General features: G+C 63.2%; 50 protein-coding genes, 4 tRNA genes and 1 riboswitch (2 of these 55 cut by a window edge). Of the genes, 37 read left to right on the top strand and 17 right to left on the bottom strand.

Going from position 1 to position 56,269, the window contains the following annotated elements:
• Positions 1-906: the 5' portion of a phosphoribosylformylglycinamidine cyclo-ligase gene (gene purM / locus LVS58_RS04325; RefSeq protein ID WP_233690024.1), read on the bottom strand. The gene continues 153 nt to the left of window position 1, outside the view; 906 of the gene's 1,059 nt are visible here — the first part of the coding sequence; its start codon is at positions 904-906; its stop codon lies off the left edge, out of view.
• 320 nt (positions 907-1,226) lie between these two features.
• Between purM and LVS58_RS04320 the strand changes: the two genes are divergently transcribed.
• From LVS58_RS04320 to LVS58_RS04300, 5 genes are all read left to right on the top strand, one after another.
• Positions 1,227-2,282 (top strand): DUF2066 domain-containing protein, encoded by a 1,056-nt coding sequence (locus LVS58_RS04320; protein ID WP_233690023.1) that lies wholly within the window; start codon positions 1,227-1,229, stop codon positions 2,280-2,282.
• A gap of 12 nt (positions 2,283-2,294) precedes the next feature.
• A complete protein-coding gene (locus LVS58_RS04315) occupies positions 2,295-3,368 on the top strand; it encodes an AI-2E family transporter (protein ID WP_003252442.1) in 1,074 nt (357 codons plus the stop codon).
• A 238-nt stretch (positions 3,369-3,606) separates the two neighbouring features.
• Positions 3,607-4,314 carry a DnaA regulatory inactivator Hda gene (hda, locus tag LVS58_RS04310; RefSeq protein ID WP_003252443.1) on the top strand — a complete coding sequence of 236 codons (708 nt, stop codon included), beginning with the start codon at positions 3,607-3,609 and terminating at the stop codon, positions 4,312-4,314.
• 127 nt (positions 4,315-4,441) lie between these two features.
• Positions 4,442-5,080 (top strand): C40 family peptidase, encoded by a 639-nt coding sequence (locus tag LVS58_RS04305; RefSeq protein WP_233690022.1) that lies wholly within the window; start codon positions 4,442-4,444, stop codon positions 5,078-5,080.
• Between the two features lie 140 nt (positions 5,081-5,220).
• Positions 5,221-5,754, top strand: coding sequence for a C40 family peptidase (locus LVS58_RS04300; protein ID WP_003252446.1), 534 nt, complete (start codon positions 5,221-5,223; stop codon positions 5,752-5,754).
• Between the two features lie 56 nt (positions 5,755-5,810).
• On the opposite strand, the gene LVS58_RS04295 is transcribed toward LVS58_RS04300, so the two are convergent.
• Positions 5,811-7,118 (bottom strand): PQQ-dependent sugar dehydrogenase, encoded by a 1,308-nt coding sequence (locus tag LVS58_RS04295; protein ID WP_233690021.1) that lies wholly within the window; start codon positions 7,116-7,118, stop codon positions 5,811-5,813.
• A gap of 256 nt (positions 7,119-7,374) precedes the next feature.
• Positions 7,375-7,595: riboswitch (cobalamin riboswitch) on the top strand.
• 120 nt (positions 7,596-7,715) lie between these two features.
• Between LVS58_RS04295 and cobO the strand changes: the two genes are divergently transcribed.
• From cobO to LVS58_RS04225, 15 genes are all read left to right on the top strand, one after another.
• A complete protein-coding gene (gene cobO / locus LVS58_RS04290; protein WP_014754250.1) occupies positions 7,716-8,327 on the top strand; it encodes a cob(I)yrinic acid a,c-diamide adenosyltransferase in 612 nt (203 codons plus the stop codon).
• On the top strand, positions 8,324-9,619 hold the full coding sequence (locus tag LVS58_RS04285) for a cobyrinate a,c-diamide synthase (RefSeq protein ID WP_233690020.1): 1,296 nt from the start codon (positions 8,324-8,326) through the stop codon (positions 9,617-9,619). Before cobO ends, LVS58_RS04285 begins: the two co-directional genes overlap by 4 nt.
• Entirely contained in the window at positions 9,616-10,266 is a 651-nt protein-coding gene (gene bluB, locus LVS58_RS04280; protein WP_233690019.1) for a 5,6-dimethylbenzimidazole synthase, read from the top strand. Before LVS58_RS04285 ends, bluB begins: the two co-directional genes overlap by 4 nt.
• On the top strand, positions 10,263-11,171 hold the full coding sequence (gene cbiB, locus LVS58_RS04275) for an adenosylcobinamide-phosphate synthase CbiB (protein WP_233690018.1): 909 nt from the start codon (positions 10,263-10,265) through the stop codon (positions 11,169-11,171). The genes bluB and cbiB overlap by 4 nt, the downstream gene beginning before the upstream one ends.
• The gene (cobD, locus tag LVS58_RS04270; protein ID WP_233690017.1) at positions 11,164-12,156 is read left to right on the top strand and encodes a threonine-phosphate decarboxylase CobD; all 993 of its coding nucleotides are present in this window, start codon (positions 11,164-11,166) and stop codon (positions 12,154-12,156) included. Before cbiB ends, cobD begins: the two co-directional genes overlap by 8 nt.
• The gene (locus LVS58_RS04265) at positions 12,153-13,607 is read left to right on the top strand and encodes a cobyric acid synthase (RefSeq protein ID WP_233690016.1); all 1,455 of its coding nucleotides are present in this window, start codon (positions 12,153-12,155) and stop codon (positions 13,605-13,607) included. Before cobD ends, LVS58_RS04265 begins: the two co-directional genes overlap by 4 nt.
• A 1-nt stretch (position 13,608) precedes the next feature.
• Entirely contained in the window at positions 13,609-14,130 is a 522-nt protein-coding gene (gene cobU, locus LVS58_RS04260; protein WP_233690015.1) for a bifunctional adenosylcobinamide kinase/adenosylcobinamide-phosphate guanylyltransferase, read from the top strand.
• A complete protein-coding gene (gene cobT, locus LVS58_RS04255) occupies positions 14,127-15,182 on the top strand; it encodes a nicotinate-nucleotide--dimethylbenzimidazole phosphoribosyltransferase (RefSeq protein ID WP_233690014.1) in 1,056 nt (351 codons plus the stop codon). The genes cobU and cobT overlap by 4 nt, the downstream gene beginning before the upstream one ends.
• A complete protein-coding gene (locus LVS58_RS04250; protein WP_233690013.1) occupies positions 15,179-15,745 on the top strand; it encodes a histidine phosphatase family protein in 567 nt (188 codons plus the stop codon). The genes cobT and LVS58_RS04250 overlap by 4 nt, the downstream gene beginning before the upstream one ends.
• Before the next feature lies 1 nt (position 15,746).
• Positions 15,747-16,469: an adenosylcobinamide-GDP ribazoletransferase gene (locus LVS58_RS04245; protein WP_233690012.1), complete on the top strand. Its 723-nt coding sequence runs from the start codon at positions 15,747-15,749 to the stop codon at positions 16,467-16,469.
• 226 nt (positions 16,470-16,695) lie between these two features.
• Complete coding sequence (locus LVS58_RS04240; protein WP_233690280.1) at positions 16,696-17,811, top strand: glycoside hydrolase family 5 protein; 1,116 nt, start codon at positions 16,696-16,698, stop codon at positions 17,809-17,811.
• 62 nt (positions 17,812-17,873) lie between these two features.
• Positions 17,874-18,278 (top strand): MarR family winged helix-turn-helix transcriptional regulator, encoded by a 405-nt coding sequence (locus tag LVS58_RS04235; RefSeq protein WP_233690011.1) that lies wholly within the window; start codon positions 17,874-17,876, stop codon positions 18,276-18,278.
• Between the two features lie 62 nt (positions 18,279-18,340).
• Positions 18,341-19,543: an MFS transporter gene (locus LVS58_RS04230; RefSeq protein WP_267954255.1), complete on the top strand. Its 1,203-nt coding sequence runs from the start codon at positions 18,341-18,343 to the stop codon at positions 19,541-19,543.
• Positions 19,540-19,662, top strand: coding sequence for a hypothetical protein (locus LVS58_RS25040; protein WP_267954254.1), 123 nt, complete (start codon positions 19,540-19,542; stop codon positions 19,660-19,662). Before LVS58_RS04230 ends, LVS58_RS25040 begins: the two co-directional genes overlap by 4 nt.
• A 46-nt stretch (positions 19,663-19,708) precedes the next feature.
• Positions 19,709-20,260 (top strand): glutathione peroxidase, encoded by a 552-nt coding sequence (locus LVS58_RS04225; protein ID WP_233690010.1) that lies wholly within the window; start codon positions 19,709-19,711, stop codon positions 20,258-20,260.
• 132 nt (positions 20,261-20,392) lie between these two features.
• On the opposite strand, the gene LVS58_RS04220 is transcribed toward LVS58_RS04225, so the two are convergent.
• Positions 20,393-20,653 carry a DUF2798 domain-containing protein gene (locus tag LVS58_RS04220; RefSeq protein ID WP_233690009.1) on the bottom strand — a complete coding sequence of 87 codons (261 nt, stop codon included), beginning with the start codon at positions 20,651-20,653 and terminating at the stop codon, positions 20,393-20,395.
• A 114-nt stretch (positions 20,654-20,767) separates the two neighbouring features.
• Between LVS58_RS04220 and LVS58_RS04215 the strand changes: the two genes are divergently transcribed.
• The gene (locus tag LVS58_RS04215; RefSeq protein ID WP_233690008.1) at positions 20,768-21,697 is read left to right on the top strand and encodes a LysR family transcriptional regulator; all 930 of its coding nucleotides are present in this window, start codon (positions 20,768-20,770) and stop codon (positions 21,695-21,697) included.
• A 42-nt stretch (positions 21,698-21,739) separates the two neighbouring features.
• Here the strand turns inward: LVS58_RS04215 and LVS58_RS04210 are convergent, their stop codons facing one another.
• From LVS58_RS04210 to LVS58_RS04200, 3 genes are all read right to left on the bottom strand, one after another.
• The gene (locus LVS58_RS04210; protein WP_233690007.1) at positions 21,740-23,020 is read right to left on the bottom strand and encodes an OmpP1/FadL family transporter; all 1,281 of its coding nucleotides are present in this window, start codon (positions 23,018-23,020) and stop codon (positions 21,740-21,742) included.
• Between the two features lie 147 nt (positions 23,021-23,167).
• Positions 23,168-23,650 (bottom strand): hypothetical protein, encoded by a 483-nt coding sequence (locus LVS58_RS04205; protein ID WP_003252489.1) that lies wholly within the window; start codon positions 23,648-23,650, stop codon positions 23,168-23,170.
• Positions 23,651-23,899: 249 nt separating this feature from the next.
• Positions 23,900-24,124, bottom strand: coding sequence for a hypothetical protein (locus LVS58_RS04200; RefSeq protein ID WP_016501083.1), 225 nt, complete (start codon positions 24,122-24,124; stop codon positions 23,900-23,902).
• A 949-nt stretch (positions 24,125-25,073) separates the two neighbouring features.
• On the opposite strand from LVS58_RS04200, the gene LVS58_RS04195 reads away from it, so the two are divergent.
• A complete protein-coding gene (locus LVS58_RS04195) occupies positions 25,074-25,493 on the top strand; it encodes a tetratricopeptide repeat protein (RefSeq protein ID WP_233690006.1) in 420 nt (139 codons plus the stop codon).
• A gap of 294 nt (positions 25,494-25,787) precedes the next feature.
• The gene (gene rmuC, locus LVS58_RS04190; protein WP_233690278.1) at positions 25,788-27,161 is read left to right on the top strand and encodes a DNA recombination protein RmuC; all 1,374 of its coding nucleotides are present in this window, start codon (positions 25,788-25,790) and stop codon (positions 27,159-27,161) included.
• On the opposite strand, the gene LVS58_RS04185 is transcribed toward rmuC, so the two are convergent.
• Both LVS58_RS04185 and LVS58_RS04180 read right to left on the bottom strand, forming a co-directional pair.
• On the bottom strand, positions 27,133-30,612 hold the full coding sequence (locus tag LVS58_RS04185; RefSeq protein ID WP_233690005.1) for a hybrid sensor histidine kinase/response regulator: 3,480 nt from the start codon (positions 30,610-30,612) through the stop codon (positions 27,133-27,135). The genes rmuC and LVS58_RS04185 overlap by 29 nt on opposite strands.
• 125 nt (positions 30,613-30,737) lie before the next feature.
• The gene (locus tag LVS58_RS04180) at positions 30,738-31,916 is read right to left on the bottom strand and encodes an MFS transporter (protein ID WP_233690004.1); all 1,179 of its coding nucleotides are present in this window, start codon (positions 31,914-31,916) and stop codon (positions 30,738-30,740) included.
• A gap of 214 nt (positions 31,917-32,130) precedes the next feature.
• On the opposite strand from LVS58_RS04180, the gene LVS58_RS04175 reads away from it, so the two are divergent.
• Positions 32,131-34,008, top strand: a complete 1,878-nt coding sequence (locus LVS58_RS04175; protein WP_233690003.1) for an MFS transporter — start codon at positions 32,131-32,133, stop codon at positions 34,006-34,008.
• Between the two features lie 4 nt (positions 34,009-34,012).
• Here the strand turns inward: LVS58_RS04175 and sugE are convergent, their stop codons facing one another.
• Together sugE and rdgC are read right to left on the bottom strand one after the other, a co-directional pair.
• Entirely contained in the window at positions 34,013-34,330 is a 318-nt protein-coding gene (gene sugE / locus LVS58_RS04170) for a quaternary ammonium compound efflux SMR transporter SugE (protein WP_233690002.1), read from the bottom strand.
• Positions 34,331-34,578: 248 nt separating this feature from the next.
• Positions 34,579-35,499, bottom strand: a complete 921-nt coding sequence (gene rdgC / locus LVS58_RS04165) for a recombination-associated protein RdgC (protein ID WP_003252510.1) — start codon at positions 35,497-35,499, stop codon at positions 34,579-34,581.
• Between the two features lie 216 nt (positions 35,500-35,715).
• Between rdgC and LVS58_RS04160 the strand changes: the two genes are divergently transcribed.
• The 7 genes from LVS58_RS04160 to nirD all read left to right on the top strand — a co-directional run bounded on the left by LVS58_RS04160 (position 35,716) and on the right by nirD (position 43,982).
• Positions 35,716-35,791: transfer RNA gene (locus LVS58_RS04160), tRNA-Val, on the top strand.
• 13 nt (positions 35,792-35,804) lie between these two features.
• Positions 35,805-35,881: transfer RNA gene (locus LVS58_RS04155), tRNA-Asp, on the top strand.
• Between the two features lie 170 nt (positions 35,882-36,051).
• Positions 36,052-36,127 (top strand) — tRNA-Val (locus LVS58_RS04150).
• A 13-nt stretch (positions 36,128-36,140) separates the two neighbouring features.
• Positions 36,141-36,217: transfer RNA gene (locus LVS58_RS04145), tRNA-Asp, on the top strand.
• A 554-nt stretch (positions 36,218-36,771) separates the two neighbouring features.
• Positions 36,772-40,797 (top strand): bifunctional nitrate reductase/sulfite reductase flavoprotein subunit alpha, encoded by a 4,026-nt coding sequence (locus tag LVS58_RS04140; protein ID WP_233690001.1) that lies wholly within the window; start codon positions 36,772-36,774, stop codon positions 40,795-40,797.
• 270 nt (positions 40,798-41,067) lie between these two features.
• Positions 41,068-43,620, top strand: a complete 2,553-nt coding sequence (gene nirB, locus LVS58_RS04135; RefSeq protein ID WP_233690000.1) for a nitrite reductase large subunit NirB — start codon at positions 41,068-41,070, stop codon at positions 43,618-43,620.
• Complete coding sequence (nirD, locus tag LVS58_RS04130) at positions 43,620-43,982, top strand: nitrite reductase small subunit NirD (RefSeq protein ID WP_233689999.1); 363 nt, start codon at positions 43,620-43,622, stop codon at positions 43,980-43,982. Before nirB ends, nirD begins: the two co-directional genes overlap by 1 nt.
• A 65-nt stretch (positions 43,983-44,047) precedes the next feature.
• Here the strand turns inward: nirD and LVS58_RS04125 are convergent, their stop codons facing one another.
• The 4 genes from LVS58_RS04125 to LVS58_RS04110 all read right to left on the bottom strand — a co-directional run bounded on the left by LVS58_RS04125 (position 44,048) and on the right by LVS58_RS04110 (position 48,069).
• Positions 44,048-44,998 carry a 2-hydroxyacid dehydrogenase gene (locus LVS58_RS04125; RefSeq protein WP_233689998.1) on the bottom strand — a complete coding sequence of 317 codons (951 nt, stop codon included), beginning with the start codon at positions 44,996-44,998 and terminating at the stop codon, positions 44,048-44,050.
• Between the two features lie 24 nt (positions 44,999-45,022).
• Positions 45,023-45,781, bottom strand: a complete 759-nt coding sequence (locus LVS58_RS04120; protein ID WP_233689997.1) for an SDR family oxidoreductase — start codon at positions 45,779-45,781, stop codon at positions 45,023-45,025.
• Positions 45,782-45,799: 18 nt separating this feature from the next.
• A complete protein-coding gene (locus LVS58_RS04115) occupies positions 45,800-46,510 on the bottom strand; it encodes a fumarylacetoacetate hydrolase family protein (protein ID WP_233689996.1) in 711 nt (236 codons plus the stop codon).
• 218 nt (positions 46,511-46,728) lie between these two features.
• A complete protein-coding gene (locus LVS58_RS04110; RefSeq protein WP_233689995.1) occupies positions 46,729-48,069 on the bottom strand; it encodes an MFS transporter in 1,341 nt (446 codons plus the stop codon).
• A 294-nt stretch (positions 48,070-48,363) separates the two neighbouring features.
• On the opposite strand from LVS58_RS04110, the gene LVS58_RS04105 reads away from it, so the two are divergent.
• Positions 48,364-49,293, top strand: a complete 930-nt coding sequence (locus LVS58_RS04105) for a helix-turn-helix transcriptional regulator (RefSeq protein WP_233689994.1) — start codon at positions 48,364-48,366, stop codon at positions 49,291-49,293.
• 25 nt (positions 49,294-49,318) lie between these two features.
• Here the strand turns inward: LVS58_RS04105 and LVS58_RS04100 are convergent, their stop codons facing one another.
• Positions 49,319-50,638, bottom strand: a complete 1,320-nt coding sequence (locus tag LVS58_RS04100; RefSeq protein WP_233689993.1) for a hypothetical protein — start codon at positions 50,636-50,638, stop codon at positions 49,319-49,321.
• A 177-nt stretch (positions 50,639-50,815) separates the two neighbouring features.
• Here LVS58_RS04100 and pcaQ point away from each other — a divergent pair, with 177 nt between their 5' ends.
• From pcaQ to LVS58_RS04075, 5 genes are all read left to right on the top strand, one after another.
• A complete protein-coding gene (pcaQ, locus tag LVS58_RS04095; protein ID WP_233689992.1) occupies positions 50,816-51,748 on the top strand; it encodes a pca operon transcription factor PcaQ in 933 nt (310 codons plus the stop codon).
• Positions 51,749-52,033: 285 nt separating this feature from the next.
• Positions 52,034-52,786, top strand: coding sequence for an FKBP-type peptidyl-prolyl cis-trans isomerase (locus LVS58_RS04090; RefSeq protein WP_010952765.1), 753 nt, complete (start codon positions 52,034-52,036; stop codon positions 52,784-52,786).
• A gap of 288 nt (positions 52,787-53,074) precedes the next feature.
• On the top strand, positions 53,075-53,512 hold the full coding sequence (locus LVS58_RS04085; RefSeq protein WP_233689991.1) for a YkvA family protein: 438 nt from the start codon (positions 53,075-53,077) through the stop codon (positions 53,510-53,512).
• 114 nt (positions 53,513-53,626) lie between these two features.
• Entirely contained in the window at positions 53,627-53,965 is a 339-nt protein-coding gene (locus tag LVS58_RS04080) for a helix-turn-helix domain-containing protein (RefSeq protein ID WP_003252538.1), read from the top strand.
• Positions 53,962-54,330, top strand: coding sequence for a hypothetical protein (locus LVS58_RS04075; RefSeq protein WP_003252539.1), 369 nt, complete (start codon positions 53,962-53,964; stop codon positions 54,328-54,330). Before LVS58_RS04080 ends, LVS58_RS04075 begins: the two co-directional genes overlap by 4 nt.
• A gap of 438 nt (positions 54,331-54,768) precedes the next feature.
• Here the strand turns inward: LVS58_RS04075 and LVS58_RS04070 are convergent, their stop codons facing one another.
• Both LVS58_RS04070 and LVS58_RS04065 read right to left on the bottom strand, forming a co-directional pair.
• Positions 54,769-55,767: an EAL domain-containing protein gene (locus LVS58_RS04070; RefSeq protein WP_233689990.1), complete on the bottom strand. Its 999-nt coding sequence runs from the start codon at positions 55,765-55,767 to the stop codon at positions 54,769-54,771.
• A gap of 117 nt (positions 55,768-55,884) precedes the next feature.
• Positions 55,885-56,269, bottom strand: partial view of a carboxy terminal-processing peptidase gene (locus LVS58_RS04065; protein WP_233689989.1) — the final stretch only. It continues 1,697 nt past the right edge of the window; the window shows 385 of its 2,082 coding nt (coding positions 1,698-2,082); its start codon lies off the right edge, out of view — the gene reads right to left on this strand; its stop codon occupies positions 55,885-55,887.

Here is a 56,269-nt window from a genome sequence, read left to right as displayed (position 1 = left end):
GCCGCAGTTCAATACGCGGTGCATTTCGTGCTCGTCGACGTTGCCTTTTTCCTGCAGGAAGTCGAACACCGCCGGGCGCTGCCAGCTGGCCACGTCAACCACGGCCTGGGCGTTTTTCGGCAGTACGCGCGGGATGTTGTCCAGCAGGCCGCCGCCGGTGATGTGGGCCATGGCCTTGACTGCGCCGGTGTTCTTGATCAGTTGCAGCAGCGGTTTGACGTAGATGCGGGTCGGCGCCATCAGCAGGTCGGTCAGCGGCTTGCCGTCCAGCTGGGTGTTCTCGATATCGGTAGCCGACACTTCGAGGATCTTGCGGATCAGCGAGTAGCCGTTGGAGTGCGGGCCCGAGGACGGCAGGGCGATCAGCGCGTCACCGGTGGCAACCTTGGAGCCGTCGATGATGTCGGCCTTTTCCACCACGCCTACGCAGAAACCGGCCAGGTCGTAGTCTTCGCCTTCGTACATGCCCGGCATTTCGGCGGTTTCACCACCGACCAGCGAGCAGCCGGCCAGTTCGCAACCGGCGCCGATGCCGGTAACCACGGTGGCGGCCACGTCAACGTTCAGCTTGCCAGTGGCGTAGTAGTCGAGGAAGAACAGCGGCTCGGCGCCGCAGACGACCAGGTCGTTGACGCACATGGCGACCAGGTCCTGGCCGATGCTGTCGTGCTTGTTCAGGTTCAGCGCCAGGCGCAGCTTGGTGCCGACGCCGTCGGTGCCGGAGACCAGCACTGGCTGTTTGTAGCCGGCCGGGATCTCGCAGAGGGCGCCGAAGCCGCCCAGGCCACCCATGACTTCAGGGCGTGCGGTGCGTTTTGCCACGCCCTTGATGCGTTCGACCAGTGCTTCGCCGGCGTCGATGTCTACACCGGCGTCCTTGTAGCTCAGGGAGGGTTGCTTGCTCATTGATCCAGGCCTTTAGGAGGGAGGGATTCTTAAAAACGACCATGACGGCCAAGGCCGGCTGGTAAGCGGCGGCGGTCTGAAACGTCAGTGGTCTGTGAAGGCGCGCGATTTTATCAGGGTTGCCGGGCAGCGGCCATCCTCAGGCCGACGGGCAGGGCGGTAATTGTTGAAAAAAGCGCGAGGGTGGTTGATGCGGTTGCATGTGTATAAGCTGCAAGCAACGAGCTTCACGCTGTGCGACAAAGCAGCCTGGCGCTCGGCCTGCTTTTTCTTGCAGCTTGAAGCTAATGGCTTGAAGCTCGACTGGACAGGAATCCTCCATGCGTTTGTTCACTATTCTGGCAGCCGGTTGCCTGGCCCTGATCTCGGCCACTGCCCTGGCTGAAAATGTCTCCGGCCTTTATCAGGTGCGCGAGCCGGTCACCGGGCCGGGCGCCGAAGCCCGCACTGCGGCCACAGTCAAAGCCCTGGACACGTTGGTGCAGCGTCTGACCGGTGACCCAAAGGCCGTGCAAAGCCCTGCTTTGGCCGAGCTGCGCAAGGACCCACAGCAAATCATCAACCAGGTAGGCAGCGAAGCCGGCCCGCCCGAGTCGGTAGTGGTCGAGTTCGACCCGGGTAGCACCGAGCGGGCTTTGCGCAAGGCTGGCCTGGCTTTGTGGGGCAGTAACCGGCCGTCGATACTGGGGTGGTGGTTGAACGACACCGTTGAGGGCAGCAACCTGGTCGGTGATGGCCAGGCCAGTGCCCAACCCCTGCGTCGCGCTGCCCAGCACCGTGGTCTGCCGCTGCGCTTGCCGCTGGCCGACTTGCAGGAGCAGCTGGTCGCCAATGCCAAGCAGGTCGAAGCCAGCAACCCGGCGCCGCTGCGCGAAGCTTCCGAGCGCTACGGCGCCGATGCGTTGCTGGCGGTACATGCCCAGGAGGCCGACGGCAAGTGGCAGGGCAAGTGGCAGCTGTGGCTGGGCGACCAGCGTGAGCAGGGCACTGCCGAGGGCGCCGACCAGGCCGCCTTGGCTGACGCGGTGATGATGGCGGTGAGCAGCCGCCTGGCGCCGCGCTACGTGACCCGGCCGGGTGCCAGCAGCCAATTGCAGGTGCAAGTGCAGGGCATGAACCTGCAGCGCTATGCCGAACTGGCCCGCGTGCTCGAGCCCTATGGCCCACGCTTGCAGGCGGCTGAAGGCACTACCCTGACCTACGGGGTTACTGGCAATCGTGAACAGCTGCGTGCCCAGCTTGGCCTGGCCAAGCTGCAGGAAGTGCCGGTAGAGCAGGCGCCGGCAGTGCCAGCCATGCCAGGCGCCTCTGCCGGGCAATCCGCGCCTGCGCAGCCGGCACTCGAGCCGTTCGACGGCTTGCGTTTTCGCTGGTAAGGGGCGCTGACCATGACTGACATGCGTCGCTGGATCTGGCTGGGCGCTGCGCTGCTGATCGCTGTGCTGCTATATAGCCTGCACAATATTCTTACGCCGTTCCTGGTTGGCATCATGCTGGCCTACCTGGCCGACCCGCTGGTCGATCGCCTCGAGCGCCTGGGGCTTTCGCGTACCTGGGGTGTGGTGGTGGTGTTCGGCCTGTTCACCCTGTTGCTGTTGGCGTTGTTGCTGGTGCTTGTGCCGATGCTGGCCAAGCAGTTGGTGCGCCTGTACGAATTGGCGCCGCAGATGCTCGACTGGCTTGAGCATGTCGCGCTGCCGTGGGTGCAGGGCCGCCTTGGCCTGGCCGATGGTTTCTGGAAATTCGACAAGATCAAGGCCGCCATCGGTGCGCACATGGGGCAGACCACCGATATTGTCGGCATGCTGCTGTCCCAGGCCACCGCCTCAAGCCTGGCGTTGGTGGGCTGGCTGGCCAACATGGTGCTGATCCCGGTAGTGGGCTTCTATCTGCTGCGCGATTGGGACTTGATGATGGGCAAGCTGCGCGGCCTGCTGCCGCGCCAGCGCGAGCCGCAAGTGATGGGCCTGGCAGGTGAATGCCATGAAGTGCTGGGGGCATTCGTGCGCGGGCAACTGATGGTGATGTTGGCCCTGGGCGTCATCTATTCAGCCGGCCTGATGCTGGTGGGGCTCGAACTCGGTCTGCTGATCGGCATGCTTGCAGGCCTTGCCGCCATCGTGCCATACATGGGCTTCATCATTGGCATTGGTGCCGCGCTGGTGGCCGGCCTGTTCCAGTTTGGTGGCGACCTGTATCCGATGCTGGGCATCGTTGCGGTGTTCATGGTCGGGCAGGCGCTGGAGGGTATGGTGCTGACCCCGCTGCTGGTGGGCGATCGCATCGGCCTGCACCCGGTTGCGGTAATCTTTGCCATCCTCGCCGGTGGTGAACTGTTCGGCTTCACCGGTGTGCTGCTGGCGCTGCCGGTGGCGGCGGTGATCATGGTGCTGCTGCGGCATGTGCATGCCCTGTACAAGGAATCGGATATGTACGCGGGGAATATCGACCCGGAGCTCTGAACACCACGTGTTTCGTCTTGAGCCTTTTCGCGCCCGCGAAATCGAGCGTCGCCTTGCGGCGCCCGGTCTTGCGGGCGTTGTGCATGTTTGTCCTGCATCCGCCCTTCGCTTATGCGGTGCAACTTGTTGATTTTGCTTGCCCTATCCGCAGTCGAGATTGTGCGCCCCGCGTTGCGGGTATAGACTTTGCAGATTGTTCACCAAAGGCCCCCAGCGGTCCCGTCGACCGCCCGCGAGCATGAAACCACCGATCCAGTTGCCCCTGGGTGTGCGCCTGCGCGATGACGCCACCTTCATCAACTACTATCCGGGCGCCAATGCTGCGGCATTGGGTTACGTCGAGCGGCTATGCGAAGCCGACGCCGGCTGGACCGAGAGCCTTATCTACCTGTGGGGCAAGCAGGGTGTTGGCCGTTCCCACCTGCTGCAGGCCGCCACCCATCGCTTCCAGCAACGTGGCGAGCCTGCTGTCTACCTGCCGCTGGCGCAATTGCTCGATCGTGGCGTAGAACTGCTCGACTACCTGGCCCAGTACGAACTGGTGTGCATCGATGATCTGCACGTGATCGCCGGCAAGGCTGATTGGGAAGAGGCCATGTTCCACCTGTTCAACCGCTTGCGCGACAGCGGCCGACGCTTGCTGCTGGCTGCCTCGGCATCACCGCGTGAGCTGCCGATCAAGCTGCCGGACCTGAAGTCGCGGTTGACCCTGGCCCTGGTGTTCCAGATGCGCGGTCTGTCCGACGAAGACAAGCTGCGCGCCTTGCAGCTGCGAGCTTCCCGCCGTGGCCTGCACCTGACCGACGAGGTCGGCCATTTCATCCTCACCCGCGGCGCGCGGAGCATGAGCGCGTTGTTCGACTTGCTTGAGCGCCTCGATCAGGCGTCGCTGCAGGCACAACGCAAGCTCACCATTCCGTTTCTCAAGGAAACCCTCGGCTGGTAACCCCCTGAAAACCTTGGGCCAGAGCGGTAAAACAAAAAAGTCACATCTTTTTCGATAAAATTTGCAAATGGCCATGATAGAGGGCATAGTTTCACCCTTCTAAAGGATTACAGACACGGTCGTGCCCATGCTGAAGCGCTTCGCACCCCTCGTGCCACTCGCACTCGTGACCCTGCTTTTTGGCTGCGCGGCCCAAGGCCCGGTATCTCAGCCCCAGGATCACACGCCGATCACTGCACAATCGGCAATCAACGCCAAAGCCTCTTCCTCGTCGGTGTTCGGCGAGCCGGAAGAGCTGGCCACTGAAGATGACCTGGCGTCTTTCTCCGCCAGCAAGCCTTACCAATTGCCGGTTCTGGCTGACAGCATTCTCGAGCGCGGCATGTCGTTGATCGGCACCCGCTACCGCTTCGGTGGTACCTCGGAAAAGTCCGGCTTCGACTGCAGTGGCTTCATCGGCTACCTGTTCCGCGAAGAGGCGGGCATGACGCTGCCGCGCTCCACGCGTGAAATGATCAACGTCGATGCACCGAAGGTGGCCCGCAACAAGCTCAAGCCAGGTGACTTGCTGTTCTTCAGCACCAATGGCCGCGGCCGGGTTAGCCATGCCGGGATCTACCTGGGTGACAACCAGTTCATCCACTCCAGCAGCCGCCGCAGTGGCGGTGTGCGTATCGACAGCCTCGGTGATCGCTACTGGAGCAAGACCTTCATTGAAGCCAAGCGCGCCTTGGCCATGGCGCCGACCAACATCGCGCGCAACTGATATCAAAATGATGTACCCTGCCGCGGCGGTGATGCTTTAAAAAAAAGCACGCCGCCGTGCGCATTTACAGAAAGCGTCTAATCTAAATTCTCAACTCTTTTCGGCTGCAGCGCAGCGGTCTAAGACAGGATGTTCTGGCCATGGTAAAGATGGCGCGCTTCGCATTTTTCTCCTTGGCAGCCTTGCTGGCTGCATGCTCCAGCCGTGCCCCTGCGCCGGCCCCTGTGGTACAGCCGCAGGTTACCTATAGCCAGCCCAGTCCTTCACCGATTGCCGATGACGTGCTGATCCGCGCCATTGGTCTGGTGGGGACACCCTATCGTTGGGGGGGCAACACACCGGACTCCGGCTTCGATTGCAGCGGCCTGATCAAGTATGTGTACCGTGATGCTGCTGGCATCAGCCTGCCGCGCTCGACGCGAGAGATGATCGTCATGCGCGCACCGACGGTGGATGTCAGTTCGCTGCAGTCCGGTGACCTGGTGTTCTTCGCCACCAGTGGCGGCTCGCAGGTCAGCCATGCCGGCATCTATGTAGGCGACGGGCGCTTCGTGCATGCCCCCTCCACCGGAGGCACCGTGCGCCTGGACTACCTGTCAAACAGCTACTGGGCCAAGGCCTACCTGCAGGCCAAGCGGGTGATCCCGCAAGGGCATCTGGCACAGAACCCTTGATATCCACGCCTGTTTAGCGGCCCCGTCGAGTTCGGGGCCGATAGTGGCTGACCGGCTCATGGTGCTCTGCTCACCCGCCAGATCACATTGCCGACATCATCGGCCACCAGTATCCCGCCTTGGCCATCCCGGATCACGCCCACCGGTCGTCCCATGGCCTTGCCTTTGCTATCGAGAAAGCCCGTGAGCAGGTCTATGGGGTGGCCTGCGGGTTTGCCTGAGCGGTCGAAAGGGACGAACAGCACTTTGTAGCCGCTGTGCGGTTTGCGGTTCCACGACCCGTGTTGGCCCACCAGTGCCCCCTGTTCGAAGGGGGGTGGCAGTACGCCGGGTTCGATGAATGCCAGCCCCAGGGATGCAGTATGCGGGCCGACTGCATAGTCTGGCACCCGTGCGCCTGCCACCTTTTGCGGGGCCTGCGGGTGTACTCGTTGGTCTACGTGTTGCCCATAGTAGCTATAGGGCCAGCCATAGAAGCCGCCGTCTTGCACCGAGGTGATGTAGTCCGGCACCAGGTCGCTGCCCAGTTCGTCACGCTCGTTGACCGCTGTCCACAACACTTCGCTGTGCGGCTCCCAGGCCAGTCCGTTGGGGTTGCGTAGGCCGGTGGCGAACAACCGGTGCTTGCCGCTTGCAGGGTCTATTTCCCAGATCGCGGCACGCCCTTGCTCCTTGTCCATGCCGTTTTCTCCCACGTTGCTGTTCGAGCCAACCGTCACGTAGAGCTTCTTGCCATCGGGGCTGGCGATCACGTTCTTGGTCCAGTGGTGGTTCAGAGGGCCGCCGGGTAGTTCGGTTACCGGGTGGCCTTCGTGGTCAATCTGTATGGCGCCCGGTTCATAATGAAAGCGCAGCAGCCTGTCGGTGTCGGCCACGTACAAGTCCTTGCCCACCAGTGTCATGCCGAAGGGGGAGTTGAGGTTTTTGATGAAAGAACGGCGGATTTCTGCCACGCCATCCTGGTCGGCATCGCGCAGCAGGGTGATGCGGTTGGCGCTGGGGACGGTAGCGCCGGCACGTTTCATCGCCTTGCCCATGACCCAGCCACGAATGCCCTTGCCATCTTCGGGCTTGGACGGCGCGTTGGTTTCGGCCACCAGCACATCGCCGTTGGGCAACAAATAGAGCCAGCGTGGGTGGTCGAGGCCTTTGGCGAAGGCTGCGACCTGGGTGCCAGGTGCTGCGGTCGGTTTGCTGCCCATTGGCCAGCCGACTGCGGGGGCGATATTGACGGTGGGGATCAATGTCGTGACAGGGGCAGGCAGCCTGGGCGCTGGCCCGCTGCCCTCGCGCACGTCCAACAGCGCCGTCTCGCCGCAGCCTGCCAGGCTGGCTGCGATTAACCAAGGCATCAGGCATTTCATCGACGGCGTCCTCCAAACAAGGCCTGTTGAATTGGGAGGCGGGTGAGGGGCGCCGGGTTCCCCTCAGTACCCCCAGCGACCCAGCGGCGCTGGGAGGGGGGGCTGGCGCTTGCCTCCTAAGTGCACGGTAGTTCAGGCAACGCAGATTGCGACTTCGGAGGACGAGCGAGCGTAAGGTGGCGGATGGTGGGAGCGGACCCAGCATACTTTGGCGTCATCACCCGCTTCGATTGACGCTCCCGGTGCAACCCTCTAACCTTCGCGGCGTGTTTCAGGTGCCCTGCCAGCCCCGACTGGGCAGGGTGAAACTGGGAAGCCGGTGGGCGCCAGCATGGCGCGATTCCGGCGCTGCCCCCGCAACGGTGGATGAGTAAAAGGCCGCGCAGGGCCACTGGATGCCGGCATCCGGGAAGGCGCGCAGGCCAGGGCCAAGGCCCACTCACAAGCCCGGAGACCGGCCTGATACTGCCAACGGCATCACGGAGGGTGATGTGCGGTGCACCGTGGCGCCCAGCCATGGCCTCTGCGCGTTCTCCGTTTGCCTGCCTATTACCTGTCGCCGCGCATTGCCGTGGTGCCAGCCTGCGGAGAACCCTGATGAGCGAATCCACCGAACGCGACGAACGCCACCTGGCGCGCATGCAGCGCAAGAAGGCGGTCATCGACGAACGCATCGCCAATTCCCCTAACGAATGCGGCCTGCTGCTGGTGCTGACCGGCAATGGCAAGGGCAAGAGCAGTTCGGCCTTCGGCATGCTCGCGCGCGCCTTGGGCCACGGCATGCAATGCGGTGTGGTGCAGTTCATCAAGGGCCGCAACAGCACTGGCGAGGAGCTGTTCTTCCGTCGCTTCCCTGAACAGGTGCGCTACCACGTGATGGGCGAGGGCTTTACCTGGGAAACCCAGGACCGCCAGCGTGACATCGCCGCTGCGCAAGCGGCGTGGGCGGTGTCGCGCCAGTTGCTGCAGGACCCAGGTGTACAGTTCGTGGTGCTGGACGAGCTCAACATCGCCCTCAAGCATGGTTACCTCGACCTGGACCAGGTACTGTCCGATATCCAGGCCCGCCCGCCCATGCAGCATGTGATTGTCACTGGTCGCGCTGCGAAGCCCGAGATGATCGAACTGGCCGATACCGTGACCGAAATGGGCATGCTCAAGCACGCCTTCCAGGCCGGTATCCGCGCACAGAAAGGCGTCGAACTGTGAGTCGATCGCGCCACTGCCCCGCCGTGTTGATCGCGGCACCCGCCTCAGGCCAGGGCAAGACTACCGTCACTGCTGCGCTGGCCCGCCTACACCGCAACCTCGGGCGCAAGGTGCGGGTGTTCAAATGCGGGCCCGACTTTCTTGACCCGATGATTCTCGAACGGGCCAGTGGCGCGCCGGTGTATCAGCTGGACCTGTGGATGATTGGTGCCGAGGAAAGCCGTCGTCTGCTATGGGAAGCTGCCGGCGAGGCGGACCTGATCCTCATCGAAGGGGTGATGGGGCTGTTCGACGGCACCCCGTCCAGCGCCGACCTGGCGCGCCACTTTGGCGTGCCGGTGCTGGCGGTGATCGACGGCACAGCCATGGCCCAGACCTTCGGCGCCCTGGCCCTGGGCCTGGCGCGTTACCAGGCCGATCTGCCGTTTGCCGGCGTGCTGGCCAATCGGGTAGGCAGCCTGCGTCATGCGCAACTGCTGGAAGGCAGCCTGACCGAGGGCTTGCGCTGGTATGGCGGCTTGTCCCGCGAGCGCGGCATCGAGCTGCCCAGCCGCCACCTGGGCCTGGTGCAGGCCAGCGAGCTGAATGACCTGGACACCCGCCTGGACGCTGCCGCCCAAGCGCTGGGCGCCAGTTGCGATGCGGCTTTGCCGCCGCCAGTACGCTTTGCAGAGCCTGAACCGCAAGCCTGCGCTGCCTCGCTGGCCGGTGTGCGCATTGGCGTGGCGCGGGACGAGGCGTTCGCCTTCACCTATGGCGCTAACCTCGACCTGTTGCGCAACCTGGGTGCCCGGCTGGTGTTCTTCTCGCCGCTGCATGACCGCGAACTGCCGGCGGTAGACAGCCTGTATCTGCCGGGTGGTTATCCTGAGCTGCATCACCATGCGCTGGCCGCCAACGCACCGATGTGCGAGGCGATCCGCGCCCACCACGCGCAGGGCAAGCCATTGCTGGCCGAGTGCGGCGGCATGTTGTACCTGCTCGATGCCCTGACCGACGTGGCCGGTGAACGTGCCGAACTGCTCGGCCTGCTACCGGGTGAGGCGACCATGCAGAAGCGCCTGGCCGCGCTGGCGCTGCAGGCGGTGGAACTGCCGGAGGGGACCTTGCGCGGTCACACCTATCATCATTCGCTGACTAGCACTGCGCTGGAGCCGATTGCCCGAGGCCTAAGCCCCAACGGCGGGCGAGGCAACGAAGCGGTTTATCGTCTGGGCCGGCTGACGGCCTCTTACGTGCACTTCTATTTCCCTTCCTGCCCGGATGCGGCGGCGGCGCTGTTGCGACCATGAATGATCACGCCTATAGCGACGCCGAGCGCGCCGCCATTTACCGGGCCATCGGCGAGCGCCGCGACATGCGCCATTTTGCGGGTGGCCAGGTGGCACCCGAGCTGCTTGGCCGCTTGCTGGCCGCCGCGCATCAGGCGCCCAGTGTCGGGCTTATGCAGCCGTGGCGCTTTATCCGCATCACCCAGCGTGACTTGCGCCGGCGCATCCAGGCCTTGGTGGAGGCGGAGCGGGTGCGCACGGCCGAGGCGTTGGGCGAGCGATCCGATGCCTTCATGAAGCTGAAGGTGGAGGGCATAAACGATTGCGCCGAGTTGCTGGTGGCGGCCTTGATGGACAACCGCGAGCCACACATCTTCGGCCGCCGCACCCTGCCGGAGATGGACCTGGCCTCGCTGGCCTGTGCCATCCAGAACCTGTGGCTGGCCGCGCGTAGCGAAGGGCTGGGCATGGGCTGGGTGTCGTTGTTCGACCCGCAGGCATTGGCAGCGCTGCTGGGCATGCCTGCCGGGGCCAAGCCGGTGGCGGTACTGTGCCTTGGGCCGGTCGCCGCGTTCTACCCGGTGCCGATGTTGGTGCAGGAAGGCTGGGCCGAAGAGCGGCCCCTGAGTGAAATGCTTTACGAAAACCAATGGGGAGAGCGTCAATGAGCGTGGCCTTGCTGACCGTGGCCGGGGTGGCCCTGGACGCTTTGCTGGGCGAACCCCAGCGCCGCCACCCGTTGGTGGCATTCGGCAATATGGCCGGCGCCCTGGAGCGCCGCCTGAATGCAGGCGGACGCGGCTGGCGCAGCCACGGCGTGAGCGCGTGGTTTCTGGCAGTGGTGCCGCTGACCTTCGTGGCGCTGGTCCTTTCGTGGCTGCCGTATATCGGCTGGCTGGTTGACGTGCTGGCGCTCTACTGCGCCGTGGGGTTGCGCAGCCTGGGCGAGCATGTGCTGCCGGTGGCCAACGCCTTGCGCCAGGGCGACCTGGCGCAGGCGCGGCACCGGGTTGGCTACCTGGTCAGCCGCGAAACCCGCGAGCTGGATGAGCCTGCGGTGGCCCGAGCGGCGACCGAGTCGGTGCTGGAGAACGGCAGCGATGCAGTGTTCGCCGCGTTGTTCTGGTTTGTGGTGGCCGGTGCGCCCGGTGTGGTGCTGTACCGCTTGAGTAACACGCTGGATGCCATGTGGGGCTACCGCAACGAGCGCTTCGAGCGCTTTGGCTGGTGCGCGGCGCGCATCGACGATGTGCTCAACTATATACCTGCAAGGCTGGTGGCCCTGACGTATGCACTGTTGGGCAAGACCCGCCTGGCCTTGGCCTGCTGGCGCAAACAGGGCCCGCTGTGGGACAGCCCCAACGCCGGACCGGTGATGGCTGCCGGCGCCGGTGCGCTGGGCGTGGAGCTTGGTGGCCCGGCGGTGTACCACGGCGAACTGCATGAGCGGCCGCGTCTGGGCGAGGGGCCGGTGGCCGATGCCGATGCCATCGAGCGCGGCTGGCACTTGGTGCAGCGCGGGGTGTGGCTGTGGCTGCTGATGATCTGCCTGGGGGCCTATATCAATGCTTGAACATGGTGGCCGCCTGTTACGCGCGGTGCAGCAATACGGTATCGCCCGTGAGCAGTGGCTCGACCTGTCCAGCGGCATTGCGCCCTGGCCATTCCCGATCCCGCCGATTCCCGTCGACGCCTGGGCCCGCCTGCCGGAAACCGAGGACGGCCTGGAGGAGGCCGCGCGCGCGTATTACGGCGCCCGCCAGTTGCTGCCGGTAGCCGGCTCCCAGGCCGCGATCCAGGCCTTGCCACTGCTGCGTACAGCCGCCCGGGTAGGGGTGCTGACGCCGTGCTATGCCGAACACCCCTATGCCTGGCAACGGGCGGGGCACCAACTGCTGGCGCTGGATGAAGCGCACGTTGAGGCTGCGCTCGACGGCCTCGATGTGCTGGTGCTGGTGAACCCCAACAACCCGACCGGCCAACGGGTGTCGCGCGAACGCTTGCTGGCTTGGCATGCTTGCCTGGCTGCCCGCGGTGGCTGGCTGCTGGTCGACGAAGCCTTCATGGACAACACCCCGGCGGACAGCGTGGTGGACTGCGCCGAACGCCCGGGGCTGATCGTGCTGCGCTCGTTTGGCAAGTTCTTCGGCTTGGCCGGCGTGCGCCTGGGCTTCGTTGCCGCCGAACACAGCTTGCTGCTGCGCCTGGCCGAGTTGCTCGGACCCTGGACCGTCAACGGTCCGACCCGGGTGCTGGCCCAGGCCAGCCTGTCTGATGAGACTGCCCAGCGCGCGCAGGCCCAACGCTGTGCTGCTGCCAGCCAGCGGCTTGCTCACGTATTGCGCAGTGCCGGCCTGGCGCCCAGTGGTGGCTGCGACTTGTTCCAGTACGTGCGTAGCGAGCACGCGGCACACCTGCATGAATTTCTCGCCCGGCGCGGCATCCTGGTACGGCTGTTCGAACAGCCAGCGGCCGTGCGCCTGGGGTTGCCTGCCTGCGCGGCGGACGAACAGCGCCTGGCCCAGGCCCTGGCGGCTTATCAGAAGGAAACGGCATGACGACCCTCATGGTGCAAGGCACCACCTCCGACGCCGGCAAGAGCACGCTGGTGACCGCGTTGTGCCGCTGGCTGTTGCGCCAGGGCGTGGCTGTGGTGCCCTTCAAGCCACAGAACATGGCGCTGAACAGCGCGGTGACGGCTGATGGCGGTGAAATCGGCCGGGCCCAGGCGGTGCAGGCCCAGGCCTGCCGGCTACAACCGCACACCGACATGAACCCGGTGCTGCTCAAACCCAACAGCGACACCGGCGCCCAGGTCATCATCCACGGTCGCGCGGTCACCAGCATGAATGCAGTGGCTTACCACGACTATAAAACCACTGCCATGCAAGCGGTGCTGGCGTCTCACCAACGCCTGAGTGCCGCGTACCCGGTGGTCATGGTCGAGGGCGCGGGCTCGCCGGCAGAGATCAACCTGCGTGCCGGTGATATCGCCAACATGGGCTTTGCCGAAGCGGTGGACTGCCCGGTGATCCTGGTGGCCGACATCAACCGCGGTGGTGTGTTCGCCCATCTGGTGGGCACGCTGGAATTGCTGTCGACCAGTGAACAGGCGCGGGTCAAAGGTTTTGTCATCAACCGCTTCCGTGGCGACATTGCTCTGCTGCAGCCAGGGCTGGACTGGCTGGAACAACGCACCGGCAAACCGGTACTGGGTGTTCTGCCTTACGTTACCGACCTGCACCTTGAAGCCGAAGATGGCATCGATGTGCGCCAAGGCGTCAAGCACGAGCGAGTGCTCAAGGTGATCGTGCCAGTGCTGCCGCGCATCAGTAACCACACCGACTTCGACCCGCTGCGCCTGCACCCGCAGGTGGACTTGCAGTTCATTGGCCCGGGCCAGCCGATTCCGGCTGCCGACCTCATCATCTTGCCAGGCTCCAAGAGCGTGCGTGGCGACCTGGCACAACTGCGCGAGCGCGGTTGGGACAGGGCCATCGAGCGGCACCTGCGCTATGGCGGCAAGCTGATCGGTATCTGCGGTGGCCTGCAGATGCTGGGGCGTGACGTGCATGACCCGCTGGGGCTGGAGGGGGCTGCGGGCTCAAGCCAGGGGCTCGGCCTGCTCGACTATGCCACGGTGCTCGAAGCCGAGAAGCAACTGCGCAATGTTACCGGCACGCTGAGCCTTGAAGCGGCAACGGTCACCGGTTATGAAATTCATGCTGGCGTTACGACGGGGCCTGCGCTGGCGCAACCTGCGGTCCAACTGGCCGACGGCCGCCATGATGGTGCTGTCAGTGCCGATGGCCAGATCCTCGCCACCTACCTGCATGGCCTGTTCGAAGGCAGCCAGTCGTGTGCCGCGCTGTTGCGCTGGGCTGGCCTGGAGGACGTGCAGGTTATCGACTACGAAGCGTTGCGCGAACACGACATCGAGCGCTTGGCCAATCTGGTGGAGAAGCACCTGGACACCGCGCGGTTGCGTCAACTGTGTGGGGTAGCCTGACATGCGTAACCTGATTCTCGGTGGCGCCCGGTCGGGCAAAAGCCGCCTGGCCGAACAGTTGGCCAGTGCCAGCGGCCTGCCGGTGACCTACATCGCCACCAGCCAGCCGCTGGATGGCGAAATGAACGAACGCGTGTTGCTGCATCGTCAGCGCCGGCCGGATGACTGGGGGTTGATCGAAGAGCCCTTGGCCCTGGCCGCGGTACTGCGCGCCGAAGCGGCCGAAGGGCGCTGCCTGCTGGTGGATTGCCTGACCCTGTGGCTGACCAATTTGTTGATGCTGGAAGATGACTTGCGCCTGGCCGAGGAGCGTGATGCGCTGCTGGCCTGCCTGGAACAGTTACCTGGCACCCTTATCCTGGTCAGTAACGAAACCGGCCTGGGCGTCGTGCCCATGGGCGAGCTGACCCGGCGCTATGTCGACCTGGCCGGCTGGCTGCACCAGGCTGTGGCCGAACGCTGTCAGCGTGTAGTGCTGACTGTGGCCGGCTTGCCCCTAATGCTCAAAGGACCTGCACTATGAACCAAGCCTGGTGGCGTGACGCCTGCCAACCCCTCGACAACGCCGCCATGGACCAGGCCCGCGCCCGTCAGCAGCAACTGACCAAACCGGCTGGCTCGCTCGGCCAACTTGAAGCGCTGGCGATTCAGCTGGCTGGCCTTCAGGGGCTTGAACGACCAACGCTGGAGCGAGTCGCCATCAGCATTTTTGCCGGCGACCACGGCGTGGTCGAAGAGGGCATCTCGGCCTATCCGCAGGCGGTGACCGGGCAGATGCTCTGTAACTTCGTCGGCGGTGGCGCGGCGATCAGTGTGCTGGCGCGGCAACTGCAGGCCAGCCTGGACGTGGTCGACCTGGGCACCATTGACGCACAGTTGGAACTGCCCGGCGTGCGCCATCTGCGTCTGGGCACCGGTACTGCCAACTTTGCCCGTCAACCTGCGATGACCGAATACCAGCTGAAAGCGGCCTTGCAGGCCGGTCGCGACAGTGCCCAGCGCGCCGCCGAACAAGGCGCACAGCTGTTCATCGGGGGCGAGATGGGCATCGGTAACACCACCGCCGCCGCAGCCATGGCCAGTGTTCTGCTGGGGTGTCCGGCGTCGGAGCTGAGCGGCCCTGGCACCGGCCTGGACGATGCCGGGGTGCGGCACAAGGCTGAAGTCATCGAGAGGGCGCTGCGCCTGCATGGCTTGCGTGCTGAAGACCCGTTGCAGGTACTGGGCTGTGTTGGCGGTTTCGAGATCGCGGCGTTGGCCGGTGCCTACCTAGGTTGCGCGCAGGCAGGTGTCGCAGTGCTGGTGGATGGCTTTATCTGCAGTGTCGCTGCACTCGTGGCAGTGCGCCTCAACCCGCAGTGTCGGGCCTGGCTGTTGTTCGCTCACCAGGGGGCTGAGCCCGGGCACAAGGCCTTGCTTGCTGCGCTGCAGGCCGAGCCCCTCCTGGCCTTGGGCCTGCGTCTGGGTGAGGGCAGTGGTGCTGCCCTGGCGGTGCCGCTGTTGCGCCTGGCCTGTGCGCTGCATGGGCAGATGGCGACCTTTGCCGAGGCTGCGGTGGCGGACCGCCCGGCATGATCCTCGACTTGTTGCGCCATGGTGAAACGGAGCAGGGCGGCCTGCGTGGCAGCCTTGATGATGCCTTGACCGACAAGGGCTGGGCGCAGATGCGCCGCGCCGTGGCCGACGGCGGCCCATGGCAGGTGCTGGTCAGCTCACCGCTGCAGCGCTGTGGGCATTTTGCCGATGAGCTGGGTGCACATTTGAACCTGCCAGTGCAGCGTGAGCCCGACCTGCAGGAACTGCACTTCGGCGATTGGGAGGGGCAGAGCGCCGCGCAGATCATGGAGCACCAGGCCGATGCACTGGGCCGTTTCTGGGCCGACCCTTACGCCTTCACACCGCCCAATGGCGAGCCGGTCGAGGCGTTTGCCGAACGTGTGCTGGCGGCTGTCGAGCGTTTGCGCATTCAGCATGCCGGCAAGCGCGTGCTGCTGGTCACCCATGGCGGCGTCATGCGGCTGTTACTGGCCCGTGCCCGCGGCTTGCCCAGGGAGCAGTTGCTGCAGGTCGAGGTTGGCCATGGCGCGTTGATGCGGCTGGTGCCAGGTGGCGACGGGCAACTGGTCGAGGCGTCCTGAGATGTTGCCGTTCTGGATCGCCCTGCAGTTTCTCAGCAGCCTGCCGGTGAGCCTGCCGGGCATGCCGGCACCGCGTGAGGTAGGGCGTTCGCTGCTGTACTACCCGCTGGTCGGGCTGCTGTTCGGCCTGCTGCTGTGGTCGGCCAGTCATCTGCTGCAGGGCACGCCGTCGCCGCTGCACGCGGCTTTGCTGCTGACGCTGTGGGTACTGCTCAGTGGTGCCTTGCACCTGGATGGCCTGGCGGACAGTGCCGACGCCTGGCTAGGAGGTTTCGGCGACCGTGAACGCACCTTGCGGATCATGAAAGACCCGCGCAGTGGGCCAATTGCCGTGGTCACCCTGGTCTTGGTGTTGTTGCTGAAGTTTTGCGCACTGTGGGTGCTGGTCGGGCAGGGCATCGGGGCGCAATTGCTGCTGGCGCCGTTGATCGGGCGGGCGGCGATGTTGGGCCTGTTCCTTGGCACGCCTTATGTGCGACCTGGCGGGTTGGGCCAGGCGTTGGCCGAGCATATGCCCCGGCGCGCAGCGGGGTGGGTGTTGCTGGTTTGTGTGCTGTTCAGCCTGTTTCTGGGCGGATGGACCGTGCTGCTGGCGCTAGCGGTATTTGCCTGGTTGCGGCATCTGATGTGCCGGCGCCTGGGCGGGACCACCGGTGATACCGCGGGTGCGTTGCTGGAGCTGCTGGAGCTGGCCGTCGTGCTCGGGTTGGCACTGGGGCTTTAAGCGCTTGACCTGGACGGCCCTTGCGGGGCTGCTTTGCGGCGCTTTCGCAGCAAGCCATAGGTGTGGAGGTGGCAGTAACTTCCTGCAACGGTCCGGTAGCGCCTGCATCCCCTGGTCGGCGTATCCTCAGCCTCCCTCAAGCAACCAGGGTAGGCTTCCCGTGCGTCACTGGATCTTTGCCAGTCTATTGGTCTTGTACACCCTCCCGGCCTCTGCTGCAGACCTCATGGCGTTCTGGGACACCCCACGCCATGGCGGCAACAGCTTCAACCGGCTGCCACCCGATCAAGCCTACTTCGATGCCCTGAGGGGGTACGGCGCAACATGGGTGCGGCTGTCGTACGACAAATGGCAACCCGAGAAACGTGATTTCCTCCTCGGCAGCGCCGATACCTACGAAGGCCTGTCCGACGCCGACCTGGCTGTGCTGCGCGCCACCCTCGACCGGGCGCACCAGGCGGGGCTCAAGGTGGTCATCGCGCCACTCTCGCTACCGGGTATGCGCTGGTCGCAAAACAACCGGGGCCAGTTCGATGATCGCCTGTGGCAAGACAAACGCTACTGGTCCCAGGCTGCGGCCTTCTGGCGAGATATGGCGCGCGAACTGAAGCGCCATCCGGCCATCGCTGCCTACAACCTGATCAATGAGCCAGCGCCGGAGAAACACGGCGGCCTGGCTGAACATGCCGAACTCGCGCAGATGCAGCAGTGGTACGCGCAAGCGCAGGGCGGTGCGCGCGATCTGCCCTTGCTGTACCGGCAACTGATAGCGGCCATTCGCGAAGAAGACGCTGACACGCCGATCATGGTCGATGCCGGTTGGTATGCAGGCGCAGACGCGTTCGGCTACTGGCCGGCGCCCCTGGAAGACTCGCGAGTGCTGTACAGCGTGCACATGTACGAGCCCTATGCCGCTACGAGTGCGCCGAACATGGCGCGCAAGCATCCCATCGCCTATCCAGGCCCCGTACCGTTTGCCGGGCAGGTACAGCGGTGGGATGGGCGGCGCGTTGAAGGCTACCTGCGCCAGCCGCTGGCATGGGCCCAAGCCATGGGGCTGCCGCTTTCTCGCCTGGTGGTGGGCGAGTTTGGCTGCATGCGCAGGCTGCCGGGTTGTCGGCAGTATCTTGAAGATGTACTCGTCGTGCTGGATCGCAACCGGTTGCACTGGGCATTCTACAGCTTCCGTGAAGACAGCTGGGATGGCATGGACTACGAGCTGGGCACGGCGAAAGTGCCGTGGCGCTACTGGCAGGCGGTCGAGCAGGGCGCGCCAGACCCGTTGGCGCGCAAGGCCACGGTTGAGTTCGAGCCGATCCGCAGACGTCTGAACCCGGACTGACGCTTCTCACCCAATGGTGAAACTTCTTGCAACACTCAGTACGCGGGTATATACACGTATCCATGCTGACCAGTGAATGCATCTGTACCCATCTGCGTCGTGCCGCCCGCGGGGTGAGCCGGCATTACGACGAAGCCCTCGCCGGCTTCGGGGTCAATGTTGCCCAGTTTTCTTTGCTGCGGCACCTGCAGCGGCTCGACCGACCCAGTATCACCGCACTGGCCGAAGCCATGGGTCTCGAGCGCAGTACCCTGGGCCGCAATCTGCGTGTGCTGGAGGCCAATGGGCTGGTAGCGCTGGGCGATGGCGACGACCAGCGCAACCGCGTGGTGCTGTTGACCAACGCGGGTAAGCAATTGCTGCACGTTGCCCACCCGGCCTGGGAGCAGGCCCAGAAAGCACTGGTTGAACGGCTTGGGGTGGGGCAGCGGGATGAACTGGTGCGACTGCTGGAACAACTGGCCTGAACTGACACGACTATAAGCGGGTATATACCCGCAAACCTTGCGATGTGCTGGAGATAACGACAATGACTTCGGTGTGGCGAACCAGCGGATGGGTATTGGTGGGGGCGGCCTTGATACTGGCGCTGTCTCTGGGCGTACGGCACGGCTTTGGCCTGTTTCTTGGGCCGATGAGTGCTGATTTCGGCTGGGGGCGTGGAGTGTTTGCCTTCGCCATTGCCCTGCAGAACCTGATCTGGGGCCTGGCACAGCCGTTCGCTGGCGCCTTGGCCGACCGGCTTGGTGCGGCGCGGGTGGTCATCATCGGCGGTATTCTCTATGCCGTCGGCTTGATCTTGATGGCCTTGGCTGATTCGCCCTGGTCGTTGTCGCTGAGTGCGGGCTTGCTGATCGGCATCGGCCTGTCCGGCACGTCGTTCTCGGTCATCCTCGGCGTGGTCGGGCGTGCAGTGCCGGCCGAAAAGCGCAGCATGGCCATGGGCATCGCCAGCGCCGCCGGGTCGTTTGGCCAGTTCGCCATGTTGCCGGGCACCCAAGGCCTGATTCAGTGGCTGGGCTGGTCGGCAGCGTTGCTGGTACTGGGCCTTTTGGTGGCGTTCATCGTGCCTTTCGTCGGCCTGCTGCGCGATCGCCCGTTACCCAGTCACGGTGCCGAGCAGAGCCTGGGCCAGGCGCTGCGCGAAGCGTGCACGCACTCTGGCTTCTGGTTGCTGGCGCTGGGCTTTTTTGTCTGTGGCTTCCAGGTCGTATTCATTGGCGTGCACCTGCCGGCCTACCTGGTTGACCAGCACCTGGCTGTGACCACCGGTACGACAGTGCTGGCGCTGGTCGGCCTGTTCAACATCGTCGGTACGTTCACCGCTGGCTGGTTGGGCGGGCGCATGTCCAAGCCGCGCCTGCTGACCGGGTTGTACCTGCTGCGTGCGGTGGTGATTGTGCTGTTCCTGTGGGCGCCGGTAAGCGAGTTCAGTGCCTACCTGTTCGGCATTGCCATGGGCCTGCTGTGGTTGTCCACGGTACCGTTGACCAATGGGACCGTGGCCACGGTGTTCGGGGTGCGTAACCTGTCCATGTTGGGCGGCATTGTGTTCCTGTTCCATCAGTTGGGTGCGTTCCTGGGGGGCTGGCTGGGTGGGGTGGTGTATGACCGCACCGGTAGCTACGACCTGGTCTGGCAGATTTCCATCCTGCTCAGCTTGCTGGCCGCTGCCCTTAACTGGCCGGTGCGCGAGCGCCCGGTTTCACGCCTGCAGGCCCAGGCTGCATGAACCGTTACCTGGTCCGCGGGCTGTTGGCTATTGCCGCGCTGTTGCTGCTGGCACTGGTGTGGTGGGGCTGGCATCAGGGTGGGATGGCGCTGATGCAACTGGGCATGAGTGTGTGTTAGGCGCTACCCTGCAAGCTCAAGGGTTGTCATGCAGGAGAAACGAGTCATGCGTGCACATTGGTTGACGGTGCCGGTGCTGGCCCTGCTTGCCAGTACATCGAGCTGGGCAGCGGATTGCCCGGCGTTGTTGCAGGGCAGCCTGCCGGAATTGCGCGGCAAGGGGCAGGTCGAGCTCTGCGAGCGCTTTGCCGGCAAGCCGCTGGTGGTGGTGAATACTGCCAGTTATTGTGGTTTTGCCCCGCAGTTCGAAGGGCTTGAGGCAACGTACAAGGAATATCACGAGCAAGGCCTGGAAATGCTCGGCGTGCCATCCAATGACTTCAAGCAGGAAGACGCCGACAGTGAGAAGACTGCCAAGGTTTGCTATGCCAACTACGGCGTCACTTTCACCATGACCAAGACGCAGGCGGTGCGGGGCAAGGATGCGATACCGCTGTTCGCGGAGCTGGCCAGCCAGAGCACTGCGCCGAAGTGGAATTTCTACAAGTATGTTGTCGACCGTAAGGGCAAGGTGATCGGTAACTTCTCCAGCCTGACCAAACCGGATGATCCTGCGTTCCGCGCCGCTATCGAAAAGGCCATCGCCTCACAGCAATAACCAGGCTGCGCTTCTGCTTTTAAGCGCGCGGTCGTTCAGGCGATGCAGATTGCGACTTCAGGAGGCCGAGTGCAGGCCTCCTGAAGTCGCGAAGATCATGATCAAAAACAGGCAGTGGCTGGCGGGGGCACTTCACCGTACATGCACGGTAATCGCCACCAACCGCACCACCACGGGCCGGACCATCAGCACACACACAAACGCCACCGGCATCGCCAACTGATAGGCCTTGAGCACATTGCCCAGATACTCCGGGGTAAACCCGGCATTGGCCGCCGTGATCACGAAGCACATCAACAGCGCCATGATCGACGACATGTAGAACGCGAAAACGTAGGGGGTAGCGACCGGGTGCAATTTAGGTCGGCTGCGCGACCGGGGCAGGTTGTTCATGCGAACTCCTGAAAGCTGAGTGGACGCGCAGATTAACAACCTGCACGTCTGCAGCTGTAGACCCGCAGCATTGATTTCTTTATAAAGAAATACTTACGAATCCAGGCGCTCCCCATGGACCTGCTCAACGCCATTCGCTGCTTCATCAAGGTGGTCGAAGCCGGTAGCATTGCCGCGGGTGCCCGTATCCTCGGCCTTAGTCCGGCAGCCGTCAGCCAGAACCTGGCGCGGCTGGAAGGCCACCTGCAAGTTCGCCTGCTCAGCCGAACCACACGCAGCATGGCCTTGACGCCTTCTGGCGCAAAGTATTACGAGCGTGTTAAGCATATCGAGCGTGATCTGGCCCTGGCCGAACAGGCGGTGACAACACCCGACAGCGAGCCTCAGGGGCGGCTGTGCATTGCCTCGACCTCTGCCTTCGGTCGTCATGTGCTGGCGCCATTGATACCTGCTTTCAGTGCCCGCTACCCCTTACTTTCGATAGAGTTGGTAACGACTGATCGTCGGGTCAATCATGCTCGCGAAGACGTCGACGTGAGCCTGCGCATAGAACCGCAGCTCGAAGACCAACTGCTGGCCTGGCGCATCGCCCGCATCCCGTTCATTTGCTGTGCCTCACCCGGTTACCTGCAAAGTGCTGGCGTACCTGCCACGCCCGAGGCCTTGCGCGGGCACCGCTGCCTTGTGTTTCGCTATCCGGTGGATGGCCGCTTCTTGCGCTGGAGCTTCATACGGGACGGCCTGCGCTTCGAGGCGGAATTCGGCAGGGTATTGATCAGCGACGATATCGATGCCCTGACTCAGATGGCCCTGCACGATGGTGGCATCACCCGTCTGGCCGAGTTCATCGTGCGACCGCACTTGGCCTCGGGTGCGTTGGTGCCGCTGTTCGAATACTGCGACAGCAGCCAGGCTTACGCTCAGACCGAGCCCATGGACATTTACCTGTGCCTGGCCGATCGCTTTGCAATGACCACCAAGGTGCACGTTTTCATGGACTACCTGCGCGAATGCCTGGGCGACAGCTGGCAAGTGCAGGCATGAAAAAAACCGCCACGAAGGCGGTTTTCATGTAACGCACAGGAATCAGAAGCGGTAGGTGAGGGATGCACCGATACCGTGAGCGCTGTTCTCGTACTTGGCCTGGTAGCTGCCTTTCAACAGCCCTTGTTGTTGCGAGCTTGGCAGGTTGTTGACCTTGGTATCCTCTTCCCACAGATACGAATAGGCAACGTCGATGGTCATGTCATCGTTCGGGCTCCAGCCGGCACCAAAGCTGACCGCTTTACGATCGCCAGTCGGAATGCGTGGCGAGCGATCATGGTTGTTGGTGGGCGACTGGTCGACGGAGAAGCCTGCGCGCAGGGTCCACTCCTTGTTCACCTTATAGGACGCACCAATGGCGTGGGCCCAGGTGTCGTGCCAGTTCTGCTCTTCGGTGATGGTCTTCAACGGGTAGCCTGCCGGCGCTTCGTTCTCGACGACGATGCTTTCCAGGCGGCTCCAGCGCGTCCAGGTGCTACCCGCATACAGTGTCCAATGGTCATCCAGTTCATGAGTGACCGAGAAGTCCACTGACTCTGGCGTCTTGATCTTCAGGCTGGCATCGAACCTGCCGTTCAGGCCAAGCTGTGGAATCGGGTAGGAAACGCGTGTGTTGCCTTCAAGCTTGTAGTCGACCATCGAGTGATAGGTCAGGCCCAGACGGGTACGGTCCGTAGCTTGCACCAGAACGCCGATGTTGTAACCGATCGCAGTGTCGTCGCCCTTGATCTTGGTTTCGCCGTCAGGGCCATTGGGCCCCAGGAGGGCCTTGCTGCTCAGGTTCGAACCCAGTTCACCCTTGATACGGTTGATAGTCGGGCCAAAACCGATCGACACTTTGTCGTTGAAGGCGTAGCTGACGGTTGGCTGGAAGGTGACAACCTCGACCTTGCTCTTCTTGCCCCAGTAGCGTGCAGCGTCATCGCTACCGTAGTCGGTGATCAGGCCATATGGCACGTAAACGCCGAAGCCAACGCTCCAGTGATCATCAATCGGCTTGACGTAATAGCCCATGGGTACGCCAACGAGAGGCACCATGTCACCATCGGTTTCCCCCCCGAAGTTGCTGCCTGGGCCCGATATGTCGGTCTTGGCGATGACGGCAGCGCCGCCCACGGTGAATTGTTCGCGCTTGAGGCGGGACATGCCGGCCGGGTTGCCATACACAGTGCTGGCATCGTCGGCAGAAGACGAGCGCCCCGCAAAACCGGTTCCCATGCCGCTGATACTTTGTTCGTTCAGCGCGAACCCGGCGGCGAACAGTTGGCTGGAAGCAAGCGCAACGGCTACGCCGAGGGAGGTTTTGAGCATTACTTTTTTCATTATTAGAAAACTCCTTGGGATCTCCGGGGCGAAAAGCTACCAACAAATCACGCGCTGCGCTATAGGCTCAATCGCAGGAGTTAGCGTAGTTTTGTAGGACAATCCGACCAAAATTCCCTTTTTTCGGGTTCACTTGTAGGACGCGTCTCAAGATGCCTGTGGCAATTTCTGATCTATGCAGGCATGCCAGGCATGGGTGAAGTCGCGCAGGCGACCTTGGGGGTTGAAAATCTGCCGCCAGATTCGCGCCAGAGCCAGTAGATCGTCTGCCGCAGGCAAGGGTGTGGCCTGCTCTTCGATGAGCATCCAGGCAATGGCCGTGGAGTAGCGCAGGTTGACGGTGAGCTCCAGGTGCGGGCCACCAAGGAAGGCGTGCTGGCTGGCCAGGCCGCGGACTAGGCTGGCGAGGTCGGGGTCACGGGCGAGGTATTCGTCCCAGAGCGCCTGGTGACGATGTTCGCCGATGCGGTAAAGGCCGTGCCCGCGTCGGTCATGCAGGGCTGAGCCGAGTGCTGACTGGCTGGCGGCGATGCCCAGTAATAAGGCTTCGGCGCTGGCGCAGTGACGGTTCAGGTAGACCAGGGTCGGTCGGATCACATACTGACACAATTCATTCGCCGCAATACCCATGATGCCCTCGAGCAGGTAAGGGCCGGACGGGCGCTGGAGCTTGGCAGCTGGTGAATGATCAGGCCCGCCGGGAGCGGAAAGCACCGCTCGAGTTGAAGTGTAGTGTGATAATCGTGGTGTAAAGAGCTGTTTTTAAATCGATTGCTGCCTGATGCCCCGGGCTATATGCCCTTAGGCAATTACGCCAAAAGCGTTCAGGCAGACTTGCGATTGAATGATTCAGCGCTTGAATACCCTGGTATTCGCCGGTCACGCGGTGAGCGACTGACGCGTCCGGGCGATCACCGCCTGCAGGGGTTCATTGCGGCTGTACTGCTCGTGGTACAGGCGTTCGGTGTGGCAGGCAACGCCGTGCTCGTCTACCAAGGTAAAGCTGAAGCTGCCCTTGCGTGGGGCAACGATAAGGCACTTCAACGGCGAGAAGGCCTGGGAGAGGGTGCCAATGGCAGCCTGAATCTGATGATGAGTTTGCATATTGTTGGAGGTTCCTGCTTTAAACACGGGGGATATGATCCGTGCATGATAGAAACGTTCCAGTGACGCCTTTATTAAGGGACGAACGAACCTGACTGGAACAGGGCAGCCAGAGGAGGCGCAATCAAATGTGGGCGCTTGGGCTGACTGGTAGGTACTTCGGAAGGCAGGCAGCACGCCGGGGCCAAGGTTCTAGGCCGTCGAGGTGGGATCCTGATCAATCTGTCATGTGATTCGTGCTTGCGCAGCGTAAGGCTGGCGAGTGAATCATTGAATGGGCCGGTCCTTGTTTCAGCAGTGACGCTCTTGGGGGGAGCGAGTCTGCAAGGACGCTTGCGGCCAGAATTGACTTTCAGCTTGGTACTAACGAGGGGCACCTTACCGCAAGTGCAGATGTTTGGCAAGCATTACGTTTGTTCAGGTGAGCCGCGCAGTATGGCGCGATTTTTCGCCGCTGGGAAGAGGGGGTAAATGGCCCGAATGCGGTCCGATGTGCCCTTTTCGTGCACCCAGAGGGAGGTTTATGGTGCACTTGTTCACATTCGGGGCAGCGCTTGTAACCGCTTGGTAACACCACCCAGCACCCTCGCCAATGCCTTGACTGCGTGGTTAAGTCAATGAAAAAAAACACTATTTTTAGCTGGTGAAAAAATCGTCAGTTTGACCAAAGCCCCCAATTCACGGGGGTTTGAGGGGTGTGAGAGGGGGTTGTCCACCGAGTTATCCACAGGAACTGTGGATTGTCCCGAGCGCTTGCTCTAGCACGGGCGTGCCAGCAGCAGGATGAACTGTCCGACAATCGCCATGCTCCAACAGACCGGTTGGTCATCCACTTGAAAACGTCAAGAAAAGATCAGCGAATTTTTTTTCAATCCTCCAGAAATTGACAGCCAGGGCGAGAAAAAAAGAGTAGAGTGGCGCGCCTTTCGAGTTGCCAAACCTGTTGCTCATGAAGTTTCGCGGTAGACACCTTTCCAGCCCCGCTGCATCGACACCTGCGCCTCCCGCCAAACGCTTTTCCCTGAAAGTGGCCCTGTGGTTGCTCGACAGCCCGCGCCTGGGCGACAACCCTCAGGTCAAGCACCTGGCCGGGCGCTTGTTGAAGCAGCCGGCGCGCCAAGGTGTGGTTGTGGCGCAGAGCCGTCTGGGGCAGATGCTGTGCCGCGATTGTGGCAACGCCCGTGACCGGCGTATAGGCCATGAGCTGCTTCGTCAGGCTGCCCGCGCAGGGGATCGGCGGGCGCAGCTGGAGTATGCGCGGCTGTGTCAGCATAACGAGCCGGAGCAGGCGCGCTGTTGGCTTGAGCTTGCGGCAGGGCAGGGGTCGCAGGAAGCGCGGCGGTTGTTGCGACAGTGGTTTCCTGTTTGAGCACTGTTACCTACGCGCTGGATGGCACCGGCTCTGCCGGTGTTCGCGGGTAAACCCGCTCCTACAACGGCCTGCGCCCAAATCCGATGTGTTTCACCCGTGCGAAGAGGCCGGTGCAGGCAACACACCCGTCAGGCTGATAAGCTGCGCTCAATTTGCATCAGAGCGTTCGGGGTAAGCATGACAGTGGATCTGGCCAGCATTCTGCTGGGCTTGGTGGCAGGCGCAATACCCTGCCTGGTGTGGGTCATGCAGGTGCAGCGCCGCCAGGGCGCACGGCAAGGCGAGCTGGCCTTGCTCGAAGAGCGCCTCAATGCTGCCCAGCTGGCCCAGGCCGGCCTGCAGGCTCAACTGGACGCCAGTCGGGACGAGGTCAGCGACCTCAGTGAGGCCAACGCCGTCAAACAAGCCCAGCTGGCCGCCCAAGGCCGTGAGCTGGAGCTGCTGCAGATCGACCGCGACAGTGCCCGTGATGCGGCCCACGCCTGGAGCCTTGAGCGCGCCAATCGCGAAGCCGAACTGCGCCGCCTGGAAGCGCAAACCGCGCGCCTGGACGCAGAACTGCGTGAACAGCAGGAAAGCCACCAGCAACGCCTGGAAGACCTGCAGGAGGCCCGTGACACCTTGCGCGCCCAGTTCGCCGACATGGCCACCAAGATCTTTGACGAACGCGAGCAGCGGTTCGCGCAGACCAGCCAGCAGCACCTGGGCCAGTTGCTCGACCCGCTCAAGGAGCGCATCCAGGCCTTCGAAAAACGCGTGGAGGAAAGCTACCAGCAAGAGGCCCGCGAGCGCTTCTCGCTGGGCAAGGAGCTGGAGCGCCTGCAACAGCTCAACCTGCGCCTGTCCGACGAAGCCACCAACCTGACCCAGGCCTTGAAGGGCCAGAAGACCCAGGGTAACTGGGGTGAGCTTATCCTCGAACGTGTGCTGGAGCATGCCGGCCTGGAAAAGGGCCGCGAATACCAGACCCAGGTCAGCCTGAAAAGCGCCGACGGCGAGCGTTTCCAGCCGGATGTGTTGATCATGCTGCCTGGCGACAAGCAGGTGGTGGTGGACGCCAAGGTCAGCCTCACCGCGTACCAGCAATTCGTTGCCGGCAACGACGAAGCTGCGCTCAAGCAGCATGTGCAGTCGCTGCGCAGCCACGTCAAAGGCCTGTCAAGCAAGGACTACAGCCGCCTCGAAGGCCTGCACAGCCTGGATTTCGTGTTGTTGTTCGTGCCCATCGAGGCGGCCTTTTCGGCGGCTCTGCAGGCCGAGCCGAACCTGTTCCAGGAGGCCTTCGACCGGCAGATCGTGATTGTCAGCCCTACCACGTTGCTGGCGACCTTGCGGGTGATCGACAGCCTGTGGAAGCAGGAGCGTCAAGGGCAGAACGCCCGCGAAATTGCCGAGCGTGCCGGCTGGCTCTACGACAAGTTCGTGCTGTTCATCCAGGACCTGGACGAGCTGGGCAGCCGCTTGCAACAGGTAGACAAAGCTTATGCCGCAGCGCGCAACAAGCTGTGCGAAGGGCGTGGCAACCTGGTCAGCCGCAGCGAGCAGCTCAAGCTACTGGGCGCCCGTGCCAGCAAGAGCTTGCCGGCAGACCTGCTGGAGCGGGCGCTGTCCGACGAGGCACTGCCCGACGTAGCGGTTACTGAGCCAGGCTCAGATGGCGATTGAGCAGGGCGCGCAAGGCCGCCGGCTTGACCGGTTTGGCCAGGTAGTCCAGCCCTGATGCATGTACCAGGGCGATGGTTTCCTTACTGCCGTCGGCACTGATCACTACACCTGGGACCGGCTCACCCAGCCGTGCTCGAAGCCAGCCCATCAGTCCGGTGCCGGTCTCGCCGTCGTCCAGGTGGTAGTCCACCAATGCCAGGTGTGGGCGCATACCTTTGGCCAGCAGGGCTTCGCATTCGGCCTGGTTGCGCGCGGTCCATACCTGGCAACCCCAGCGACTCAGCAGGCTGTTCATGCCAATCAGGATGCTGTCTTCGTTGTCCACGCATACCACGTGCAGCCCGGCCAGTGGCTGGCCGCCCTGTTGTTCCACGGGCGCGCTTGGCGCCGCGGCGGCCTGGCGCGCAATCGGTACGCTGACGCGGAACACCGTGCCCTTGCCTGGCCATGACCGCACCTCCAGCGGATGCCCTAGTACCCGGCACAGGCCGTCTGCGATTGCCAGGCCCAGGCCCAGCCCCTTCTCGGCACGGGTCTGGTGGCTGTCCAGGCGCTTGAACTCCTGAAAAATCACTTGCAGCTTGTCGTCGGCAATGCCCGGGCCACGGTCCCAGACCTCCAGCCACAGGCGCTCGCCCTGTCGGCGCGCGCCCAGCAGGATCGGGCTCTTGCCGTAGCGCAGGGCATTGGTGAGGAAGTTCTGCAGCACCCGGCGTAGCAGTTTCATGTCGCTGTCCACCCGCAGGCGGCTACCGCGCAGCCGGAACTCCAGGCCCTTCTCGGCCGCCAGCAGCTTGAACTCGGCGCCCAGGGTGTCGAACAGCTCGTTGAGGGCGAAGGGTTTGGCATCCGGGGTGATCTTGCCGTTTTCCAGGCGCGAGATGTCCAGCAGGTCGCTGATCAGCTCTTCAGCCGAGCGCAGCGAGCTGTCCATGTGCTGTACCAATTGCTGGGCCTCTTCGTTCATGCCCTCGGCCTGTTGCGACAAGGCGGCAGAGAAAAGCCGAGCGGCGTTCAACGGTTGCATCAGGTCATGGCTGACGGCGGCCAGGAAGCGGGTCTTGGACTTGCTCACCGCTTCGGCCTGGCTTTTGGCTTCGGACAGCGCCTGGTTCAACTGCGACAGTTCGTGGGTGCGCTCCGCCACGCGTTGCTCAAGGCGTTCGTTGGCATCGCGCAGGGCCTGCTCGGCTTCGCGGAACGGGGTGATGTCGGTGAAGCTCATGACAAAGCCGCCGCCCGGCATCGGGTTGCCGATCAGCTCGATCACCCGGCCATTGGGGAACAGCCGCTCGGAGGAGTGCGCGCGGCCCTGACGCATCCAGTGCAGCCGCCGCGCCACATGCACTTGCGCCTCGCCCGGGCCACACAGGCCGCGCTCGGCGTTGTAGCGGATGATGTCGGCAATCGGTCGCCCTACGCTGATCAGCCCGTCCGGGTAGTTGAAGAGTTCAAGGTAGCGGCGGTTCCAGGCCACCAGGTGCAAGTTCTGGTCGACCACGCTGATGCCTTGGTTGATGTTCTCGATGGCGCCTTGCAGCAGGGCGCGGTTGAACTGCAGCACTTCACTGGCTTCGTCAGCGATGCGCACCACGTCTTCCAGCTGCATGTCGCGGCCTTCGATGGCCGCCTTGACCACCGCGCGGGTCGACGAGGTGCCGAGCACCCCGGCCAGCAGGCGCTCGGTGTGTTCGATCCAGTCGCCATCGGCGTTCTGGTTAGGGTTGAAGCCCTTGCCCTGGCGGTAGGCAAAGCGGATGAAGCTCTGCCGTGCGCGCTCTTCCCCGACAAAGCGCGAGGCCAGGGTCAACAGGTCGTCGATCTGCACCGCCAGCAGCGGCTTGCTGCTGGGCCGCGCGCTGGTCTGCTGGCCAATGAACCGGCCGGCCTGCCAGTGCTCGGAAACCCGTGTGCGCGACAGCACCGAAACCCAGGCGAACAGGGTGAAGTTGCCCGCCAGTGACAGCACCACACCTTGGGTCAGTGGACTGATCGGCAGGTTCAGCGGGTTGCCGTGCAGCCACGCCAGGCCCGGGAACAACTGCAACGACCAGCCCAGGCTGTGCGCTGCAATCGGCAGCACCAGGGTGTAGAACCACAGGAAAATGCCAGCAGCCAGGCCGGCGAACACGCCGCGACGGTTGGCCTGTTTCCAGTACAGCGCGCCAAGCATGGCGGGGGTGAGCTGGGTGACGGCGGCAAAGGCGATCTGGCCGATGGTCGCCAGGCTGGCGGTGGAACCCAGCAGGCGGTAGCTGACATAGGCCAGCAGCAGGATCACCACGATGGTTACCCGGCGAACCGACAGCATCCAGTGGCGGAACGCTTCGAACGGCCGCTCGGCGTTATTGCGGCGCAGCAGCCAGGGCAGCAGCATGTCGTTGGAAACCATGGTCGATAGCGCCACGGCCTCGACGATGACCATGCCGGTAGCCGCCGAGGCGCCGCCGATGAACGCCAGCAGGGCAAGGCTCGGGTGCGCTTCGGCCAGCGGCAGGCTGATGACGAACGAGTCGGAGATCACCGTGCCTGGCAGCAGCATCTGCCCGGCCAGGGCAATCGGCACCACGAACAGCGCGGCCAGTGCCAGGTACATCGGGAACACCCAGCGCGCCAGGCGCAAGTCCTGCGGTTCGATGTTCTCCACCACGGTAACGTGGAACTGCCGCGGCAGGCAGATGATAGCCATCATTGCCACGGCGGTTTGCACCACCATGGACGGCCAATTGATGGTTTCTTTCCAATAGTCCTGCAAGTGGATCGACTGGCGGGCCTGGCTGAACAGATCGTCGAAACCGTCATACAGGTTGAAGACGATGAAGATGCCCACGGCAAGAAACGCCAGCAGCTTGATCAGTGATTCGAAGGCAATCGCCAGGACCATGCCGCGGTGGTGTTCGGTCACATCCAGGCTGCGGGTACCGAAGACGATGGCGAACAGCGCCAGTACCAGCGACACCACCAGCGCGGTGTCCTGCACGCGGGTGCCGGTGGCGTCGGCGTTGGCGCCGATCAGCAGGTTCACGCCCAGTACGATGCCCTTGAGCTGCAAGGCGATGTACGGCAGCACACCGACCAGGCAGATCAGAGCCACCACCACCGCCAGGGTCTGCGACTTGCCGTAGCGTGCAGCGATGAAGTCGGCGATCGAGGTAATGTTCTGCTGCTTGCTGATCAGCACCATCTTCTGCAGCACCCACGGCGCAAAGATCAGCAGCAGTACCGGGCCCAGGTAGATCGGCAGGAACGCCCACAGCTGTTCAGCGGCCTGGCCGACCGCGCCGAAAAAGGTCCAGCTGGTGCAGTACACGGCCAGCGACAGGCTGTACACCCAGGCACGCAGCTTTGGTGGCAAGGGCGTGCTGCGGCGGTCGCCGTAGAAGGCGATGGCGAACATGATGGCCATATAGGCCAGGGCGACCACGGCGATCAGCCCGCTGGACAACGACATGAAGACTCCGAAGCAAAAAGGTAACGCGGTCCCGGTCAATCAGTCTGGCACGCAAGTGCCGCTTCGTCAGCGCCGACGATGGTTGTAGGCGCGGGTTCACCGCGAAAAGGCCGCAACAGGCAACCTCAGCCCCTGCGGGTACCCAACCCATAGAACACCCCGGCCAGTATCACCGACAACACCAGCAGGTAGAAGACTGCCCCCGGCCACAGGTGTACCAGTGCAAACCCCACCATCACCGGCCCCAGCGCCGCCCCCAGGTTGGACAGGTTTTGCGCCCCGTAGTACACCCCGCGCAAATGCTCCGGTGCGATCAGGTCGATGAACATGTACTCGGCCGGAATCACGATGATTTCGCCCAGCGTGAACACCAGCATCGCCAGGCACCAGGCCAGTACCGAGCCTGCCAGCGCAAAACCCAGCAAGCCGGCGATGAACAGCCCCATGCCGGCCAGCAGCCAGGGCATCAGGCGATGGCGGCTGATACGCCGGCCAATCAGGTACTGCAAGGCAATGACCGTCACGGCGTTGGTGGTGACCAGATAGCCGATCAGCCGTGCCGCTTCGGCCGGGTTGCTGGTGACCACCAGGTACTGGGACAGGTAGGCGGTGAACTGGCCGAACACCACCGCGCTAAGTACCCCACCCAGGGTAAAGCACACCAGCCGACGATCCCGTGCCAGCCCCAGCGCAACCTGGCCGAAGCCGGCCGCAGGTTTGTCCGGTACGCTGGCCTGCAGGCTGCGATCACCCAGGCGCCAATAAGCCAGGCACATGGCCAGGCCAAGCAGGGCAGAGGCGAGGAACGGCACATGGTCGTTCAGTTCAAGCATGGCCACGCCCAGCAACGGGCCGGCGGCATAGCCGACGTTGCTGAGGGTGTACTTGATGGCGAATACCTCGGCCCGCTCATCCACCGGCAGTAACGCGCAGAAGCCCGCCTTGGCGGCGATGTCGACCACTGCCAGGGCCAGGTTGATCAACACCAGACAAAAGAAGAACGGCAGAGCCGAACGGCTGGCGACCGCGCCGACGAAGGCCAGGGCGAACAGCAGGGTGCTGGCGCTGACCAGCGTGTGGTTGCTCAAGGTGTCGACCAGGTGGCCGCCATACAGGCTCAATAGCGAGGCGACGATCAGCGCACCACCGATCAGCAGGCCGATCTGGCTGATCGGTAGCTGGAAATTGTCGGCCAGGTAAACCACCAGGTAGGGCAGGGTGAGGGCGCGGGCGACGGTAAGCATGAAGGTGGTGGTGAGCAGCAGGCGAACGGTGTGCGGGTAGCGTTTTATGGCGGCGAGCATTGCCACGTCCTTGTTGTGCGGGTTTGCCGAGCACAAGCATAAGCCACATGCGGTCCTCGTAGCGCCAGTTCTGCAACTGCTGGCAGGTCCTTGAACGCAAATTCGCTTGGCCACGCCTGAGCCGGTGCTTGCCAGCCAGCGCATTTCCCATGCAGATTTGTGGCCCGGCGCGCTTGGCGCGCCTCCAATTGAAAAGCCCTCAGGAACAAGGACGATGAGTCACTCTTCGCAATTCACCTTGCTCGGCAAGCGGCGTTTCCTGCCGTTTTTCATCACTCAGTCGCTGGGTGCCTTCAACGACAACTTGTTCAAGCAGTCGCTGATCCTGGCGATTTTGTTCAAGCTCAGCCTGGGCGAGGGTGACCGATCGATCTGGGTCAACTTGTGTGCCTTGCTGTTCATCCTGCCGTTTTTCCTGTTTTCGGCGCTGGGCGGGCAGTTTGGCGAGAAATTCGCCAAGGATGCGCTGATCCGTGCAATCAAACTGGCCGAAATCGTGATCATGGCGATCGGAGCGCTGGGCTTTATCACCAACCACCTGGCGCTGATGCTGGTGGCGCTGTTCGGCATGGGCACCCACTCGGCGCTGTTCGGCCCGGTGAAATATTCGATCCTGCCGCAAGCCCTGCGTGAGGAGGAGCTGGTGGGCGGTAATGGGCTGGTGGAAACCGGCACCTTCCTTGCCATCCTTGCCGGCACCATCGGCGCGGGGGTGATGATGTCGGCCGACAGCTACGCAACGGTGGTGGCCGGTGGCGTGGTCGGCACGGCGGTACTCGGCTACCTCGCCAGCCGCTGGATCCCGCGGGCGGCGGCTGCTTCGCCGCAAATGCCGCTGGACTGGAACATCTTCAAGCAGTCATGGGTGATCTTGCGCATGGGCCTGGGCCAGCCGCCGGCGGTGTCGCGCTCGATCGTCGGCAACTCGTGGTTCTGGTTTGTCGGCGCTATCTACCTCACGCAGATCCCGGCCTATGCCAAGGACTGGCTGCACGGTGACGGCACGGTGGTGACCCTGGTACTGACACTGTTCTCGGTGGGCATCGCCCTGGGCTCGCTGTTGTGTGAGCGGCTCAGTGGCCGCAAGGTGGAAATCGGCCTGGTGCCGTTCGGCTCGTTCGGCCTGACCCTGTTCGGCCTGCTGTGGTGGTGGCACTCTGGTGATGTACCGGCTGCAGCAGCGCCGCACGACTGGCTGGCACTGCTGGGCATGAGCCAGGCGTGGTGGATCTTGCTGTCGATCATTGGCCTGGGTGTATTCGGCGGCTTCTACATCGTGCCGCTGTATGCGTTGATCCAGGCCCGCACGGCCGAGGATCAGCGCGCCAGGGTGATCGCGGCCAACAACATCCTCAATGCCTTGTTCATGGTGGTGTCGGCGGTGCTCACCATCATCCTGCTAGGCGTGGCCAAGCTGAGCATCCCGCAGCTTTTCCTGGTGGTGTCGCTGCTCAATATCGCGGTCAACACCTATATCTTCAGGATCGTGCCCGAGTTCACCATGCGCTTCCTGATCTGGCTGCTCAGCCATTCGATGTACCGCGTGCAGCACCGAGACCTTGAGCGCATTCCCGACGAAGGTGCAGCGTTACTGGTGTGCAACCACGTGTCGTTCGTCGATGCGTTGCTGCTGGGCGGGGCCATACGCCGGCCGATCCGCTTTGTCATGTACTACAAGATCTACAACCTGCCGGTGCTCAACTTCGTGTTTCGCACTGCCGGTGCCATCCCGATTGCCGGGCGTAACGAAGACCAGGCGACTTACGAGCGGGCCTTCGCGCGGATTGCCGAGTACCTGGCTGATGGCGAGCTGGTGTGCATCTTCCCGGAGGGCAAGCTGACGGGCGATGGCGAAATCGATGTTTTCAAGGGGGGTGTCAGCCGCATCCTCGAAGAAACGCCAGTACCGGTGATTCCGCTGGCCTTGCAGGGGTTGTGGGGTAGTTTCTTCAGCCGCGACCCGGCCAAGGGCTTCTTCAAGCGCCTGTGGTCGCGGGTGACCATCGTGGCAGGCGCCGCCGTCCCGGTGGAGGCGGCGCAGCCTGAAGTGTTGCGCGAACAGGTCAGCCGCCTGCGCGGCCATCTGCGATAGGGGGTTAGCTGGCGCTGACTTTCAGGCCGACAAGGCCGCAGACGATCAGCGCCACACTGACCAGCCGCACCAGGGCCATGGACTCGCCGAACAGAATGATACCGGCGATGACCGTACCGACTGCGCCTACGCCGGTCCAGATGGCATAGGCGGTGCCCAGCGGCAACGTCTTCATGGCCAGGCCCAGCAGGCCCAGGCTGATGACCATGGCGCCGACAGTGAGAAGGGTGGGTAGCGGTCGAGTGAAACCGTCGGTGTATTTGAGCCCGACGGCCCAGCCAACCTCGAAGAGGCCGGCGAAAAACAGGATGATCCAGGACATGAGTGTGTCTCCATCGTTTGAAGGATGGGGCCGTCCCCGGAATGGTCACGCGGTGCGTCGTGAGGTCGTCCTCACAGTGGGGTATCAGGGTGCCAGTCTGCGGCCTTTCGGGCAAGTCCGCGCCTGCAAGGGGTACCACACCCATTTGTAGGATCAACTGTCTTGCTCAAAATGTGTAGGCGCGGGTTTACCCGCGCAGAGGCCGGTGCTGGCAGAACGATTCAGACCAGCACCGCCTCTCATACCCGTCAGACCCCTTGCGGAATCTCTTCCCCACCCAGCGCCTCGAACAGCACCGGCAGGAATTCGGCAAAGGTCATCATCATCAGCTGGAAGCTGGCATCGAACTGCTGCGCAGCCTCATCGCCACCGTCCTGCTCGGCCTGCTCCTGCAGCAGCTCTTCGAACTTCAGGCGCTTGATCACCATCTTGTCGTCGAGAATGAACGACAGCTTGTCCTGCCAGGCCAGGGCCAGCTGGGTCACCACTTTGCCAGTGCTCAGGTGCAGCTGGATCTCTTCGCCGGTCAGGTCCTGGCGCTTGCAGCGCACGATACCGCCATCTTCGGCGGTGTCGCGCAGCTCACACTCGTCCAGTACATAGAAGCCTTCGGCAGCCTGCTGCGATTTGACCCAGTCGGTCATGGTGGCCACCGGCGCAATCTTCACCGTGGCCGGGCGCACGGGCAGCGACCCCATCACTTCACGCAGGGTCGACAGCAGGTCTTCGGCGCGCTTGGCGCTGGCCGAGTTGACCAGGATCACGCCCAGGCGTGGGGCAATGGCAGCGAAAATCATCGAGCGGCGGATGAACGCACGCGGCAGGAACGCCTGGATGATTTCGTCCTTGATCTGGTCGCGTTCCTTTTTATAGACCTTGCGCATTTGCTCGGTCTCGATCTCTTCGACCTTTTCCTTGACCGCGTCGTTGACCACGCTGCTTGGCAGGATACGTTCTTCCTTGCGCGCGGCAATCAGCAGGTACTCGCCGCTGACATGCACCAGGGGAGCGTCTTCGCCTTTGCCGAACGGCGCGACGAAACCATAAGTGGTCAGCTCCTGGCTGGCGCAGGGGCGGGCCGGCTTGCTGGCCAGGGCGGCTTCCAGCGCTTCAGGCTCGAACGGAACTTCCTGGGTCAGGCGGTAGGTCAGCAGGTTCTTGAACCACATGAGGGGCAATCTCTCCTTAATGCATAAGGCGGGCATTATTCTCCGAGCGGTGAATTGAGGCCAGCCCTGTCAGAGGGCCAGCAGTGGCTTATGCATGAAAGAATCGCCTGACAACGCTAGGTCTTTGAAAGGCCTGAGGTTTTTTTTGCAAAAAGTTTAAAAAGTGCTTGCCAGGGTGCGGGGCGCTCCGTAGAATGCGCGCCACACCGAGACGAAGGGTGATTAGCTCAGCCGGGAGAGCATCTGCCTTACAAGCAGAGGGTCGGCGGTTCGATCCCGTCATCACCCACCACTCGATGTATAGCGCAGCGGTAGTTCAGTCGGTTAGAATACCGGCCTGTCACGCCGGGGGTCGCGGGTTCGAGTCCCGTCCGCTGCGCCATATTCCACTTCCAGGGCCCACTGAACACCCGGAAGTAACAGAGAAAGCGACCTTAGGGTCGCTTTTTTTGTGCCTGATTTTTGGTGTTTGACCGACGCGTGAAAAAACTTCGATAAGTGCTTGCCAGAGCGCCAAGTCGCCCGTAGAATGCGCGCCACACCGAGAGACATGGGTGATTAGCTCAGCCGGGAGAGCATCTGCCTTACAAGCAGAGGGTCGGCGGTTCGATCCCGTCATCACCCACCACTCGATGTATAGCGCAGCGGTAGTTCAGTCGGTTAGAATACCGGCCTGTCACGCCGGGGGTCGCGGGTTCGAGTCCCGTCCGCTGCGCCATATTCCACTTCCAGGGCCCACTGAACACCCGGAAGTAAAAAAGAAAGCGACCTTAGGGTCGCTTTTTTTATTTCTGCATCATGCAATCGTCTCCGCCCTGCAACAAGGGGCTAGGAGCGCCACTCTTCTTCCCGCAGCGTCAGCACCTCAAACCCGTCCTCGATCACCGGCATCTCCTGAGACATGGGGGAGGGCAGTGCTCATGCTGGAAATTGCCCCAGCATAGCGCCCGGGAGCGTGAGGTTGCCACCGCATGGTGCGCAGGGCACGCCGCAGCACTGTCTTTGTGGGAGCGGCCTTGTGTCGCGAAAGGCTGCAAAGCAGCCCCGGCAATACAGGGATAAAAGCTGAAATTCGGGGGCCGCCTTGCGGCCCTTTCGCGACACAAGGCCGCTCCCACAAAAGCCTGGCCCACTATTTGCTCAGGCCTCCTCATCAGGGCTGTCAACGTCGACAGCCCACACAACTTCACGACAAAGGCGCCGTGTTGCCCCGCTTGCATCAGCATGCCGGGGCAGCCGGCGCCTTTTTGCGTTTTCCACAGGAGCCCGCCCATGGCCAACAGCGAAGTACGTAGCGTCTGCCCATACTGCGGCGTGGGCTGCGGCATCGTCATGAGCGTTGCCGATGGCAAGGTCGGCAAGATCAGCGGCGACAAGCTGCACCCGAGCAACTTTGGCCGCCTATGCACCAAAGGCCTCACCGCACACCTGCCACTGAGTGCCAGCGGGCGCATGGCCGACGCCTATGTGCGCCAGCAACGCAGCCAGCCGCCAGTGCGCACCAGCATGGACCAGGCCATCGCAGCCACCGCCGAGCGTCTGCGCGGCATCATCGACCAGCACGGCCCGGATGCCGTGGCGCTGTACGTGTCCGGGCAAATGTCGCTGGAGGCCCAGTACCTGGCCAACAAGCTGGCCAAGGGCTTTATCCGTACCCGCCACATCGAGTCCAACTCGCGGCTGTGCATGGCCAGCGCCAGCAGCGGTTACAAGCTGTCGCTTGGCGCCGATGGCCCACCTGGCAGTTACCAGGACTTCGAGCACGCCGACGTATTTCTGGTGATCGGCGCCAACATGGCCGACTGCCACCCGATCCTGTTCCTGCGCCTGCTGGATCGGGTCAAGGCCGGCGCCAGGCTGATCGTCGTCGACCCGCGGCGCACCCCCACCGCGGACAAGGCCAATCTGTTTCTGCAGGTGCGCCCCGGCAGCGACATGGCCTTGCTCAACGGCCTTTTGCACCTGCTACATCGCAATGGCCGCACCAACCCCGACTTCATCGCCCGCCACACCGAAGGCTGGGACGAACTGCCGGCCTTCCTCGACGACTACCCCCCCGAGCGTGTCGCCGCCATCACCGGGCTGGCGGAGGCCGATATCATCAAGGCCGCCGAATGGATCGGCAGCGCCAACAACTGGATGAGCTGCTGGACCATGGGCTTGAACCAAAGCATTCATGGCACCTGGCACAGCAACGCCATCTGTAACCTGCACTTGGCCACGGGTGCCATCTGCCGCCCCGGTAGCGGCCCGTTCTCGCTGACCGGCCAGCCCAATGCCATGGGCGGCCGCGACATGGGCTACATGGGCCCCGGCTTGCCGGGCCAGCGCTCAGCGTTGGTGGAAGACGACCGCGTGTTCGTCGAACGACAGTGGCAACTGCCACCCGGCAGCCTGCGCAGCGAGGGCGGCGAGGGTACGGTGGCGCTGTTCGGGCAGATGAAAACCGGTGAAGTGAAAGCCTGCTGGGTCATCTGTAGCAACCCGGTAGCCAGTGTCGCCAACCGCCAGCAAGTGATCGAAGGCCTGCGCAAGGCCGAACTGGTCATTACCCAGGACGCCTTCCTGGACACCGAAACCAACCGCTACGCCGACATCCTGCTGCCAGCTGCGCTGTGGGCCGAAGGCGAGGGAGTGATGATCAACAGCGAGCGCAACCTCACCCTGATGCCTCGCGCTGTCGAGCCCCCCGGGCAAAGTTTGCCGGACTGGCAGATCATTGCCCGCGTGGCGTGCGCCATGGGTTATACCGACGCCTTCGACTACCCCGATGCCGAAGCGGTGTATGAGGAAATACGCCGCTTCCACAACCCCTCAACAGGTTATGACCTGCGCGGTATCGGCTATGCCGAATTGCGTACGCAGCCGCGCCAGTGGCCCTGTGCACCGGGCAGCGAACAGCATCGCAGCCCGCTGCGCTACCTCAACGACGGCAGCAGCCAGGCGCTACTGCTCGATGCCGGGGGTAGGCGGCCGGCACTGGCCTTTCCCACCGCCAGCGGCAAGGCGCGCTTCTTTGCCCGGCCCTGGTTACCGGCAGCAGAAGTGCCGGACGATGACTACCCCATGGTGCTGAACACCGGTCGTGTGCAGCACCAGTGGCACACGTTGACCAAGACCGGCAAGGTGCCGGCGCTGAACAAACTGGAGCCCGGCCCCTACCTTGAGGTTCACCCCGACGATGCCGCCCGGCTGGGTGTTTCTGAAAAGGACCAGGTGGCCGTTCGCTCGCGCCGGGGGCACGCCGTGTTGCCGGCGCGCATCAGTGACCGGGTCATGCCGGGCAACTGCTTTGCGCCGTTTCACTGGAATGACCTGATCGGCGAGCAATTGGCGATCAATGCCGCGACCTGCGATGCGGTCGACCCGCTGTCGCTGCAGCCTGCCTTCAAACACTGCGCCGTAGCCCTGCAGCGGGTCGCAGGCGAGCGCATCGAAGCCCTTGATCTGACCACTGCCACTGTAGAGCCTGCCCGCATGCCGACCGCCACCCTGTCCCGTCTGCTCGGCCTGCACACCCTGCCGGTTCCGGTGCTGGCCGAAGAAGAGCGTCATTACCTGCAAGGCTTCCTGCTGGGCCTGGACCAGGCCCGTGCCGAGGGCGTACCCAGCCTGCCGGCCAGTGCGCCGCTGGCTGCCAGCCGTCGTTTGTTTGTCGACGGTTTGCTGGCCGGGCTGTTCGCCCAGCCTGCAACTGCGCCTATCGCGGCGCAGGCCGCGCCATGGCATCAGGTGCTGTGGGCCTCGCAGACCGGCAATGGTGAGCAGCTGGCCGAACGCTGTGCCGCGCGCCTGCGCGGTGCCGGTCTGAACGTGCAACTGAGCTGCCTGGAGGCGGTCAGCCCACGCCATCTGCAGGGTGCTGCCAGTGTGGTGTTGATCACCAGCACCTTTGGCGATGGCGACGCGCCTGACAGCGGCGCGGCATTTTGGCAGGCCTTGCAGGGCGAGGAGGGCGCTCACTGCGCCGGGCTGCCCTATGCCGTACTGGCGCTGGGCGACTCCAGTTACGACCAGTTCTGCGGTTTTGGCCGCAAGCTCGACCAGCGCCTGGCCGAGCTGGGAGGGCAGCGCCTGCTGCAACGGGTGGACTGCGAGCCAGATTTCGACGAAGCCTTTGCCGGCTGGCTCGAAGCGTTACTGCCTGCACTGGACAGCACTGCGGCGCCACAACGGGCGAGTGAACCTGCACCCTTGGCGGCCTTCAGCAAGCAGCAACCCTGGATGGCCACCGTGCTGGAAAACCGGCTGCTCAATGGCCCCGGCGCCAGCAAGGAAACCCGCCAGTTGGTCTTCGACCTGAGCGGCAGCAGCTTCAGTTACGCTGCCGGCGATGCCCTGGGCGTATGGCCGCGCAACTGCCCGGCCCTGGTAGAAGAGCTGCTGACGCTGATGCAGTTAGATGGCCAGACTATGGTCGAGCTTAAAGGCCAGTCCGCCATGCCATTGGCCGAAGCCCTGCAAACCAATCTGGAAATTGCCAAGGTCACTGCGCAACAACTGCAGGTATTTGCCAGCAATGCACCTGACCTGCAGCGCTTGCTGCAGCCTGAATGCAAGGACGAGCTGCAGGATTGGCTGTGGGGCCGGCAGTTGGTGGATGTGTTGCACGCCTTCCCGCAGCAGTTGCCGCTGGCCAGCTGGCTGGAGCTGCTCAAGCCATTGCAGCCGCGGCTCTATTCGATCAGCTCCAGCCCGCTGGCGCACCCAGGCCAAGTGCATCTGACGGTATCGACGGTGCGTTATGGCGAACGTAAAGGCGTGTGCTCAAGCTTCCTGGCCGACCGTGCACAGATGCAGAAGGTAGCGATCTTCCCGCAGGTGTCGAAGCACTTTCGCTTGCCCGAGGACGACAGCGTGCCGGTGATCATGGTGGGCCCTGGTACCGGCATTGCACCGTTCCGTGCGTTCCTCGAGGAGCGAGAGGCACGGGGGGCAAAAGGCGCCAACTGGTTGTTCTTCGGCGAACAGTACGCCGCGACCGACTTTTATTACCAGCAGCAGTTGCAGGCCTGGCAGGCGGCGGGGCACCTGCGGCTGGATACGGCGTTCTCGCGCGACCAGGTGGAGAAGATCTATGTGCAGCAGCGCATGCTCGAGCAGGGTGCGCAGCTGTGGCAGTGGCTGGAGGCGGGGGCGTATTTCTATGTGTGTGGCGATGCGCAGCGCATGGCCAGGGATGTGGATGCAGCGTTGCGGGTGATCGTCGCCGAGCATGGGCGGATGGATGCAGCGGCGGCTGCGGCGTATGTCGAAAGCTTGAGCAAGGCCAGGCGTTATCGGCGCGATGTGTACTGACGTGCTCCAAGATGGGGTGTTGTGCACTTTGAATGTGCATTGGCTGGGTGGGCCCAGCGCAAGTGTAGGAGCGGGTTTACCCGCGAAGAGGCCGGCACAGGCAACCCAGGCATCCCAGGCAACCCGATTGGCACGCTCCCTGCTTAACCTCCAATACAACAAAGCCCACTGATCAACGGCGATCAACCCGGGCCCCCTACCGTGATGAATACAGGCAAAGGCGCCTGGAGCTTCGGCTCCAGGCGCTTTTTTTTGATCGAGGATCGGCTTATGAAGGCAACAGCGAGCAGCGGGCAACGAGAGCGACTGGTCATCGTCGGCAACGGCATGGTCGGCCACCATTGCGTCGAACAACTGGTCAGTCGCGGCGCCCTGCAGCGCTTCGAGGTGCGGGTATTCGGCGAAGAGCGCCAACGCGCGTATGACCGCGTGCACCTGTCCGAATACTTCGGCGGCAGCTGTGCCGAAACCCTGGCCCTGTGTGAGCACGATTTCTACGACGCCAATGGCGTGCACCTGCATCTGGCCGAGGCGGTGCTGGAGATCGACCGTGAGCGCCGCGAAGTCGTCACTGCCGAAGGGCGCTATGGCTACGACCAACTGGTGCTGGCCACCGGCTCCTATCCCTTCGTGCCGTTGATCGAAGGTTCCAGCGGCAATGCCCGCCTGGTCTACCGGACCCTGGACGACCTCGATGGCATTCGTGCCGCCGCAGCCGGTGCCCGCCGAGGGGTGGTGGTCGGCGGTGGCCTGCTTGGCCTTGAAGCGGCCAACGCCCTCAAGTCGCTGGGGCTGGAAGCCCACGTGGTGGAATTCGCCCCACGGCTGATGCCGGTACAGCTGGACGGCGAGGGCGGAGCCGCATTGAAGGCGCAGATCGAAGCGCTGGGCGTGGGGGTGCACCTGTCGCGCGCCACCCAGTCGGTCAATGCCGGTGAAACCTACCGCTACCGCATGAACTTCGACGGCGGTGAGCACCTGGAGACCGACCTGATCGTGTTCTCCGCCGGTATCCGCCCACAGGATGCACTGGGCCGGGGCTGCGGCCTGGAGATCGCCGCGCGCGGTGGCGTGGTCATCGATAACCACTGCCGCAGCAGCGACCCACGCATCTTCGCCATCGGCGAGTGCGCATCGTGGAACGGCAGCGTGTTCGGCCTGGTCGCCCCGGGCTACAGCATGGCGCGCAACCTGGCCGGGCTGCTGATGGGCGAGGCGGCGGTGGCGTTTACCGGTGCCGACATGTCGACCAAGCTCAAGCTGCTGGGTGTGGATGTCGGTTCGATCGGCGATGCCCACGGTGCCACGCCGGGGGCGCGCAGCTACCGCTTCATCGATGAAGCCAACAGCGCTTACCGCCGTTTGGTGGTGGATGCCAGCGGCAAGCACGTACTCGGCGCGGTGCTGGTCGGCGACAACAGCTATTACGACACCCTGTTGCAGTACGCCCAGAACGGCATCGCCCTGCCGGCCGACCCGGCAGCGCTGATCCTGCCACAAGGCGGTGGTGCGCCGGCCTTGGGCGCCGATGCGCTGCCCGACAGTGCGACCATCTGCTCCTGTCACAACGTCAGCAAGGGAGCAGTGTGCGCCGCGATCGACAGCGGCTGTAGCGACCTCGCTGCGGTCAAGGGCTGTACCAAGGCCGCGACCGGCTGCGGCGGTTGCGCGGCCCTGCTCAAGCAAGTCTTCGAGCACGCGCTGACGGCCCGCGGCGTGGCGGTGGACAAGAGCCTGTGCGAGCACTTTGCCTACACCCGGCAGGAGCTGTACGGGTTGGTACGGGTGGAGGGTATCCGCACCTTCAGCGAGCTGCTCGAACGCCATGGCAAGGGCCATCTGGGTTGCGACATCTGCAAGCCGGCGGTGGGCAACATTCTCGCCTCCTGCTGGAACCAGCCGATCATGGACCCGGCGCTGGTGCCGCTGCAGGACACCAACGACACCTTCATGGCCAACATGCAGAAAAACGGCACCTATTCGGTGGTGCCGCGCATTCCCGGTGGTGAAATAACCCCCGACAAGCTCATCGTCATCGGCCAGGTGGCCAAGAAATACGACCTGTATACCAAGATCACCGGTGGCCAGCGCATCGACCTGTTCGGCGCCCAGTTGCACGAGCTGCCGCTGATCTGGGGCGAACTGATCGAGGCCGGTTTCGAAACCGGCCACGCCTACGGCAAGTCGACCCGCACGGTGAAGTCGTGCGTGGGCAGTACCTGGTGCCGTTACGGCGTGCAGGACAGTGTCGCCATGGCCCTGCGCCTGGAAGACCGCTACAAGGGGCTGCGCAGCCCCCACAAGCTCAAGTTCGCGGTTTCGGGTTGCACCCGTGAATGCGCCGAGGCGCAGAGCAAGGACATCGGCGTCATCGCCACCGACAAGGGCTGGAACCTGTACGTGTGCGGCAACGGCGGCATGCGCCCGCGGCATGCCGAGCTGTTCGCCACCGACCTGGACGACGAAACCCTGGTACGCCTGATCGACCGCGTGCTGATGTTCTACATCCGCACGGCCGACAAGCTGCAGCGCACTTCGGTGTGGCGGGAAAACCTGGAAGGCGGGCTGGACTATCTGAAGCAGGTGATCATCGACGACAGCCTGGGCCTGGCCAACGAGTTGGAAGCGCAGATGCAGCATGTGGTCGACCAGTATGAATGCGAATGGGCCAATGCCCTCAACGACCCGGAGAAGCTCAAGCGCTTCCGCACCTTCGTCAACGACCGACGCGCCGACCCGGACGTGCACTTCGTGCGCGAACGCGAACAACGCCGGCCCGCTGCACCGCTGCACCTGATCCCAACTGTCGAGGAGACTGTCTGATGAACCTGGCCAATGCTGTTGTGAACACGCAGGAAAACTGGCAGACGGTGTGCCAGGCACAAGACCTGGTGGCCGACTCCGGCGTCGTGGTTTGGCTCGATGGGGCCCAGGTGGCGTTGTTCTACCTGCCGGGGCAGGCGCAGCCGCTGTACGCGGTAGACAACCGCGACCCACGCTCCGGTGCCAACATCATCGGCCGCGGGCTGGTGGGCAGCGTGCAAGGTGAGTTGGTGGTGGTAGCGCCGCTCTACAAGCAGCACTTCAGTCTGCTGAGTGGGGAGTGCCTGGAGGATGCCGGGCAGAGGTTGCGCGTGTGGCCGGTACGGATGAAGGGCGAGGCGGTGGAACTGGCTTTGGCCTGACCCCCCTTTGCTGCCTGTGCCGCCCTCTTCGCGGGCATACCCGCGAAGAGGGCGGCACAAGCCGACTAGATAACCAACCCCTGCGGCATGCGCCCGGCAAATACATCCACCAGGCTGGCCACCACCATCTCGCCCATGCGCGTGCGTGTCTGTACCGTGGCACTGGCTCGATGCGGTTGCAGGACTACATCTTCGCGCTCGAACAACGCCTCGGGCGCTCGCGGTTCATCGGCAAACACATCCAGCGCCGCGCCAGCGATCTCGCCGGCCTGCAACGCCGCGACCAACGCGGGTTCATCCACCAGCTTGCCGCGCGCGATATTGATCAGATACCCCTCGGCGCCCAACGCCCGCAGCACGTCGCGAGTGATCAGCGCCTCGCCCTTGTCAGCCGCCGCCGCGAGGATCAGCGCATCGCTGTCCTTGGCCAACTGCAGCAGATCTGCCTCGAACATGTAGGGCACATCCACCGCCTGTAGATCGGTGTAGAGAATTGGGCAACCGAAGGCTGCCGCCCGCTGCGCTACCGCCCGCCCGACCCGTCCCATGCCGACGATCCCCACGCGCATGCCCGACACCTGCCGGGCCAGTGGCAGTGGTGCCAGCGGCGTGGTGCTGGTGGCCCAACGGCCGGCGCGAACGAAGCGGTCACCGGTGCAGATACCCCGGCACAAGCCGATCAGCAGGCCGATGGCAAGATCGGCGACGTCCTCGGTGAGCGCACCGATGGTCGCCGTCACCTGGATGCCGCGATCGCGGGCATAGGCCAAGTCTACCGCGTCGGTGCCGACGCCATTGACGGCGATCACTTCGAGGTTGGGCAGGCGCGCCATCAGCGCCTGGCTGATGCCGGTGTGGCCGCCGGTAATCACGCCCCTGATGTTGCTTGCATACTGGCTGACGTAGGCATCCTTGTCGGCCTGTTCGTAGTAGCGGTGTACGGTGAACAGCTGTTCCAGGCGCTCACGGATCTGCGGGATCAGGATAGGGCTCAGTTGCAGGACTTCTGGTTTCATCGGTCACTCCATCATAAACAGGGATCAGCCACGGCCGACGAACGGCATGTTGCTGGCCATCACGGTCATGTTCAGTACGTTGGCGTCCAGCGGCAGTGCTGCGATGTAGCGCACCGCATCGGCCACATGGCGCACGTCGAGCATCGGCTCGGCGGCGATCTCGCCATTGGCCTGACGCACACCCCGGGTCATGCGCTCGGACAACTCGGTCAGGGCGTTGCCGATGTCCACCTGGCTGCACACGATGTTGTAAGGCCGACCATCCAGCGCCAGCGCCTTGGTCAGGCCCAGCACCGCATGCTTGCTGGCGGTGTAGGGTGCGGTGAACGGGCGTGGGGCGTGCGCCGAGATCGAGCCGTTGTTGATGATCCGCCCGCCTTGCGGCTGCTGGCGGCGCATCAGGCCGAAAGCGGCGCGGGCGCACAGGAATACACCATCGACGTTGGTGGCGATGACGTTGCGCCAGTTCTCCAACGGCAGCTCGTCGACGGGGACAGCGGGGGCGTTGATGCCGGCATTGTTGAACATCACGTCGAGGCGGCCATGTACCTCCTCGATGGTGGCAAACAATTGCGCAACGCTTTGTTCATCGCGCACGTCAGTGGGAACGGCCAAGGCCTCACCACCCGCTGCTTGCGCTTGCTCGACGACGGCTTGTAGCGGTTCGGCGCGGCGCCCGGCGAGGACCAGGCTGAAGTTGTCCTCGAGCAGGGCCAGGGCGACGGCACGGCCGATGCCACTGCCAGCACCGGTGACCAGGGCGACTTTCTTGTTTTGGCTCATCGATAGGCTCCAACAGGTTCAGGCGGCGTTGGCGGTATGCCCGGCAGGGCGAGGGCCGACGTGCAGGTGCAGTTCGCCGATACCATCGATGCCGGCGTGAAGGGTGTCGCCCGGGTTCAGCGGTGCCACGCCGGGCGGACTGCCGGTCATGATCAGGTCACCCGGGCGCAGCGGCAGTTGGCGGGACAGCCTGCTGATCACTTCGGCCAATGCCCAGGTCTGCTGGCTGAGGTGTGCACGTTGGCGCTCCTGGCCATTGACCTGCAGCCATAGCGACGTATCCAGCGGCCAGTCGCATTCGCTGGCGGGGACGATGGCGGTCATCGGTGCCGAAGCTTCGAATACCTTGGCGCCCTCCCACGGCAGGCCCTCGGCCTTGGCCTTGCGCTGGTGATCGCGACGGGTCATGTCCAGGCCGGCGGCAAAGCCGAACACGTGCTCCAGGGCATGCTCGCGGGCGATGTTGGCTCCGCCTTTGGCGATGGCCGCGACCAGCTCGATTTCGTGGCAGAACTCGTCGGTCTGCGGCGGGAAGGGCAGTTCGCCTCGTGCCTCGACCACGTTGCTTGCCGGTTTCATGAAAAACACAGGCTCCTGCGGCGCAGCGCCGTAGGATTCCGGCCATGGGTAGTTGCGGCCGAGGCAGAATACCCGGCCGACCGGGAAGCGCGCATCGCTGCCGCGGATCGGCAGGCTGACGATGGCCGGCGGGTTGAACAGGTAGGTCATGGGTGGATCCTCCGTACTGGAGTGGCCAGCGTATCCAGCGGTTGGGCGGCAAAGTTGGATGAAAGCGGGGTAGGGTTGGACTATCCAAGGCACCTGTACTGGCCTATTCGCGGCTAAAGCCGCTCCTACAGGGATAGCGTCCAACCCGAGGGCGACACCGTCCCCCGTAGGAGCGGCTTTAGCCGCGAATAGGCCGGTACCGTCAACCACGCCTTGGCTCAGGCTGCAGTCTTCAACTCGATGCGATACAGCTTCCCAAGCAGCAGCGAGTAGGACAGCGTGCCCATCAACGCCACCGCGCCGATGAACCAGAACGCCATGGCGAACGAGCCACTGGCGTGCACGATTGCGCCGATCACGATCGGCGTGACGATGCCGCCGATGTTCGCCGCCAGGCTGGTGATGCCACCGGTCAGGCCGATCAGTTCCTTTGGCGCCACTTCCGACACGGCAGCCCAGGACGACGAGGCGATGCCCTGGGCGAAGAACGCCAGGGTCAGCACGGCGATGCACAGCAGATTGGAGTCGGTGAAGTTCACCAGCACGATCGACATCCCCAGCATCGAACCCACCACCAGCGGCAGCTTGCGGGCGAACGACAGCGAGTAGCCCTTGCGGATCAGCAGGTCAGAGACGATGCCCGCCAGCAGGATGCCGATCGTGGCACCGATGAACGGCATGACTGCAAAGATACCGACCTTGATCAACGTCAGCTGACGCTCTTCGATCAGATAGGTGGGGAACCAGGTGAGGAAGAAGTACAGCGCCGAAGTGCTGGCGAACTTGCCCAGGCAGATCGCCCAGATCTGGCGATAGCGGAACAGTTCGGCAACCTGGCGCCAGTCGAAGCGAGTACGTTCCTGGCTGCTTTTCACCAGGCCGCCGCCGTTCTCGATATAGGCCAGTTCTTCCTTGCTGACCTTCTTGCAGGTGAGCGGGTCGCGATACAGGAACAGCCACACCGCACCGAACAGGATGCCGACCAGGCCGGTGCTGTAAAACACATGGCGCCAGTCATAGGTGGTCGCCAGCCACAGGAGCGCGCCGGTGAACAGCGCAGTGCCCAGGTACTGGCCACATACGTAGATGCTGCTGGCCATGCCGCGCTCGCGAGCGGGGAACCATACCGTAACCGCACGGCTGTTGGCCGGGAAGGCCGGGGCCTCCATTGCGCCGACCGCCAGGCGCAGGCCGAACAGCGAGGCGAAGCCACTGGCCAAGCCCTGGGCCACGGTGACCGCCGACCAGCTGATCAGCGAAACGCCATAGGTCAGGCGCGAGCCGAAGCGGTCGGCAATGAAGCCCGCCGGTACCAGGGCCAACGCGTAGGTCCAGGCGAAGGCGGAGAAAATCAGGCCCATCTCGACCTTGTCCAGGCCCAGGTCTTTGGCCATGAACGGCGCTGCGATGGAAATGTTCACCCGGTCGACGTAGTTGATGATGGTCGCCACCAGCAGCAGCGACAGCATGAACCAGCGGCGGCGGGTAGGCAGGCGCTGGGCAGGGGCCGCGTCCAGTGTGTACGACGACGCGGCGCGGGGGGTAGGCGTGCTCGACATGAGTCGACCTCGTTTGTTGTTGTTGGTAGAGGTTGGGCTGCAGTCCCTTTTCTAAGGTGGTCGTACAACGTGGCAAATGCAACGAGGTATTTAGAACGTTTTTTTCATTGAAAGCGGGAAGGTGCTGTGCTGTCCAAGAATGTTCGTAGCCGGGGTTTCTCCTGAATTATGAGCTGGATAGCGCATTCTCAGAGGGCTGCATGGACTTGCGGTTGTGCAGGTTTTTGCAGAAGGGTTAAATTGCAGAGTTTAGACATCGTACAACATAAAGCGCCCCTAATCCGGAGATTGCCCATGCCCCACAAGCGCGAGGTTCCGACCTATGTCATGCAGCAGCGCAGCGAGCTGATGGATTTCTACATCCGCGACCAGCGCGGGCGTCCCGCCGAGACCGCGCCGCATCGTCATGAGTACTTCCAGATCCAGGTCAACCTCGGCGGCGACACGGTGCAACACATCGGTAGCGTGCAACGACCATTCAGACGCAACACCCTGGCCTTCATCCTGCCGCACCGAGTGCATGTAATACCGCATCCGGCGGACAGCGACTTCGTGGTGATCAATTTCTCCCAGACGTTCCTGTTGCCGCACCTGGCCTGCGACCCGATGGACCTGGAGGAAGTGTCGATCCTGCAGGCGCCGGAGCTGTCGCCGTTCCGCTTTCAGGAGCATCTCGACTTCTACCTGAGTGAACCGGACTTTGCCGAGGTACGGCAAACCCTTGAGCGCATGCGTGCGCTGGATGCCAACCGCCGTTTCGGCACCCGCGAAATCCTAAAAGGCCTGTTGCTGCAGCTGATCGGCCAGGTCTGTGGTCTGTATGCCGAGCCGCTGCGCGAATTGGCCGACAACAACGCTGCCCAGCTCAGCCGCCGTGCCGCGCTGGGCCGCATGAGCGACTACCTGCGCCGGCATATCGACGACCCCGATCTGAACCTGCACAAAGTCGCCGCCGCCACCTACCTGTCGCCGACCTACCTGACCCACTGGCTGCGCAAGGAAATCGGCAAGACCTTCAGCGAGCTGGTGCTGGAGCGGCGCATGCACGCCGCACGCAACTACCTTCTCAACGGCAGCCGCCCGGTGGGCGAGGTGGCGCGGCTCTGTGGCTTTGCGGACGAAGCCTACTTCTCTCGACGTTTCCGCCAGATCCACGGCCTGCCACCTGGCCAGTTCCGCCGCCAGCAACGCGACCCGGATACGCCGCAGGTAGCCATGCTTTAAGGCTGCCCGCGTCTGCCGTGGGGTATTACTGGATCGGTCTCAGAGAGAGGGCGAGCATGCAGGGAAGTCGATAGCCCTGCTGTATGTCTTCCCCGCTCACCACGATGCGCTGGTTCTCGGTATCGACTGCTATCGGATTCTCGACAGTATAGAAACCATATTGCGGCGTAATCGCGCCGAACTGACCGTAGCCATGGGGAGGGACGAAGCGAGTGTCGAGCTGGCCGTCTGATTGGTAGCGCACTGCCATGTTGAAGGTGTAGAAACCACCGTACCCGATGAGCCCCCCTTCGGCTTCTTCAATGTAGGACCACCCGCCGTCGATGCCGAAACGCACTACCTGCCCCTGGTTAAACTCGCGGGCAGGCTCGCCAGCATAGTCCAGCCGGTAGAGGGTCGGTTGGCTGCGATCGTCGTCGATCGAATAGTGCTGGCCGTACGATGTGATGCGTTGGCTGCTGTCTTCCACCGTAAGGCCGGTATTGATGATCCCCTCCTCAGACCAGTGATGACCGGCCTCGCCGAATGTGTCATCGAGACGCCCCGCCAGCGACAGGCAGCTGGTGAGTGAATACCAGCCCGAGTCGTTTTCCATGTAAGTGCAAATCACGATGCGCTGCCCCCCCGCGGTTGGAGAGATGACGGCAATGCCTTCAAGGCTGTGCTGTGAGCCTTCGGGAATCAGGTCGCTCACCGCCAGCAGCCCATTTTCACCGAATTCGGGGGCCCTTCTACCATTGGTGTCCAGGGCGACAAGCACCGCTTTGAAATCCCCTGCTTCGTATCGAGCTGCGGTCGCCACCAACCCTTCCTGGTGGCAGGCCAGTTTGTCTAGCAGAAGATCTGCACCGAACAAGGCGCGGGTATCGATATAGCCCTTTCCTTGACCAAAGCCCAGATCGGGTTCGCCTTTCGCAATCAGCTTCCACAAATGAGTGGTGCTTTCCCCAAAAATCTCCAGCGTTACCAGCAGATTGCCCGACACGTCCTCCACTACCCCAGTGGCGTTCCGGTAGCGGTCCGTGGACAGCGTGGTGAAATCGACCATGCCGCTACCATTGAACGTGGTGTCAAGCTTTCCACTTGCATCCAGGCAGGCAATGAAAACACTGTGTAGCCCATCGGGATCGGTTTGATGCCCCGTCACATAGAACCGGGCCGGCCGCACTTTGCTCCTCAGTACGCTGCTCGTCGACCCCAGGTTGCCGCGGCCGCTTTGGGTGAAGTGGCCATGGCCTTTGTCGCCATAACTGAGATCGAGGGGGGCCACGGGTTGCTGCTCAAGCGCGTGGTGAAAAGGTCGTACTGGCCGGGTTGAAAGGGCGTGCTTCTTGGGTCGGATCATGGCGTTGAGCTCCATTCGGAATTAAACCGCTGAACGCCTATTGAGCGATGCTTCGCCAGGATCGGCTACTGGCAGAAGTGACAGGTGCGTCACTGGCCTGGACATGCATGGACAGGTGTGAGCACGTGGCGGCAGACCTGGATACGCCGCAGGTAGCGATGCGGTAAGCTTGCTGCCATGAACCTCGACACCCGCATCAAATACCGCCATCTGCTGTGTTTCCTGGAGATTGCCCGGCAGGGCAGCCTGGCCAGGGCGGCCGATATCCTGTCGATCAGCCAGCCGGCGATTTCCAAGACCCTCAAGGAGCTTGAGGACCTGCTCGAGGCGCGCCTGTTCGAACGCAGCCGCCAGGGTGTCGAGCTGACCCCGGCCGGTACCCGCTTCATGCGTTACGCTGGGCCCAGTGTGCAGGCGCTGCGCGATGGCGTCAGCAGCCTGCGCGGTGAAGCGCGGGCGCCGTCGCAGGTGCGCATCGGCGTGCTGTCCACGGTCGAAGGCCTGCTCATGCCTGAGGTGCTGTGCCGTCTGCATCAGCGCCATGAAGCGCTGGTGATCAGCGTGGTCACCGGGGTCAGCGCGCAGTTGCTTGGCCAACTTCACCTGGGGGAGCTGGAACTGGTGGTGGGGCGCATGACCGACAGTCCGCAAATCCAGGGGTTGTCGTTCGAGCACCTGTACAGCGAGTCGATGAGCCTGGTGGTGCGCCCGGGTCATCCGCTGCTGGCCAGCACGCCCGTGGAGCGGGGGCAGGTGAGCCGTTACCCGTTGGTGCTGCCACCCGCCGGCACCACCATCCGCCAGCACGCCGACAGCCTGTTCGTGCAATGCGGCATCCAGATGCCGGCGCAGCGCCTGGAAACCCTGTCGCTGGCCCTGAGCCGGCGCTACCTGCTGGGCAGCGATGGGCTGTGGGTGGCGCCGCGTGATGCCGTGCTGCTCGACCTGCGCCGTGGCGAACTGGTCGAGCTTGACCTGGGTGTGCGCGAACCCGGCGGCTCGGTGGGGATTTGCCGCAATGCCGCCTTGCCGTTGAGTTTGCCGGGGCAGTGGGTGGGAGAGGTGCTGCGGGAGGTGGCGGGGGAATATCGAGAGGGTTGGTATCCATGAGGTCTTCGGAGCTGCAGGATCTGGTTTGGCACCTGTGAAAAGCGCCCATCACCCTGAGGGTTACGCCATCAGAACCTGCAGAAATAAAAAACCACAAAAGCCCGGCAAACCCGGCACGAAGGGTCAATACTGGCCAATGGCTGTAACGCTTCGATGAAGAAGCATTCAACGACTGAACTTCCTTACGAAAACCCGCTCCTATGCCGGTAGCCATTGGTCATGGCCGCCTGATAAGCTCGCGGCTTTACCCTGATTGCCCTCATGGCGCATGAACAAGGAAATAGCATGAAACAGCATCGTTTGGCGGCTGCGGTTGCCCTGGTAGGCCTGGTACTGGCTGGCTGCGATCAACAAGCCAGCAGCCCCGAGCTGAAGACTCCGGCGCAGAAAGCCTCCTACGGTATCGGCCTGAACATGGGCAAGAGCCTGGCTCAGGAAGGCATGGAAGACCTTGATTCGAAAGCAGTCGCCCTCGGCATCGAAGACGCTGTTAGCAAGAAAGAACAACGCATCAAGGACGAAGAGCTGGTAGAGGCCTTCACCGCATTGCAGAAACGCGCCGAGGAGCGCCTGGCCAAGGCCAGCGAAGAAGCCGCCTCCGCCGGCAAGAAATTCCTCGAAGAAAACGCCAAGAAGCCGGGCGTGGTTACCACTGCCTCGGGCCTGCAGTACGAAGTGGTCAAGAAGGCCGACGGCCCGCAGCCCAAACCGACTGATGTGGTCACTGTCCACTACGAAGGCAAGCTGATCGATGGCAAGGTGTTCGACAGCTCCGTCGAGCGTGGCAGCCCGATCGACCTGCCGGTCAGCGGTGTGATCCCAGGTTGGGTCGAAGGTTTGCAGCTGATGCACGTCGGCGAGAAGTACAAGTTGTTCATCCCGGCTGAACTGGCCTATGGCGCACAAAGCCCTAGCCCGCTGATTCCGGCCAACTCGGTACTGGTGTTCGACCTGGAGCTGATCGCCATCAAGGACCCGGCCCAGTTGCAAGGCGCCGAGCCGCAAGCCGAAGCCCCTGAAGAAGCACCTGCCAAGTAACATTGGCTGGTTGTCGATAACGCCCCACATTGATGGGGCGTTTTCGTTTGTGCCGATTGGACGAACCTGCAACAGCTGATACTGTCCGAGGAAATGCAGCGTGAAGAAGTAGGATGTTTCTGATGCAAATCGTTTGCGGCACAGGTAGTCATGACGTGAAACGACTGTGTGAAAAACGCCCGATCTGACCGGGCCCCTTGCCTGACAGGCACCTGGGGTCGGAAACGTCGCCCTGTTCACAAGGTTATCCACAATAAATGTGGATAACCTTTTCCTCTCGGAGGCTCCATGAGCGCACCCTGGAATTTTGCCCGTTTCCTGCCGTTGGCCGAGCGCCTGCTCAGCCGCGGTCGTTTGCCGGCCTTGCTGTTCGCGGTGGCGCGCAAAGGCCCGCGCCTTGGCCAACTGCGTGAAGATGTGAAGCTGTTGCAGTCGCTGTGCCTGGCCTGGTGGAGGGGGGAGTACCGCGCCATCAGCCCCAAGGCACTGGTCACTGTCGTGGCTGGCCTGCTGTATTTCGTCAGCCCCATCGATGCCATCCCGGACTGGTTGCTGGGGGTGGGTTTCCTCGATGACATTGCGGTACTGGGCTGGGTGCTGAAAACCGTGGCCGACGAGTTGGCGCGTTTCAAGGCCTGGCGCGATAGCCAGGCACCCGAGCGGCTACGCGTGGTCGAGCGCCTGCCGGCTACCCCACAAGCGCTGCAGCTGGAGCGCAACAGGTGATGAAACCGGCCTGAATCTCACCTGAACTGCACAGACCTCGGAGTTGGTAATATAATTGGCATAAGGGTTATGCCTTCGGATTACATGCTGTAATCCTTCTTAAAGGGGTTTGTAATGGGTATTCAGGTCATCAGCCGGGACGGTCAACCCGAGTACGCCGTCGTTCCCTGGGAGCAATATCAGGCATTGCTCCGTGCTGCAGGGCAGGCGCCTGCCGAGGCGGTTTCCAGTGAGGCACAGGGTGTTGCTGCCAGTGCGCCCCTGCCAGCTTTCAGCGAAGTCGCCCAGATCCGCCAGGCCAAGGGCATCGCCCCAGAGCAACTGGCGCGCAATGTCGGGGTGAGCCCGGCGTATCTGGCCATGATCGAATCGGGTGAACGCCAGCCAGATGCTGCCATTCGCCGCGCCCTGGCCTGGCATCTGGGGGTAGCTGGCTGGAGCGAGCCATCATGAGCCAGGTCAGGATCAGCCGTCAGCACTGGGATAACCTGCTGGGCGAGCTTGACCTGGCCCGTCGACAACGTCACTTGCTGACATACCGAGCGCTGATCGAGCGCTTGCAGTTACCCAGCCCGGCCATGCAGACGCTGACTGCCGCGCTGGAATACCTGGCTGTGCTGGATGCCCGTGCCGAGCAGCCATTGCGCAGTTCGCTGGTGATCAGCCAAGGCGCCAGCCGTTTGCCGCGAACTGGCTTCTTTGAGTGTGTCGAGCGCCTTGGGCGGTTTACCGGGCCGGTCGATGGCATGGAGGCCGCCTCGTGGCATGCCTCTGAGGTGGTTCGAGTGTTCGAGTACAGCTATCCCGAAACGGCCTGAACACGGGGGGGGACACACACGGAGGTTGGACACAGCCCGTCGTAGGCGCGGGTTCACCCGCGAAAGTGCCGGACCTGCTGCCCAATAACCCTGGCCATTCACCGTTGCCGCCGCCACCGTATTCGCGGGTAAACCCGCTCCTACACCAGCTCGGTGGTGGACACACACCGGGGGTTGGACACAGCCCGTCGTAGGAGCGGGTTCACCCGCGAAAGGGCCGGACCTGCTGCCCAATAACCCTGGCCATTCACCGTTGCCGCCGCCACCGTATTCGCGGGTAAACCCGCTCCTACACCAGCTCGGTGGTGGACACACACCGGGGGTTGGACACAGCCCGTCGTAGGAGCGGGTTCACCCGCGAAAGGGCCGGACCTGCTGCCCAATAACCCTGGCCATTCACCGTTGCCGCCGCCACCGTATTCGCGGGTAAACCCGCTCCTACACCAGATCGGTAGTGGACACACACCGGGGGTTGGACACAGCCCGTCGTAGGAGCGGGTTCACCCGCGAAAGTGCCGGCAAAGGCAGCGCATCCCTGTGAATCAACCCATGCCCCCTGCCATCGGCATCCACCACTTCCAATGCCTCCAGGTGCTGGTGACGGTCAAACAGCTCCAGCAGTTGCCCGATCGTGGCATTCAAGCGCACTGTCGGTTGTTCGGTCAGTGGCACCTGCGTCAGTGCTGGTAACAGCCCGCTGTCGCGTACCCCTCGCTCCTGTGGCCGCCCTAGCAAGTAGCCCTGCACCAGGTCCACGCCCATCTCCATCAGCACCGCCAGCTCTTCGGCAAGCTCGATGCCCTCGGCAATTACCTGTGCCTTGGATGCCCGGGCGATCTGCAAGATCGAGCCTACAAACTCGCGCTTGAGCGGGTCACGGTGGATGCCGTCGATGAAGTGCCGGTCGATCTTCACGTATTCAGGGCGCAGCTCCGACCACAGGCGCAGGCTGGAATAGCCCGCGCCCAGATCGTCGAGGGCAATCGAGAAGCCCATGTCGCGATAGTGGTGCAGGGCGTTGGACAGCAGCTGGAAGTCGTCGGTGGGCGTGTGCTCGGTCAATTCGATCACCACCCGGCTGGGCGGCAGGCCAATTTGTTCGAGCAGTTTCAGGGTTTGGCCGGAGGGGTAGTGCGGCTCCAGCAGCGATTCGGGTGAGATGTTGAGAAACAGTTTGCCCTGCAGTTGCTGCTCGCTGAAGCGTCGGCAGGCGCTTTCTCGGCAAGCGGCTTCCAGCTCGGTCAGGCGTCCGGCCTGGCGGGCGATGGTGAACAGGTTGAGCGGCGCATGCAGCGGGCTGTTGGACGGGCCACGGCTCAGCGCCTCATGGCCGAACACCCTGTGTTCACTCAGGCACATGATTGGCTGGAACAGACTGTGAATACGGCGTTGAGCCAGGATGGCACTCAAGGCACTGAGCTGTTCAGCAACGGTCATGATGGATTCCTGAAAAGTAAGGGCCGGGCATCTGCATGCCCGGCCCTCATATTTCACGTCAGCGCGATGACTGTTTGATGACAGGTCGCATTATTCTGCCATCATTCCTGAGGTGCCTTACTTCTTGGCCACCTTGGTGCTGGCACTGAGGTAGTCGATCAGGATGCGACCGCTTTCCGCGAGGTAAGCGTCGTCTTCCGGCTTGGTATTTTCATCCTCGACCGGCAGAGCGTCTTCGTCCTCTTTCTTCAGCTCTTTCAGCGGCTCTTCACCCTTGGCCTTGCGGCGAGTGTTTTCCAGCGCCAGTTGCTTGGCCTCGATGCTGTCGTGGCGTGCACGGCGTTCCTGCTCGTTGAGGCTGACGGTTTTCTCGTTCATCAGCTTCTGGGTCAGGGCCAGGCGGTCGCGGATGTAAGTGAACTCGGCATCCTTTTCGCTGCGCGCCTCATGCTGCGCCTTGAGCTGGGCCAGGAACGGCCTGAACGGATCGGCCGCAGGCTTG

This window comes from Pseudomonas sp. JR33AA, assembly GCF_021378985.1.
Classification (GTDB): domain Bacteria; phylum Pseudomonadota; class Gammaproteobacteria; order Pseudomonadales; family Pseudomonadaceae; genus Aquipseudomonas; species Aquipseudomonas alloputida.
Note: the sequence above shows the minus strand (reverse complement) of the source record. Positions and strands in the feature narration are given on the sequence as shown.

Coding starts and splice junctions, on each gene's coding strand:
- LVS58_RS04205 (WP_003252489.1), bottom strand. CDS start 23,650: ATGGGTATTGCGGCGAATGAATTGTGTCAGTATGTGATCCGACCGACC.
- LVS58_RS04110 (WP_233689995.1), bottom strand. CDS start 48,069: ATGTCGAGCACGCCTACCCCCCGCGCCGCGTCGTCGTACACACTGGAC.
- LVS58_RS04120 (WP_233689997.1), bottom strand. CDS start 45,781: ATGAGCCAAAACAAGAAAGTCGCCCTGGTCACCGGTGCTGGCAGTGGC.
- LVS58_RS04175 (WP_233690003.1), top strand. CDS start 32,131: ATGAGTCACTCTTCGCAATTCACCTTGCTCGGCAAGCGGCGTTTCCTG.
- LVS58_RS04230 (WP_267954255.1), top strand. CDS start 18,341: ATGACTTCGGTGTGGCGAACCAGCGGATGGGTATTGGTGGGGGCGGCC.
- LVS58_RS04215 (WP_233690008.1), top strand. CDS start 20,768: ATGGACCTGCTCAACGCCATTCGCTGCTTCATCAAGGTGGTCGAAGCC.
- LVS58_RS04185 (WP_233690005.1), bottom strand. CDS start 30,612: ATGTCGTTGTCCAGCGGGCTGATCGCCGTGGTCGCCCTGGCCTATATG.
- cobD (WP_233690017.1), top strand. CDS start 11,164: ATGCTTGAACATGGTGGCCGCCTGTTACGCGCGGTGCAGCAATACGGT.
- cobO (WP_014754250.1), top strand. CDS start 7,716: ATGAGCGAATCCACCGAACGCGACGAACGCCACCTGGCGCGCATGCAG.
- LVS58_RS04075 (WP_003252539.1), top strand. CDS start 53,962: ATGAGCCAGGTCAGGATCAGCCGTCAGCACTGGGATAACCTGCTGGGC.
- LVS58_RS04105 (WP_233689994.1), top strand. CDS start 48,364: ATGCCCCACAAGCGCGAGGTTCCGACCTATGTCATGCAGCAGCGCAGC.
- LVS58_RS04085 (WP_233689991.1), top strand. CDS start 53,075: ATGAGCGCACCCTGGAATTTTGCCCGTTTCCTGCCGTTGGCCGAGCGC.
- bluB (WP_233690019.1), top strand. CDS start 9,616: ATGAATGATCACGCCTATAGCGACGCCGAGCGCGCCGCCATTTACCGG.
- cbiB (WP_233690018.1), top strand. CDS start 10,263: ATGAGCGTGGCCTTGCTGACCGTGGCCGGGGTGGCCCTGGACGCTTTG.
- cobT (WP_233690014.1), top strand. CDS start 14,127: ATGAACCAAGCCTGGTGGCGTGACGCCTGCCAACCCCTCGACAACGCC.
- LVS58_RS04240 (WP_233690280.1), top strand. CDS start 16,696: ATGGCGTTCTGGGACACCCCACGCCATGGCGGCAACAGCTTCAACCGG.
- nirB (WP_233690000.1), top strand. CDS start 41,068: ATGAAGGCAACAGCGAGCAGCGGGCAACGAGAGCGACTGGTCATCGTC.
- nirD (WP_233689999.1), top strand. CDS start 43,620: ATGAACCTGGCCAATGCTGTTGTGAACACGCAGGAAAACTGGCAGACG.
- LVS58_RS04315 (WP_003252442.1), top strand. CDS start 2,295: ATGACTGACATGCGTCGCTGGATCTGGCTGGGCGCTGCGCTGCTGATC.
- LVS58_RS04220 (WP_233690009.1), bottom strand. CDS start 20,653: ATGAACAACCTGCCCCGGTCGCGCAGCCGACCTAAATTGCACCCGGTC.
- pcaQ (WP_233689992.1), top strand. CDS start 50,816: ATGAACCTCGACACCCGCATCAAATACCGCCATCTGCTGTGTTTCCTG.
- LVS58_RS25040 (WP_267954254.1), top strand. CDS start 19,540: ATGAACCGTTACCTGGTCCGCGGGCTGTTGGCTATTGCCGCGCTGTTG.
- sugE (WP_233690002.1), bottom strand. CDS start 34,330: ATGTCCTGGATCATCCTGTTTTTCGCCGGCCTCTTCGAGGTTGGCTGG.
- rdgC (WP_003252510.1), bottom strand. CDS start 35,499: ATGTGGTTCAAGAACCTGCTGACCTACCGCCTGACCCAGGAAGTTCCG.
- LVS58_RS04090 (WP_010952765.1), top strand. CDS start 52,034: ATGAAACAGCATCGTTTGGCGGCTGCGGTTGCCCTGGTAGGCCTGGTA.
- LVS58_RS04195 (WP_233690006.1), top strand. CDS start 25,074: ATGAAGTTTCGCGGTAGACACCTTTCCAGCCCCGCTGCATCGACACCT.
- LVS58_RS04265 (WP_233690016.1), top strand. CDS start 12,153: ATGACGACCCTCATGGTGCAAGGCACCACCTCCGACGCCGGCAAGAGC.
- LVS58_RS04180 (WP_233690004.1), bottom strand. CDS start 31,916: ATGCTCGCCGCCATAAAACGCTACCCGCACACCGTTCGCCTGCTGCTC.
- LVS58_RS04200 (WP_016501083.1), bottom strand. CDS start 24,124: ATGCAAACTCATCATCAGATTCAGGCTGCCATTGGCACCCTCTCCCAG.
- LVS58_RS04225 (WP_233690010.1), top strand. CDS start 19,709: ATGCGTGCACATTGGTTGACGGTGCCGGTGCTGGCCCTGCTTGCCAGT.
- LVS58_RS04300 (WP_003252446.1), top strand. CDS start 5,221: ATGGTAAAGATGGCGCGCTTCGCATTTTTCTCCTTGGCAGCCTTGCTG.
- LVS58_RS04295 (WP_233690021.1), bottom strand. CDS start 7,118: ATGAAATGCCTGATGCCTTGGTTAATCGCAGCCAGCCTGGCAGGCTGC.
- LVS58_RS04115 (WP_233689996.1), bottom strand. CDS start 46,510: ATGACCTACCTGTTCAACCCGCCGGCCATCGTCAGCCTGCCGATCCGC.
- hda (WP_003252443.1), top strand. CDS start 3,607: ATGAAACCACCGATCCAGTTGCCCCTGGGTGTGCGCCTGCGCGATGAC.
- LVS58_RS04250 (WP_233690013.1), top strand. CDS start 15,179: ATGATCCTCGACTTGTTGCGCCATGGTGAAACGGAGCAGGGCGGCCTG.
- LVS58_RS04125 (WP_233689998.1), bottom strand. CDS start 44,998: ATGAAACCAGAAGTCCTGCAACTGAGCCCTATCCTGATCCCGCAGATC.
- LVS58_RS04070 (WP_233689990.1), bottom strand. CDS start 55,767: ATGACCGTTGCTGAACAGCTCAGTGCCTTGAGTGCCATCCTGGCTCAA.
- LVS58_RS04305 (WP_233690022.1), top strand. CDS start 4,442: ATGCTGAAGCGCTTCGCACCCCTCGTGCCACTCGCACTCGTGACCCTG.
- LVS58_RS04320 (WP_233690023.1), top strand. CDS start 1,227: ATGCGTTTGTTCACTATTCTGGCAGCCGGTTGCCTGGCCCTGATCTCG.
- cobU (WP_233690015.1), top strand. CDS start 13,609: ATGCGTAACCTGATTCTCGGTGGCGCCCGGTCGGGCAAAAGCCGCCTG.
- LVS58_RS04100 (WP_233689993.1), bottom strand. CDS start 50,638: ATGATCCGACCCAAGAAGCACGCCCTTTCAACCCGGCCAGTACGACCT.
- LVS58_RS04140 (WP_233690001.1), top strand. CDS start 36,772: ATGGCCAACAGCGAAGTACGTAGCGTCTGCCCATACTGCGGCGTGGGC.
- LVS58_RS04245 (WP_233690012.1), top strand. CDS start 15,747: ATGTTGCCGTTCTGGATCGCCCTGCAGTTTCTCAGCAGCCTGCCGGTG.
- LVS58_RS04235 (WP_233690011.1), top strand. CDS start 17,874: ATGCTGACCAGTGAATGCATCTGTACCCATCTGCGTCGTGCCGCCCGC.
- LVS58_RS04210 (WP_233690007.1), bottom strand. CDS start 23,020: ATGAAAAAAGTAATGCTCAAAACCTCCCTCGGCGTAGCCGTTGCGCTT.
- LVS58_RS04080 (WP_003252538.1), top strand. CDS start 53,627: ATGGGTATTCAGGTCATCAGCCGGGACGGTCAACCCGAGTACGCCGTC.